Here is a 57,671-nt window from a genome sequence, read left to right on the forward strand (position 1 = left end):
GTGGTGAAAATTGTACCGAAGAACAACACGCTGAAAACAGAAGAAGTGAGTTCTTGATTGTAAAGAAATAAATATCAAAACAACTGAATGCTAAAAACAGACTATCATTGATAGTCTGTTTTTTTTTGATTAAAATTCAATTCAAAAAGATATTTATAGATTCAAAATCCTGCTCCCTGAGTTCCTTCTTTAATAGCACTGAGTTCTGTTTATCTGGTTTACATCACTTTTTCACTATCATCAATCTAATGATTTGGGTCTGTATTGTATTGCTTACTTCTATTTCTAAAATAGGATATTTGTTAAAATCTGTCACCATTGATGGCTTATCTATGGAGTATCTATAAAGTATCTATGAAGTATCTATGGAGTATCCATATATTTGACCCGTCCTAAAATAACTATCAAATTATGCTATAGAAATCAAATACTCTTTTTTTTGTAGCTTGCTTGAGGTGAACTTATTTGTTATAAAATTGTTTAAGAATAGGTTTGTAAATGATGTAAACTAATTTATTAAACTGGTTGATTTTATTTATGGCAAAAATTATTGTACCCAAAAAGTATCTTGATGAAATAGTTGCTCTTGATGTGGCGATACAGGAGTTGAATGAGCAAAAAATTAAGTTGTTATTTGATTTGCTAAGTATTAAGCCAAGTGCTTCTGATTTGGAAAAAATATTGGATTGGGGGATTATTTTGGTGACGGTATTGGATCAACAAATGGTTGTACAACTCAATAAGTTATCGGCTTATATGCCCACGTTAAAGTTTGTGGTTCGAGAAGATTATTCGCTTTTTACGTTATTACCGGGGGATAAAAAACGTAGGGTAAGGAAGAAAGGGTAACGCTCTTCTAGAACCAGAATTAACATAGATAATTTCTGTTATTTGTTCTATAAAATATAAAAGAAAATAAGCTTTTAGCATTACCTATAAAAAACAGTAACTTGATAAATTTACTATCGAGTGAGTTCAATTCGATTTTAAAAAAGTTGCATAAAAAAAGCGAGACAATTTACTGTCTCGCTTTTAATTTTTTATAATACTAGAGTTTAGTTAATAACAATATTATCTAAGTCCATATTTGTTGTCAAAGCAGGCGTAGATGTTGCCGAACCGGTATATTCAAAAAGAATAAAACCGTTACCTGTTAGTGTACCCGGAATAGTCCAAACGCCACTAGGTGTAAATGGACCTGTTGCATTATTTGCAGCTGAAATAGCAAAATTAGAGGTTATGTCTGTTAAATCAGCAGGATTTACTACACCACCAATTGTATAAGCAGTTGAATAATAAACTTTCAAAACAGCACCTGCAAAAAATGAAGCACGACTTTGGAATGAGAATGAATTCGCATTTGTAAAATCTACAGGAACGATAAAGTAGGTTTTAACATTTTGACCTGTACCAAAGGCTGTCATTTGGATAAATTTGTTTGCAGGTGTTCCGTTTGAACGACATCTCCAATACGCATTTCCAACCAAAGCATCATTAATATACATTGGGAAATTATTTTGACCTGTTGTGTTTGACCCAGCAGTATAGCTTTCAAAAGTTTCATTTAAAGTTGAAAGGAAAGTAACATTATCTCCAACAAGTGGTGGAGCAAAATCTACATCAAAACGAGGATTTGTTAATTGAATATCATCAAAAGTTCTTGCTACAAATTGGTAATCAGAACCAAATTTTGTCATGATACCTCTAATTTTTCCGCTTTCACCTGGTACAACATTACCTGCATATCTTGCGAAGCTACTTGTTCTGAAAATTGTTGTATTACCCGATGTGTCAGATAATAAATGATTAGTAGCACCTCCAACTTGGTTGTTTGGATTGTAATAGGTTGATCCAACAGCAGCATCAACAAACTGTACATTGTTTAATTCAATCAATGTGTTAAGATTTGCGTCTTGTTTTGCTTCATTAACAGTTAAAGTTCTAACGAAATCCTCTTCGCTTCTCACTTCGCATGAACGTACAATTGTGTTACCATATGTGTTAGCAGAAATTCGGCCAACAGAAGCATTTCCTGAAGAATTTAAAAATAACTCTCCGATAATTAAAGAACCATTAGTAATGTTATAATATCTTTTGTTTAATTTAACATATACTTTTCTACCAGGTTCAAAAATGGTGAAAAGACTAGTTACGTCAACAGGAATACTAAATCCTAGCGGTGGAGTTGAATCTGTTCCTAAGGTTTGTAAAGATAATGATTTGAAAAAGTTACCTCCTCTGTCAGAAGAAACTACATAAGCTTCTAAAATGTCATCTTGAGTTACATTTTCAGGGAACTGCTGAATTGTAGATGATGCCATATCATACATTGACTGTACAGTTTTGTTTGCCGTCAAGTTAGGATCAACACAATTAAAGTTTGGAATGCTGTAGTCATCATCGTTAACGCATGAGCTAACGAATCCAGCTGCTACAACTAATAAAATAGTTTTTAAAAAAGTTGTTTTCATAGTATATTGTCTAAAGTAGATTAAAAGTTATAATAAAAATTCACAAAATAATTTCTGCCAAATCCATAAAAGTATTTTGGCCCGAATGCTCTTGTTCCGCTAGCGTAATCTTGTTGTACTTGCGTGTAGTTGGCATTTCTTCCTTGTTCAAATCCTCCTGAAATGTAGTTAAGGTCTAAAACGTTGTTAATACTGGCAAAAAAACCAACAGTATTTCTGTTTTTGTTGCTTACTCTCCAAGATTTTCCTCCTACCAAATTTACTAAATATATTTCATCAAATTTTTCTTGTTTTAAATATTGACGAGCAAGTTCTTCGTCAACTCCAGCTACCGGTTGATTATCAATCGGAATTTGATCATTATTAAAGAAGTTATTGGTTCTCATAACAGTAGATATGTCTAAATAATTATCTGTCATAAAGTTAACGTTTGCACCAATCCACCAAAATTTAGGGTCACGATATTCCAAACCTAAAGAGTAGGCTTGTTGTGGTGTTCCCGGTTGTCTGTAGTCTTTCATTAGTGCAGAACCATAATTTACAGTTCTTCTAACATTGTCAACATTTAAAGCTACATTTGGGTTGCTATCATAAGTATATTGACCATAAGCTGCAACAGCAGTTGCTTTAATAGTTTGTGTTACTTGATATTCTAAACCAAATTCAAGTCCCATATTTTTCTTATCCAAGCCTGTAACAACTTCAGCAACAAAGGCATTACCATTTCCTGAATTTAAATTACCTAATTCATCTACTATTCCTAAACCTTCAGCAAAGAAGAAACTAACTTCAGTTGCATCTAAGATTTTGTTATAAAAAGCAGTTGCTCTGGCTTTTACTCTTGGAGCTCTAATTACATAACTGATGTCTCCACCATAAATTGTTTCACTTTCTAAACCAGCGGTAATTTGATTATTAAGTCTTGCGTTTGGAAATGTATTTCTAACTGTTGGAGCTTTTGTCATATAAATTGCATTGACATCAATTAAATGACGACCGGTAATTTTATAGGTTAAACCTCCTTTAAAACCAAAATTATCAAATTCAACTTTTCGGCTTTTACCAAATGAAGTTTCAGGATAAATACCATTTTGATATAAACCTTCTCTTTGATATTCACTTCTTGAATAGGATTGTGCTAAATAAAAATCTACTTTATTATATGTAAATTTAAATTGTGTAAAAGCGTCAAGCGAAGTTGCTAATATATTGTAGTTATAACCATATTTATCACCCTCACCAACTAATCTGTTTGGATTGTTTAAGTCAGGTTGTGATTGACTTCCGGCAAAAAACGGATCTACATCACTAAAATAAAGTCCACCTAATAAATCTAATAAATTTTGGAAATTATTCGATTTTAAATTTCTATAACTCACACTTGCATTCATAATAATATTGTCTGCAATTTGTGAATTCATAATCGTGTTAACAGTGATTAATTTATCATCTGTTCTATCTTCATACAATACATAAACACTTTCTGTTGGAGCTCTTCCTATTTCCATGCCATTTTCATCAGTAATCGGCAATGAGTTAGAGCGATACATTTGATCCCAATTGATTTGTCTGTTTGCTAAAAAATTAGCTCTAGCATTTCCAGCTTCATCAAAATCAGGTGTCCAAACAAAGTCACCATCAATATTTTCTGAATGTAAGTTCAAATAATAACTTGGTAAGTTTCTATAATAGGTTGGATCTGGATTTGTTACATTATTAAAGTCTAAACGAGAGTTTCCAATTTTACCAAATTGATAACTAACGTTAGTATTTAATTTTGTTTTAGTATTTACTTTCCAATAATGACTTAACATTAAAATGGGTTCCTCTAAATCTTTATCACGAGAATTTCTCTTTTTACCATTTTGCCAACCCCAATAGGAATTATATTGAGTTCCGGCAAGATCATTTACTTCTCTAGTATTTGGTGAGTTTTTACCTCTGCTGTTTTGAGCATAAATTGAAGTAAAATTCAAACTGTGATTATCATTGATTTTTTTCTCAACACTCGCAAATAATGAATTTGCCGCATAATCTGTTCCTTCAAAAAAGCCTTCTTGTGCCCATCTTCTTCCGCCTGAAATCACATAAGCCCATCCGTTTTTGTTCATCCCAGACGCATGAGTAGCCATAGTTCTCCAGCTATAGTTTGTGTTAGTTCCGGAAAACGAAACGCGAGATCCCGGTCGGTAAATTGACGCTCTGGTGTTGATTTCTTGAGTTCCTAAAATACCACCAAAAGTGTAATCTGACGGACCTGAGCCATTTGTAAATTCTTGATTTCTTGTAGCATCATTTAATCCACCCCAGTTACCCCATTGAGGTCTACCATCATAAAGTTTGTTCATCATGACACCATTAATCATGGTAGCTCCATACTCATTGTCTAAACCTCTTACTCTGAAACGTGCTTGACCAAAATTAAAAGCGGAGGCTTGTAAAAAAGCATCTCTGGTAGCTTGTAATAATCCGGCAGTGCTTTCAGAACCACTATTATCATCACCTAAATCACTTTCGGTAATGGTAATTAAACTAAGTTGTTGTTCAGAAGTAATGTCTTCTTCCATAACAATAACACCTAAGTCAACCATTTGGTTTAAAGAAACCTCAAATGGTAATAATTGAGTTGCGTATCCCTCAGTTCTCACTTGTAACAGATACTCGCCAGATGGAACATTTTCAAAAAGAAAGGCTCCTTCAGAAGAAGTGATTTTTGTTAAAGTTGTGTTTTGAATGGAAACAACTACACTCTGTAATGGTCTTTGTGTTTTTGAATCTACAACTATACCCGTAACACCTGGGTTTTGTTGACCAAAAACGATTAGGACTTGCATTACAAAAAGAATACTTAAAACAAGTTTTTTCATAAATAAAGTTAAAATTATTGACTTTTTTGCTTGTTAATTATTTCTTAACAGCCTGCAAAGGTACATTATTTAATAATATTATTTACTTTTGGTGCGGAGTTTGTATTAAACTTTACCTAAATTTAAAATACGTTTTATGAAAATTAAATACTCGTTATTGTTTTTTGTTGCTTTATATTCAAATTTCGTTGTTTTTGGACAAGAAAAAAAATTCAAAATGCACACGATTGCATTTTATAATGTTGAAAATCTTTTTGATATAAAAGATGATGAAGGTGTTAATGATTCAGAATACACACCTGCTCAAGGTTGGACGGCTGAAAAATATCAGCAAAAATTAATAAACCTAGAACGCGTAATATCAGATATTGGAACAACAGAACAGCACTCCAATTCTCCGGTAGTTCTTGGTATTTGTGAAGTTGAAAATAGAGGTGTACTTGAGGATCTTGTAAAGCGACCAAAATTAGCTGCAAAAGATTATGGAATTATACATTATGATTCTCCTGATGGTCGTGGAATTGATGTTGGTTTTTTATATCAAAAGAAACATTTTACCCCAACATCTTCTTTAAATGTTCCCCTTATTATATATAATATTGACGGAAGCGGAAAAAGAGTTTATACCCGTGATCAATTACTTGTAACTGGATATTTAGATGGAGAAGAAATGCATTTTATTGTAAATCACTGGCCTTCTCGTTCGGGTGGTGAAAAAAGAAGCAGTCCTTATCGTGAAGCAGCAGGAGCTTTAAATAGAAAAATCATCGATTCATTGCAAAAAATAAATCCTGATGCTAAAATTATCACTATGGGCGATTTGAACGATGGTCCTTATAATAAGAGTGTAAAAAAAGAAATTGGTGCTGTTGCCAAAAAAGACCAATTAAAACCAGGAGGAATTTATAATCCGATGGAAGAAATGTCAAAAAGAGGAATAGGTTCTCTTGCTTATAGAGATTCATGGGATTTATTTGATCAAATGATGCTTACAGAACCTTTCTTAAGAGATGACTATTCATCCTTCAGATATTGGAAAGCGGGAGTTTTTAACAAACCCTATTTGATTCAAACTACAGGACAATACAAAGGTTATCCGCTCAGAAATTCGCCAAGTGAACCTGGATTTAGCGATCACTTTGCCGTTTATCTTTATCTTATAAAAGAAGTAAAATAATTCAAAAGCCGATTCAGTTCGGCTTTTTTTATTTTGTAAATTTACAATTCAAAAATTAAAACTATGGCAATCCAAAAACCATTCAATCTGAACCAATGGATTGATGAAAACCGTCACCTACTCAAACCTCCTGTTGGAAACAAAAATATATATGTGGATTCCGGCGATTATATTGTTATGATTGTTGCCGGCCCAAACGCCCGAAAAGACTACCATTACAACGAAACCGAAGAATTGTTTTACCAACTCGAAGGAAACATCACCGTTTATGTTCAAGATAACGGAGAGAAAATCGCAATGCAACTAGGTCCGGGCGACATGTTTTTATTACCCGCCAAAACCCCTCATTCACCCGTGCGAGAAGAAAACTCTATCGGATTAGTGGTCGAAAGAAAACGTGCCGGACAAGACATTCCGGACGGATTACTCTGGTTTTGCGACCATTGCAACCATAAGTTATACGAAGTTTATTTTGAACTAAAAGACATCGAAAAAGATTTCTTAGGCCATTTTCAACATTTCTACAATTCCAAAGAACTTAGAACCTGTAAAAATTGCGGCACCGTTATGGAAACCGATCCCCGTTTTGTCTCCAAAACCGATAACTGACAACCTACAACTGAGTTATGGCAGACATTTCCCGCTGTCCGTTACAAGTTTGTTTGCCAAAACTGTTTTTTCTAAGTTGCCCCAAGTCCCGATAGCTATCGGGACCGTTGGTCGCTTTGGTTCAACAAGAAAAAATCAGTTTTTGCTTCACAAGGCTTTCCACTGCCACCTGCCTGCCGTCAGGCACGGTCGGGCTGCAATTCAGTGCTCCACAACAAAATCAGTTTTCCAAAACAAAAAAAATCGGTATCTTCGCAAAATATATCACAATACACGCTAAAAAAGTTATAATGTCAACAATCGCACAACAATTCGGCATGACCGAAGCCCTTGAAATATTAGGTATACAACCCATCAACGAAGGAACTTCTACCGGAAGCACTAATTTTTCAAACGGAGAACTCATTGAAAGTTATTCACCCGTAGACGGTCAATTAATAGGAAAAGTAAAAACAACCACAGCAGCTGATTACGAAAAAGTAATGCAAGCCGCAACTACAACTTTCAAAACATTCCGAGCCATACCAGCTCCGCAAAGAGGAGAAATTGTGCGTCAATTCGGGAATAAATTAAGAGAATTAAAAGAACCTCTTGGAAAATTGGTTTCCTACGAAATGGGAAAATCACTCCAAGAAGGCTACGGAGAAGTGCAGGAAATGATTGACATCTGCGATTTTGCTGTTGGTTTATCACGTCAATTAAATGGGCAAACTATTCCATCCGAGCGACCAGGACACGTGATGCGTGAACAATGGCACTCGATTGGCGTTGTTGGAATCATTTCTGCGTTTAACTTTCCGGTTGCTGTTTGGGCATGGAATACTGCTTTGGCATGGATTTGTGGCGATGTTTGTGTTTGGAAAGCTTCAGAAAAAGCACCGTTATGCTCCATCGCTTGTCAAAATATAATTGCAGGAGTTTTAAAAGATAATAATTTGCCGGAAGGTATTTCATGCATCATTAACGGCGATTACAAAGTTGGCGAAATGATGACAACTGATGTTAGAATTCCTTTAATCTCAGCAACAGGTTCCACCCGAATGGGAAGAATCGTTGGTACAACCGTTGCACAACGTTTTGGAAAATCATTATTAGAATTAGGCGGAAACAATGCTATTATTATTACACCAACCGCAGATTTAAAAGTAGTGGTTCCTGGTGCTGTATTCGGTGCTGTAGGAACTGCAGGACAGCGTTGTACTTCAACCAGACGTTTAATTATTCACGAATCGGTTTATGATAAAGTGAGAGATGCCATTGTTGGAGCATACAAACAATTAACCATCGGAAATCCATTAGATCAAAAAAATCATATCGGGCCATTAATCGACAAAGATGCCGTAAACACTTATTTAACGGCTATTGAAAAAGCAAAAGCCGAAGGTGGAAAAGTATTAGTTGACGGTGGCGTTTTATCCGGCGAAGGATATGAATCCGGATGTTATGTAAAACCAGCCATTATTGAAGCCGAAAATCATTTTGAAATTGTGCAACACGAAACTTTTGCTCCGGTTTTATATCTAATGAAATACACCGGTGAAGTAGAAAACGCAATTGAAATGCAAAACGGTGTAGCACAAGGATTGTCTTCTGCCATCATGACCAACGAATTAAAAGAAGCAGAAAAATTCTTATCCTTTGCCGGATCAGATTGTGGAATTGCCAACGTCAACATCGGAACTTCCGGTGCAGAAATTGGCGGTGCTTTTGGCGGTGAAAAAGAAACCGGTGGTGGTCGAGAATCAGGTTCAGATGCTTGGAAGGTATATATGAGAAGACAAACCAATACCATAAATTATTCTGATCAGTTGCCTTTGGCACAAGGAATTAAATTTGATTTGTAGTTGAGAAGAAAATAGAATAAAGAAAATAGAGAAAAGAAAACCTTGCAAATTTTATCGTTTGCAGGGTTTTTTTACGCAACTTTTTCAAAGTTCTGGCATCTATTTAGTAACCTAAAAAAAATAAACAATGAAAAAGATTTTTTTACTATTGGCTTGCACGCCATTTTTACTAGCAACCACTTGCGATGATGATGACATCTATTGTACGCAAGAAGCAAAAGCAGGTTTAAACATTACGGTTAAAGATGCTGTTACGGATGAAGTTTTGTCAACAGGAGTTATGGTTATTGCACAAGATGGAACTTACACGGAAACATTAGAGCAATTACCAAATAATGAAATTCCCGTTTTTATTGGAGCTTGGGAACGAGTGGGAACATACACGGTAACCGTTTCCAAAGAAGGGTATCAAACGTATACCTCAGAACTCATTGTGGTTACGGCAGATGTTTGCCATGTTATTCCTCAATTGATAACGGTGAATTTACAACCTAATTAATTTTTTTTTGATTTAATTTAAAAAACCCTGCTAGACATGAAGTTTAGCAGGGTTTTAAATTTGCATATTTTTCTAATTGACAAATTTGCCAATTAATGAATTGCCAATTATTTCGTCTTCTTCACATACTGCGTTAAAATCACAATATGTTGCCCTTCAACACGGCCTTCAATTTGTTCGGCATTGTCCCAAACCAATTTAATATTGTGAACGGCAGCACCTCTTTTTGCTGTAAAATTGGCTCCTTTTACATCCAAATCTTTTATTAAAACAACAGAATCTCCATCTTTTAGCCTATTTCCATTAGAATCTTTATGGATGATTTTTCCCTCTTCATCATCACCTTCTCCAGTTGCTTTTGCCCATTCCAAAGCTTCTTCATCCAAATACATCATATCGAGTAAATCGTGGTTCTTTAGTCGAGCTAACATTCGCCAAGAAACAATTTGAACAGGAAGGTGCTCGCTCCACATACTTTCATTTAAACCTCTCCAATCGTCTGGATTAGTAGTCTCAGGATTTTCAATTTGATTCTTTAAATTAGAGGTGATTAAAATACTGTTTTCTAAACTTTCTTCTGTTTTTGGAGGAACAGTATATACCACTAAATTTTCTTCTAAACCACTAATTTCACATTTAGAATTACTTCTATCATTTAATTTTTTTTCAATAATTGTCATTATCTTTTTATTTTAATTTTTCGTCAAAAAACTATTTTGTCATTTCATGAAGACCAGTAAATTGATAAACAAAGATACTGTTTTGAAAAATTTACAACTTAATTATAAAAAAAAGCCGAAAGAAAATTTCTATCGGCTTCATTAAATTTATCATAATTTAGTTAGAATCGGTAACCCACACTAAATCCTGCATTGAACTCAATGGCCGTAAAACGATCGGTTGAATCTTCATTAAAATTTCTACCAATGTTTAGATAAGGTCCTAACACAAACTTGTCGTTTGAATTCCATTTGTAACCGGCTCCAATTCCAATTATAAATCCACCAATATCGGTTGTGCGTTTTACAGTTTGTCCCTCAACAGTAATTTCATCAATAAAATCACCGGTTCTGAATTTAAAAAACGGATTGGCATACAAACCTGAACCGGCATTTTCGGTACCAAAATAATAGTTGTATCCAATTTTAAAACTATTGGTTTTGAATTCTCTTGCTCCTTTTTCAGAGTGATAATTTACTCTGTCGTTAAATAAAACTTCTCCTTCTATCGATTGATTGGAATCAATAAAACGTTCATAACCAATCTCTATAGAAGCAATGATTAGCGTGTTTAAAATGTTATATTTAATTTCGTTTTCAGCATAATCACCACCTTGAGCTTTTGATTGAAAAGCTGTAAATGCCAGCATAATAAGTAGAATTTTTTTCATGGTTTGAATTTTTTATGTAACAAATATAGCAATTAATTTCTTCCTTTTTCATTGGGATACAATTGTGGTAAAGGTTCGCTCTGCCAAAATTCTTTAGAATCGACATCAATAATGGTCAACGGACCAAAAAAAGCTGCTCCCGTATCAATATTCCAAACACAGGCTTTGTTGATTGGAACTGTTTGGTCTATCCTTGTGGTTGGGGTGTGACCAATGTAAATTTCATGATAAAGCTTGAATCGTTTAGGATAAAAGATACTTTCTTTAGATAAATCAGGATTCAATGAAAGTGCAGTTTCCCACAAGGTTCTATCCCAATAGAACAATCTTGGGTAGTATTCATAAGCGATTCCATTTACATTGGTAAAACCGGCATGAATATACAAGCGGTTTTGTTCGTCTAAATAATAATCTTTTAAATGATTTTCTAAAAATTCAATATGTTCATGTCGAGTTACATCCGAAACTTTTTCATACGCATCAATGGTCGATTGACCGCCGTGTTTGAACCATTCTTGGTTGTAATCGTTTGTTTTCAAATAATTGAGCAGCAATTCATCATGATTCCCTCTGATGAAAATACAATTTTGTTTTTTTTCCAATGCAATTAAATAATCCAAAACTTGTGGCGATTCACTCCAACCATCCACATAATCACCCAAGAAAATTAAGGTATCTTTTTTTGTGGCTTGGCTTCTTTCGAGCACTTGATGTAAAGCACGAAGTCCGCCATGGATGTCTCCGATTACGAATGTTTTAGTCATTGTTTTTATCATATTTCACCTTCCTTAAAATCCGCATAGTTTCTTTAAAATTTACATAAACCATTTGATTTTCTATTGTTTTTAATAGCGGTTTGGCATCAATTAATTTTTGTTTGGCTTCTTCAAATCCGTTTAGATAACAAATCATCAATGTAGAAGGCAAATTTAGTAAATCCCGCTTTTCATTTTCGGATAAAGCGATTCCTTTTTGTAATTTTTGCAACAAAAACAAGTTGGAATTATAAATATGAAACATCATTTTTCGATTGTATTGTGGTGGTTCAAACAAAAACTCGTTTTCAATTTTATAATAGCCATTATCAAAAAAGGTCAACGTTTGTTTCTCCAATGGATAATAACTCGTTTTGTCATTCAACCCCAGCGGAACATATTCAGTAATCGAAAAAGTCTTGTCATCATATTCAATCGAAACTTCATCAAAAGCGGAATAAAACAGCTTGACTTGTTCGTTAATTAATTCAATATCCACTCGCGAATAAAAGGTTTTGTCACGAACTTTTTTCTTATTTCCGGCCCAACAAACCACAAAAAGTTCCTTAAAAACATGGTATTTGGTTGCCATGTCTTTGTGACGATTGTTCATAAAATCCAACACCCCTTCTAATGTATAAGAAATACTGTTTCTCGAATTATTTTCAATACCAATAACTGTTTCGGTATTCATTTTAGAAAATGGAATCTTATCTTCGGTTGGAATCGAATTACTTCCTCTTCGCACAAAAACCGTTCGAGCCGGAATGGTGTAAATTCCTTTTTTAAAGGAAGAAACTTTACTATTTGGTTTTATTGTGACCAAACCCACCACTTTATCTTTGGGTAAATTAGGAAACGGCACATTTTCATATTGAATTTTCGGCGGATTTTCTAAAAAAGCATTCACTAAATTCTGAATCCGGCTATCATCAAAAAAATCATTACCGGTAATTTCATTATCTTGATCTTCAACCCCAACCACGATATAGGAGTTATTAGTAGGATTGGAATTGGATAACGCACAAATGTGTTTCAAAAACTTCGCTTTACCTTCCTTGGTATGCAAATTCAACTGACGCTTTTTGTCATAAAAACTACTCTCATCGTTGTGAGCTAAGAGGTTTTTGATAAGAAGGCGTTTATTGATCATTTTTAAAGTTGCGGGTTTTAAAGTTGCGAGTTGCGGGTTACGAGTTACGGGTTAACTTGCAACTCGCTTCCTGAAACCTGCAACTAATTTTTGTCAAACTTACTGCCTTTGTTGTCAGATTTTACTAAGTAAGCCATAAAGGAACCTATTTTTTTACTTTCAGTAATTGTTTTCTCTTTTAAAAATTCAAACTCTTCTTCGGTTATATGTTTTCTGTCAAAAGCTCGATATAATTGTGATCTCAATTCACCACAAGAGCCTTTAGAATAACTCAAAAAATTGATAAATTCCCTTCTTCCATTCCTTTCAAAACCCTCAGCAATATTATCCATTATTGAACCGGATGATCGATTCATCTGATTTTTTAATTCAAAGTCTTTTCCCAATGAAGAGTTTTCAAAAGCATTCCAAACATCTTGACAAATTTCTCTACTTAATTGCCAAATGTCTAATTCTTCAAACGTGTTAATTGTCGCCATTTTTAAAGATTTTTTGGTTTAAATAATAAACAATCTTAATCATAAAAAATTTAAAATCCAAACCTTCAACCCGCAACCCGCAACCCGCAACCCGCCAACCTACGGAACCTTATTCCCCATACTTTCCGTCCAAATTTCAAACCAATCTTCTTTGTCTAAAAGTAATTCGGCTGCTTTTTGTAATTGTTGAATTCGAGCGACATTAACTGTTCCGGCAACGGGAATAACTTTAGATGGATGTTGCATAATCCAAGCCAACAAAATAATATCAGACCCAAAATGATATTTTTCAACCAATCGAGCTAATAATTTTTTTAATCGACGTGTTTGTTCGGTGTCTTCTCTAAAAACGACTCCCAAAGGATTCCAGGCCATCGGAAGAATGTTGTGAAGCTGCATATGGTCCAAAGTTCCATCAAGCATGGGCTCAAAATGAGTGGCTGAAAATTGAATTTGGTTGAACGAAACGTTTGTTTTTTGCTGGATTAAATCGGTTTGCGAAGGAGTGAAATTCGACAATCCAAAATCCAAAATCTTACCATCTTTTTTCAATTTTTCAATCGCTTCGGCTATTTCATCTGCTTGCATCAACGGACTTGGTCGATGTAAAAGATACACATCCAAATAATCGGTTTGCAAATTTTTCAATGAATTTTCGGCTGACCAGATGATGTATTCTTTAGAATAATCATAGTGTTTTATTCTATTTTGCCTATTTTCTGAAACATATTGAATACCACATTTTGAAATCAATTGAATTTTTGAACGAGTTATTTTACTTTCTTTAAAACCTTTTCCAAAATCGGATTCTGTAGTATAGCCTCCATAAATGTCAGCGAGATCAAAAGTGGTGATTTTATTTTCATGACAAACATGTATCAAATTTGCCATTTCCGGAGTATTTAATTTTTTATCCCAAATACCCCAATTCATTGTTCCTGCAATGATTTTAGAAATAGAAGTCATTTTTTTAAGTTTTTTTTATGATTATTTAGGCATGACATCCTGTTTTATGCCGTTATGAATATACTAATAAATAATTAAATTATACCCATGAAAAATCTTAAAAAAAACCTACTGAGCTTGATGTCAATTTTTTTAATAAGTTGTCTTGCTCTAAGTTGCTCAGATTCTGACGATGAAGTGAATGGAACTTCTCGTGTCATTGTAAAAATGACAGATGCTCCCGGTGATTATGACGCCGTTTTTGTAGACGTACTTGATGTAAGAGTTAAAAATTCTTCCAATTCTGACGAGTCCGGATGGGAAAGTATTGGTAATATCAATCCCGGAATTTATAACTTATTAGAATTAACAGGCGGTGTTACTGTTTTGTTAGCAGATAATGAAATACCTTCAGGTTTTGTTGGTCAAATCCGACTTATTTTGGGGGAAAATAACACCGTTGTAAAAGATGGAATAACGTATCCTCTTAACACGCCAAGTGCTCAACAATCGGGTTTGAAATTGCAAATCAATCAAACACTTCAACCCAATGTAACGTACAACTTTTTGATAGATTTTGATGTAAATCAGTCCGTGGTTGTAGAAGCAGGTAATTCAGGTAATTTTAATTTACATCCGGTTCTTCGTGTAACAACAGAAGCAGTTTCGGGTTCTATAACCGGTGTTGCCATTGCAGGAGAATTTCAGGTTTTGGCCTCAGTTACTGTTGGAGGAGAGGTTGTTTCAGCCTTCACAAATGAAAATGGAGTATTTTTTCTACACGGAATTCCGAATGGAACTTATGCTCTTACAATTACTCCTGAAATCGATTCAAATCTTCCACCGGTAATTATAGAAAATGTGATTGTTACTAATGGAGAAACAACAGATGTGGGAGTTATTTCTTTAGAATAAGTTAAAGTATCTTATAATTGTATTAAAAGACAGCCAAAACATAGGCTGTCTTTTATTTTTTAACCAATTCTTAACACCTTAAGAGTAAAAAAAAATTCAATTTGCACTGTTAAAATTTAATAGTAACTTAGAACACTAAATACCAATGTACATGGAAGAAAATACCGCGACTTTAGATATTCGTGCCATTAATGAAAAAATTGAAAGAGAAAGTGCTTTTATCGACTTGCTGACGTATGAAATGAACAAAGTTATTGTAGGTCAAAAACACATGGTTGAGCGATTGTTGATTGGACTTTTGGGTCAAGGTCATATTCTGTTAGAAGGGGTTCCCGGTTTAGCAAAAACTTTAGCCATTAACACTTTGTCGCAAGCTGTTCAAGGATCTTTTAGCCGTGTTCAGTTTACACCTGATTTACTGCCTGCCGATGTAGTGGGAACGATGATTTATAACATCAAACAAAATGAGTTTTCTATTAAAAAAGGCCCCATTTTTGCCAATTTCGTTTTAGCTGATGAGATCAATCGTGCTCCGGCAAAAGTGCAATCGGCGTTGTTAGAAGCCATGCAGGAAAAGCAAGTTACCATTGGTGATACGACATTCAAATTAGACAAACCCTTTTTAGTTTTAGCCACTCAAAATCCAATTGAACAAGAAGGAACGTATCCGTTACCGGAAGCTCAAGTAGATCGTTTTATGCTTAAAACGGTTATTGATTACCCAAAAATGGAAGACGAGCGAATGGTAATTCGTCAAAATCTAAAAGGAAGTTATGAAAAGGTAAATGCAGTAATTTCTATCGAACAAATTCTAAGAGCTCAAGAAGCCGTTAGAGAAGTTTATATGGATGAAAAAATTGAAAAATACATTTTAGATATCATCTTCGCTACGCGTTTCCCTGAAAAATATAAATTAGAAAGTTTAAAACCATTGATCAGTTTTGGATCGTCTCCTCGTGGAAGTATTAATTTGGCAACTGCAGCAAAATGTTACGCCTTTATCAAACGTCGTGGTTATGTAATCCCGGAAGACGTTCGTGCAGTAGTTCATGATGTGTTACGTCACAGAATTGGAATTACCTATGAAGCCGAAGCCGAAAATATCACTTCAGTTGAAATCATCAACAAAATTGTAAATGAGATTGAAGTACCTTAATAAAAGTTGCGAGTTTTAAAGTTGCGAGTTGAAAGTTTTCGCCCGTAACCCGTAACCCGTAACCCGTAACTAAATTATGGAAACAAAAGACTTACTCAAAAAAGTACGAAAAATAGAAATCAAAACCCGAAGATTGAGTGATCACATCTTTTCGGGCGAGTACCACACATCGTTTAAAGGTCGTGGAATGACTTTCTCTGAAGTGCGTCAATACCAGTTTGGTGATGACGTTCGTGCGATAGATTGGAATGTCACCGCTCGTTATAACGAACCTTATATTAAAGTTTTTGAAGAAGAACGCGAACTCACCATGATGTTGATGGTTGATATTTCAGGTTCTGAAAGTTTTGGCACAAAAAATCAGTTGAAAAGTGAAATTGTAACAGAGATTGCCGCAACAATGGCATTTTCGGCAACACAAAACAACGATAAAATTGGTTTGATTTTGTTCTCGGATGAAATCGAATTATACATTCCACCAAAAAAAGGAAAATCACACGTGTTGCGAATCATTCGTGAATTGATTGAGTTTAAACCAAAAAGCAATAAGACAAATATTTCTCAAGCTTTAAAGTTTTTATCCAGTGTGATGAAAAAGAAAGCCATTGTGTTTTTTATATCCGATTTCATAACCGATGATAATTATGAACACACCTTAAAAATTGCCGGAAAAAAGCATGATATTACAGGAATTCGGGTATATGACATTCGTGAAGAAAAAATGCCAAATGTGGGAATGGTGAACATGTTAGATGCAGAATCAGGCGAAACGCTTTTAGTAAACACGGGATCAAAATCGGTTAGATTATCTTATGAGAAATACTATCGCGACAAAGTTGATTTTTTCAAAGAAACTTTTTCAAAATGTGGTTCAGGAACCGTAAATACAAGAGTTGACGAAAGTTATGTAACCAAATTGTTAGGCTATTTTAAATCCAGATAATAATCCTGATGCAACACTGGCTAACCTTTGTGAAACAAAAAATGAAAATTAAATTATATATATTCTTCTTGCTTTTTTCAACCTTCGTTTTTGCTCAACAAAAAAGAGTAACCACTTCGGTTGATAGTACCAAAGTTAAAATTGGTGCACAAATCAATCTTACTTTAAAAACTACTGTCGATACTTTGTCAAAAGTCATTTTTCCGGAAGGAAATTTATTTGGTGGTTTAGAAGTTTTAGAAAGCTATCCAACGGATACCATCAAAGAAGATTTTAAGTATCATTTGATAAAAAAATACGGTTTAACACAATGGGATAGCGGTGTTTATGTTTTGCCAAGAATGGAAATAAAAATCAACGATAAGGCTCATTTTTCGGATAGCTTATTGCTTGAGTTTGTTCCGGTTGTGGTGGATACATTGAAACAGCATATGTATGACATCAAAGATATTGCTGATGCAGATGGAACAGGAGGCTATTGGTGGCTTTATTTGTTGGGAATTTTAGTAGTTGGCGGATTGACTTATTTAATTTACTATTTCATTAAGAAAAATCAAAAACCAAAAGAAGAGGAAGTTGTCTTTGCAACACCAATTGAAAAAGCAACAGCACATTTAAAAAAATTAGAACAACAGCATTTGATTGAAAGAGGAGAAGTAAAAATCTACTATTCAGAACTAACCGATATTGCCAGAACATACATTGAAGAAACGATTGATATTCCTGCCATGGAAAGCACCACGGCAGAATTAATTGATTCATTTAAAAAAGCCATCATCAGAAAAAAACTTTCTTTGACCGAAGATACTATTTCAAATTTGGAAAAGGTTTTGAAACAAGCCGATTTGGTAAAATTTGCCAAATCAAAACCCTTAGAATTTGAAATTGCCGAAGACCGAACAAAAATTGAAAAAACAATTTTCAAGATTCATCAATCACTTCCGGATATTGTAGAAGAAGAGGACGAATTTGATGATTCAAAAAGCATTCAAGAACGATTAGCAAAGAAGAAAAGAAAACAAAAAATTGTTTTAGCGTCATTTGTTTCTGTGTTTTTACTATTTGCGGTTTTTATCTTTTTTGTAGCAACAAAAGGAATTGATTTTGTAAAAGACAGTATCATTGGCCATCCTACCAAAGAATTATTGAATGGTGAATGGGTAACAAGTGAATATGGTGATCCGCCAATTCGAATTGAAACACCAAAAGTTTTAGAGCGAATGGACGCTTCCAACTTGATACCAGCTGAAGCAAAATCCAGAATCAAACAAATGAACATGTTTGGTTATGGAAGCATGACCGATCAATTTTATACCATGGTTATGACAACTTCTTTCAAGGATACAGTTGCCATTGATTTGGAGAAAGTTTTAGAAGGAAATTTAAAAACTTGGGAAACGATGGGTGCTCAAAACATCTTAGTAAAACAAGAAGTTTATAATACACCGGGTGTTGTTCAAGGATTAAAAGCCTATGGAACATTCACGATGTTGGACCCAATTAAAAAGAAAAGTAACAAATTATATTACGTAATAGTATTGTTCAAACAAAATAACGGTTTACAACAAATAGTTGTTTCAAAATTGGAAGAAGACGAAATTGCTTCAGAAATAATTGATCGCATAATTAACTCAATTGAATTGGGCAAAGCTCTGTAACTATGGAAAATATAACATTTTTACATCCACAGTTTTTTTGGTTATTTACCTTGCTTCCCTTAGCAATGGGTTGGTATTTTCTGAAACGAAATAAACTAGAAGCCACATTAAAAATAAGTTCTATCAAAGGATTCAAAGCACAACCATCATTGTTGGCAAAATTCAAACCCATGTTGTTTGTATTTCGTTTGTTGGCGTTGAGTTTTATCATTGTTGCTATGGCAAGACCCAGAACTGTTGATGTAAGTAGCAAAACCAAAACCACTCGCGGTATTGACATAGTAATGGCGATTGACGTTTCCGGAAGTATGTTGGCACGAGATTTAAAACCAAACCGATTGGAGTCCTTAAAAAAAGTGGCTGCAGAATTTGTTGAAGCCCGAGTAAATGACCGTTTCGGAATTGTGGTTTATGCCGCAGAAAGTTATACAAAAACACCGGTCACTAGTGACAAAACAATTATACTCGATGCGATAAAAAGCATAAAATATGACAATGTAATTCAAGACGGAACAGGAATTGGCATGGGATTGGCTACTGCAGTAAACCGATTGAAAGATAGCCAAGCAAAAAGCCGAATCATCATTTTGCTGACAGACGGTGTCAATAATGCCGGATTTATTGAACCTGAAACCGCAGCCGATATTGCAAAAGAATACAGTATAAAAGTATATACCATTGGAATTGGAACAAACGGCAATGCCGAGTCGCCTTATGCTTATGCTCCAAACGGAGGATTTTTGTATAGAATGATGCCGGTTGAAATTGATGAAGAATTAATGAAGAATATTGCAAAAAAAACCGATGGCACTTATTTTAGAGCAACCAGTAGCAGTAAACTTCAAGAAATTTATGATGAAATTAATAAGTTAGAAACCACCGAAATTGAAGAACAAAAATTCTATAATTACGATGAAAAATACAAACCTTTAATTTGGATTGCAGGTTTACTTTTGTTGATTGAAATTTTATTAAAACAAACCTTATTTAGAGGATTATTATAAAAGTATGATTCAGTTTGAAGATACAATATATTTCTACTTATTTGCCGTTATTCCAATAGTGGTGGTGCTTTTTTTGTGGAATTTATATTGGAAAAATAAAAAGCAAAAAGAATACGGCGATTTAAATTTAGTAAAAAAATTAAGTCCGGATAAGTCGGTTTTTAAACCCATTTTAAAAATTTGTGTTTTACTAATTGCACTATCTTGTTTGATAATTGGATTGGTAAATCCAAAAATCGGATCAAAGTTAGAAACGGTAAAACGAGAAGGAATCGACATTGTTTTTGCAATTGATGTTTCCAAAAGTATGTTGGCCGAAGATGTAGCTCCCAATAGATTAGATAAAACCAAACAAATTGTAACCCAAGTCATCAACCAACTCGGAAGTGACCGAATCGGAATTGTTGCTTATGCCGGAAGTGCATTTCCTGTTTTGCCTATTACAACAGATTATGGTGTGGCAAAAATGTTTTTACAAAGCATGAACACCGATATGGTTTCATCTCAAGGAACTTCTTTAGACCAAGCTATTGAGTTATCAACCGGTTTTTTTGAAGAAGGAAGTGCCACAAACAAGCTAATCATTTTAATTTCTGATGGTGAAGATCATTCGGAAGGAATTGAATCGGCTATCGAGTTGGCAACTAAAAGCAAAACCAAAATTTTAACTATTGGTGTCGGAACAGAAAAGGGCGGACCCATTCCCATCAAAAGAAACGGTGTTGTTCAGAGTTTTAAACGAGATAGAAATGACGAAGTTGTAATTACTCGATTTAACGAAGGCACTTTAAAGCAAATTGCAAAGGCTACAAAAGGCGATTATATCTATGGTGATCAAACCAAAAAAGTTTTGGAATTTGTAAAAAATGCACTTGATAATATTGAAAAAACCGAATTTGAAACCACACAAATAGCTGATTTTAAATCACAATTTCAATGGTTTTTAGGAATAGCATTTGTATTATTGTTGTTAGATATTTTTCTGTTAGAACGAAAAACAGGATGGATAAGTAAGTTGAATTTATTTAATGAAAAAGAATCATGAAAAAGCAATTAATTTTACTATTTTTCTTTGCTGCAAGCATTCTTTCTGCCCAAGAAGAAAAGAAAGAAAAAGATAAAGTGTTGCCAAAAGCCAACAAAGAATTTCAGAATCAAAAATTCAAAGAAGCTGAAGCAAAATACCGAATTTCAAATTCCAAAGATTTGTCCGGGTCAAAAGCTGCGTATAATTTAGGCAATGCAATTTACAGACAAGACCAAAGTAGCGAAGCCAAGTTTGCGTATTCTCAAGCTCTGGAAAAAGCCACAACAAAGCAGGAAAAACATAAAGCTTTTCACAATATTGGCAATGTTTTTATGAAAGAAAAGCAATATGGAAAAGCAGTTGAAGCTTACAAAAATGCGTTAAGAAACAATCCTTCCGACGAGCAAACCCGCTATAATTATGCATTGGCAAAAGAATATTTAAAAAATAATCCGGAAGATCCTGATGACAAAGGAGAAAACGATAAAGAAAAAAGCGACGACAAAAAAGACGAAAATAAAGAAAAACAAGACCAGGATAACAAAGATCAAGACAAAAAAGACCAAAACGAACAAGGTGATAACAAAAAAGACAATCAAGATAAAGAGCAAAAAGGACAACCCAAACCACAACCTTCGGGCATTACAAAAGAACGATTAGAAAACCTTTTGGAGGCCGTAAACAAAGAAGAGAAAAAAGTTCAAGATAAAGTAAACAAAGAAAAAATTAAAGCTTCACCGGTTCAAACAGAAAAGGATTGGTAATTTTTAAGACAAAACAAAAACTATGAAAAAGTATATTTTTATACTATTCTTATCCATACAAAGCCTTGTGGCTCAAGTTCAATTTGAAGCAAAATTGAGCAAATCTTCCTTGGGAATAAATGAACGCCTTCGCATCGATTTTATAATGAATGTGGATGGTGATAATTTTAATCCGCCTTCATTTGATGGATTTCGTGTGGTTGGAGGACCGAGTCAACAAGTGAGTCAAAGTTGGGTAAACGGAAAAAGTAGTTTTAATAAAGTATATACTTATTTTCTTTTGCCAACCCAACGAGGTACTATTACCATTCGACAAGCGTCTATTGAATACCAAGGTCAAACCTATAAAACATCGCCACTTTCAGTCAATGTTACAGCTGCAGTAGAACAACCAAGAGATCCGAATGATACTTCCGTTTCTGTCAACGACGCACTTCACTTGGTTGCTGAGGTGAACAAGTCAAATCCTTATTTGAATGAACCTATAACTGTTGTTTATAAGTTGTATTTTAGTTATAACATCGGAATCACAAATTGGAGGGAATTAGACAAACCAAAATACAATGATTTCTGGAGTCAAAATATTGATATCAAGCAATTAAAAGGAGAAGAAGGAACCTACAACGGTGAAAAATTTCGATATGTTGTTTTACGCAAAACAGTTTTATATCCTCAAAAATCAGGAAAATTAGAAATTGAACCTTTGTCATTAGATATTGACGTTGAATTACCAACCAACCGAAGAGATATTTTTGGTCGTGTGCTGATGACTCGTGATAACAAAAGAGTTTCTGCCGGAAGCAAAGTCATTACGGTGAAACCACTTCCTGAAAATGGAAAACCGGCCGATTTCACAGGAGCTGTTGGTAAGTTTGATTTTCAAGTTGTTCCTTCAAGAACCACATTGAAACACGGAGAAAGCACCGATTTAGACATTACTGTTTCCGGAACCGGAAATTTAAAATTATTTAACCTTCCAAAACCTGTTGTACCTTCTTCTTTAGAAATGTATGAACCGGTTCATACTGAAAACATCAACACGCCATTAACCGGAATGACAGGCAAAATTGCTGATAAATATACCATCATTCCACAGTTTAAAGGGAATTATACTATTAAACCTATTAGCTTTTCTTATTTTGATTATGTTTCAGGAACCTATAAAACGTTATCTTCTCAGGAAATAGTAATTTCAGTTCTTGATGGTCCCTCAGCAGGAGATCAACAAGACGTTGTGAAAGATGATGCCGTTGCAAAAAACCAAATTGCAACAACCGATCAGTTTAAATATATTCATTTAAAAACAAAACTTTCACCAATCAATAAAAAGGCATTTTTTGGTTCTACATTTTTTTATATTTTATTGGGATTACCTTTTTTACTTATCCCACTCATTATTTTATTTAAGAAAAAGAAAGAAGCAATTGATGGTGATGTGGTTGGAAACAAACTGAAATTGAATACTAAATTAGCTAAGAAATTTTTATCGGAAGCCAAAAAACAAATTGGAACAAAAGAACCTTTTTATGTTGCTTTAGAACGCTCTTTGCACAACTTTTTGAAAGCCAAACTAAAAATTGAAACTTCAGAAATGAGTAAAGATAAAATTAGAGCGACCTTGACAGAAAAGAAAGCACAGCCTGAAACGATAGATTTATTTATTCAACTCACCGAAAACTGTGAATTTGCCCGATATGCACCTTCAACAACGGTAGCCATGCAACAAGATTATGACAAAGCAGTTGAAGTAATTTCAGAATTAGAAAAACAAATAGTTTAATTTCAAAATAAGATGATGAAACGAGTTTTATATATTACGCTATTTTTTTTAACCCAATTAATTGGGGCTCAAAGTGTTTTTGACAAAGGAAACGAACACTACAGAAACGGAAATTATAATGAAGCAATTGCTGCTTATGAAAGTATCATTAAAGGCAAAAAAGAATCGTGTGATTTGTATTTTAATCTGGCGAATGCTTATTATAAATTAGATCAAGTTGGTCCGGCAATTTATTATTATGAAAAAGCACTGCAAATTAGTCCGAATGATAAAGACATTCAGAATAATTTAAAATTTGCTAAAAGCAAAACCATTGATGATATCAAAGAAATTCCAAAAGTGGGTTTTGAAAAATTCATACAAAACATAACTTCGTCGTTTCATTCTGATACTTGGGCAAAAATTGCTGTTGGATTTTCTGTGTTGTTTTTGTTGTTTTTTATTGGATATTATTTTTCGGAAACAACACTTTCAAAACGAATTTACTTCATCGGATTGTTTATTGTACCGTTTTTATTACTTCTTTCTGTTTTAGCAGCTTGGTTTGAAGAAAGCCAAGATCAAAAAGAGCGACCGGCAATTGTTTTCGCAGAAAAAACAACTGTTTTAAATGAGCCTCGAAACAATGCTACAGAAGCTTTTATTTTGCATGAAGGCACCAAAGTTTTTGTTTTGGAATCGTTAGACCAATGGAAAAAAATCCAACTTACCGACGAATCTGAAGGTTGGATTTTAAGTGAAGCAATTAAGGAGTTGAAGTAGTTTCTTCATAGAGTTCTTTCACGTCCTCAATCCATTGGGAGACCATTGGCATCATAAAAGCGGTGGTGTCTAAAATAGGTCTGTAAAAAATAGAGTTGTCTTGTTTTTCCACAGAAATCAATTGGTTGTCTACATTTATTTTTTGAACTAAATTCAAAACAATCCCAAGTAACAATGCTGTTTTTATTACACTGAAAACACCTCCGGCTAATTTATTTATCCAACCTAAAAAAGCAAAGCTGGCTATTTGTGTGAAAATTTTCGCCAATAAGTGAACGCCAATCACCACCAAAATCAATGTGATAACAAAAGAAGTAATTTGAATAGTTTGCGGATTCCAACTTACATAACCTTCCAAAAAACCTTTCACCAAATAGGAAAATTTAATAGCAATAAATACACCTAAAATAAAGGAGATGATCGAAGCAACTTCTACAAACAAACCGTTTTTAATACCTTGATACAATCCAATAATCAATAAAATTCCAATCGCAATATCCATTTTAAAAAAATAAGTTCACTAAAATAGTAATTTCAATTTAATAAGAAGCAACTTCTTATCTTTGCAAAAAAAATAGCGTAGTTGATTGAAGAAATAATTCTTCTATCTTACCGCTTTCAACTTCCCGCTTATGTCAAGAGATATTCAACTAAAAGAACGTTGGGAAAACGTTGTCACCATACTATCCAATCAATTTGCCGAAGGCGAAATGCTCGACTTAGACGCGATTATTTACTTAATCGGTGTTCAAGAATTGGGCAAAGTCAAAACAACCTTCAAAAAAGACGAGAAAATCGAGCTCATGCACATTGCTATTTGCCGATTATTAGAACCTTATGGTTACTATGAATTTGAATTTTTTGATAATGACGGTTGGCCACATTATAAAGTAAAAGAAGAATTGCCGCCACTTAAAGCCGGAGAACAAAGTGTTTTGATGAAAGATGCGATTGTGAATTATTTTTTGGAGAGAGCGTTAATAAAGTGATTGGTAATTAGCAACTAGTAATTAGTTGTTTGATAACACTATTTTAGGCTAATCACTAATTACTTTTTCACTAATCATTAAAAAAAACTAAATTTGCACCTTTACAGCACGAACGATGATAGATAAGATAAAAGAATACATTGGCGAAGCAGCCGCTTTTCAAACGGATAATAAAGAAACACTTGAGCAATTCCGAATTAAGTTTTTAGGAAGCAAAGGTCTGTTGAAAGACTTGTTTGCCGAATTTAAAAATGTTCCCAACGAACAGAAAAAGGAATTTGGTCAGGTAATCAATACGTTGAAAAATACGGCAGAGGAAAAAGTAAAAGCCATTCAGGAAATGCTGGAAAGCAAAGAAGAATCGGTTGGACTTTTCGGCGATTTAACGCGTCCGGGACAGCCTTTCCCAATTGGTTCCCGTCATCCTATTTCATTGGTGAAAAATCAAATTATTGATATTTTTTCAACCATCGGATTCAACGTTTCTGAAGGTCCGGAAATTGAAGACGATTGGCACAATTTTACCGCATTGAACCTTCCGGAATACCATCCGGCAAGAGATATGCAGGATACTTTTTTTATTCAAACCAATCCTGATGTTTTATTGCGAACGCACACTTCTTCGGTTCAGGTGCGATACATGGAAAACAACAAACCGCCAATCAGAACGATTTCTCCGGGACGAGTTTTCCGTAACGAAGCTGTTTCTTCCCGTTCACACTGTATTTTCCATCAAGTGGAAGGTTTGTATATTGATAAAGATGTTTCGTTTGCCGACTTAAAGCAAACACTTTTATATTTCACTAAAGAAATGTTCGGAAAGTCAAAAATTCGTTTGCGACCTTCTTATTTTCCATTTACGGAACCAAGTGCTGAGGTTGATATTTATTGGGGTTTAAAAACCGAAACCGATTACAGAATTACCAAAGGAACAGGTTGGTTGGAAATTATGGGTTGCGGAATGGTTGACCCGAATGTTTTGAAAAACTGCGGCATCAATCCGGATGAATTCAATGGTTTTGCTTTTGGTATGGGAATCGAGCGTATCGCGATGTTGTTATACCAAATTGGTGATATTAGAATGTTTTATGAAAACGATGTTCGTTTCTTGGAACAATTTAAAACAAGCATATAATTTTAACGGTTAAACCTGAAAGGTTTAAAAACGAAAACTAAATGCCTTTTTAGTAAAAACAAAACATGAAATCCGATATTACCATCCCAAAAGTAGAAAACGTCTTTTTAGCCGCCATTCAAGAATGGAGTGACGACTTTATGGAAAACATTTGGAATGTCTATCTGATTAACGACAGCGACTTCAAATTAGACAGCGTCATGGTGGTTTCAAAAGCTTTTGGAACAATTGATGGCGAAATGAAAAAAACGTCGTTATTACGTCATGCTTTCATTGAGATTGAATCGGTTTCGGCCGTAAAAATTGAAATGATTGAACCGAAAGTGTTGGCTTTAAATAACGAATTTATGGTTACGTTTTTTATCGGAAACACTTTGTATGACAAAAAATTTACCTTCAGAACCAATACCATCAACGAACGAGCTACGGAAGAAGTGCCGGTTTTGTTTAAGAATGGCGTGGTGGTGAAGTAACGTGTTTATTCTTCTTTCTTTAGTTTCACTTTTTCTTTCCAGCTGAAGTATCCTATAAAAAATACTCCAATCAGAATATACCCTAAATACCTTAAGTAATAAGCAAAACTTGAAATTTGATCATAAAACGAATTTTCTCGTAAATCAAATAGCGTCATAATCACACACATGACAGAACCCCAAATCAGTCCTGTTTTTAGTTGATATTTCCAACGTGAATTCATCTAATCCAACTTATCCGTTAATTTTTTAAACACTTTTTTTGGTTCTTTTCCTTCATACAAAATTTCATAAACCGCATCAATAATTGGTGTTTTAGCTCCATAATCTTGGTTTAGTTTATAAGCACTTTTAACGGCATAATAGCCTTCGGCAACCATACTCATTTCCATCATGGCACTTTTCACGGTGTAACCTTTTCCAATCATGTTTCCGAACATTCGGTTTCTTGAAAACACGGAATAGCCGGTTACCAATAAATCGCCCAAATAGGCAGAGTCATTGATATTTCGTTTCATTTTATGCACTTTTCGAATGAATTTTTTCATTTCGCGAATGGCATTACTCATCAATAACGCCTGAAAATTATCACCATAACCTAAACCGTGAGCCATTCCGGCTGCAATGGCATATATGTTTTTCAACATCGCGGCATATTCGGTTCCGATAATATCATCGGAAATTTTGGTTTTGATGTAATTGCTGTTTAAATTTTTGGCTACAATTTTTGCCTTTGAAGCATCAGCACAAGCAATTGTTAAATAAGAAAGACGTTCCAATGCTACTTCTTCTGCGTGACACGGTCCTGTAATCACGCCAATGTTTTCATACGGAATGTCGTATTGCTTATGAAAATGTTCGCCCACAATCAAAAAGGTTTCAGGAACAATTCCTTTGATGGCAGAAAAAATCACTTTATCGTTTAAAGATTCAGTCAATTTTTCCAATTCTGTATTTAAAAATGCAGATGGAATGGCAAATATTAAAATATCAGCATAACTAACCGCTTCATTAATATCTGTGGTAAGTTTTAATTTTTTAGTATCAAATTCAACCGAACTAAGGTAGTTCGGATTGTGCTTTTCGGTTTTTATATGGTCGATGGCGTTTTGATTTCGCATGTACCAACAAATTTCAGCTTGGTTAACGCACAACATTTTGGCAATTGCTGTCGCCCAGCTTCCGCCACCGATAACAGCAAATTTTGGAGATTCGTTCATTTGTTAGTTTGTTTGGAAAGGTAAATTTAACCTAAATTTTTAAAATCATACTTTAAAACCTGAATCAATTTGTCTGAAATAACTCTTTTTCCAATAGAGATTTGATTTTCATTAAATTGAGGTAAAGGTAGATTGAGTTCTTTAGCTTTATTGGTATAATATTCTTTTCTGGAAGGATGAAACGGAGCTACTGCATTAAATACGACATTCCAAATGCCTTTTTTAATAACTTTTTCAATGATTTTAATACAATCTTCTTGATGAATTAAGTTAATAGGAGCTTCCGGATTTTCAATATTGTTTTTTCCTGATAAAAATTTTACCGGATGACGATCTTTACCAATTAATCCTCCAAAACGGAGAATTGTGGTTTGGAAGTTTTTATTCTTTAAAAGTAAATTTTCTGAAATGAGCAATTGTTTTCCGCTTTCGGTTTCCGGTTTTGGATGGGTTTCTTCGGTTATAACTTGATTTTCATCTGCATAAACCGAAGTGGAACTTACAAAAAGCACTTTTTTAACCGAAGATTTTTCGATGAACGGAATAAAATTTTCTATTTTTTCAACAAAATTTTCTCCTGAATTTCCTCGTAATTTTGGTGGAATATTAATAATTAAAATTTCAGAATTTTCTAGAAAAGCACCTATTTCCAGTTGAGTTTCCTTCGCTTTAAGCGAAATTAAAAAAGGTGAAATACCTTCTTTTTGAAGCAATTCCAATTTTGATTCAGTTGTTGTTGAACCTTTCACGGAGTAGCCATTTTGAAGTAATTGCTTCGCCAAAGGCATACCCAACCAGCCACAACCTAAAATACTAATTTGTTTCAAGACTATCTTTTTGAGTGATTAAAGTATCGGTTGTTGTTTCAATAGTTTCTAGAATTTCAACTTGTTTGGGAGCCGATTTTTTAATTTTCTTTTTAACAACAATCGCATCATTCAACACAAATGGCATCGGAATAAAAGCATCCGGTCTTTTTGGAATGCTAAACATTGGATTTTCCAACAAATCAAATGATGAAAGCATTACATTCATATCCAATTCCATATCTTTTTGAATTTGAAACTGCAACGTCAATGGTTTGTTGTTGATGGGATAATAATTTATCAAATTTGATTTTTTTCGTTTGTAAAAGCTTCCTTCTTGGTTTATGTTTTTAAGTCCATTGGCCTTTAAATTATGAAATTTTAAATTTTCATGAGCAAAAACATCTATACGGTTTACGGTTCTATTGGCTTTGATTTCCAATGTTATAGCTCTGTAATCGCCAATTGTTGTGTCTCTTAAGAAAGTAAAAATTGGTTTCGCAATATTTTTATTTGGAGCTTCCGCCATATAACTGAATCCGGAATTGTATTTGCTTCCAACAGAGTTGGTGTTTAATTCGGTAGCTTCTTTTGGATTTTCACCTAAATAATTTTTTGTCCAAGAATCTAAAACTTTGTCATAGGTTGTCCAATAATTTTTGTTTTCATCGGCATCAACAACATAAAGTAAACTGTTAGGTTTTCCTTTTCCTTTTTCAAAATCACTATCTAAATGAGCTTTTATAAAAAAACCAAAGGCAATAACAAAACACAACCAGCCCCAACCTTGTTTTTTTGAAAAAGCTCCAAAAACAGGAACTAATAATGAAAATAAGAGCACCACAAAAACAGCACTTCCTGAAAGCATTTTTAGACCTAAACCAATTGGAAATAATTGAATGAAGGGAGCTAAAATCGCCATGGCAGGAATGCTCAACAGAATGTTTGTTAGTGCATTTGATTTTGATTTTACTATTGAAATGGCTAAAATCAATAAACCAAAATAAACGGGAATTATAAAGAATGAGGCACCTTCTAAAAAGATAACCAATGCTAAATTAAGTAAAAGCCATAAAAATAAAGGAGCAATAAATAAACTTAGAGCATTTTTTTTGGTAGCAAATTTTGAGTACAACCAAAAACTAATCGCTAAACTTAGAAAGATGAAAGTCATGATATAGCTATGGCCATTATAGGTAAAACCATGAAGCATGTCTTTGTATTGCGGATACAAACCACCGATTGATTTCCAACCTAAAAAAGTAACAACTCCTGCAATGATTAGCGAACCCAACAAAGGCACAAATCCTTTAACAATGTCGCGGGAGTCTAAAATATGTTTGCCTAATCCAATTGTTACTACACCAATAAAAATAAGAAAAGCAACAAGTAACAAAGGAATATTCCAACTAAATGGATAATGAATAAATCCGAAAGGAACATTAAAATAAACATGATCTTCGTCTGATTTTAAATTGCTTAAATCTGCATTTGAAAAATGTAATAGCAAAGGCATCAAATAAGTAGCTTGATGTTCTAAGCATTCCGGCGTAAAATTTTCAAAATTATCTTGAACAGTGTGGTAATCAAAATGGTCATCAATGTAGGCGAAATTAAATCCCGGGATGTCGGCTTTCTCTCTAAATGCTGTCAAATCCGTATCATTAGGAAGCATTTTATAAATGCTGTACATTAAAGAATTAGACACCGGAAATTTTGTTTTGGCTTCAGAAAATCCTTTGATTAGATTTGAATTGCCGCCATTTATTTCTGCCAACATCATGGACGGTCCTTTGGTTCCGCGAGCTTCAAAGTTTAACACTAAGCCTACATCTTTTGCCCAAGGATGTTCGGAAACAAAAGCATAAGCACCGTTTAATCCCAATTCTTCGGCATCTGAAAAAACAATAATTATATCATTTTTGTGTGGTGTTTTGTTGTGAAGAAACACGCGAATTCCTTCAAGAATTGTGGCCAACCCGTTAGCATCATCACTTGCACCATACGATTTTGAATGAGGAGCACTATCATAATGAGTTAATAAAACTATGGCTTTTGACGATTCAGCCCCTTTTATTCTTGCAATTAAATTTTTAGTTTCAACCAAATTATTCCATTTACTTAAAACAGCACTTTCTTGAATTTGCGTTTCAAGCCCCAATTTTTTTAATTCAAGATCAAGATATTCCAACACGTTTTTATGATAGGGACTGCCTACATAATGGGGTTCTTTTGAAATAACTTCAATATGTTTTAACGCTCGCTCTGTTGAAAATTCTGTAAGCGGTTCACTTGCTTTGGAATAACCATGCGGCATCATTCTGTAGAAAATGAAGGCAAGTATTCCAATAATTAAAAGTGCCGAAAGCAATGAAGTGGAATTTTTTTTCATTGGTTAAGTTGGGTTGGTTTTTGGTTAGTTGTCTTTTTTGACCAACATATAATAATCATTTTCTAATGCAAGATATCCTTGGTCATATAAAAAATGATAGGTATTGCCGGTTTTTGTGTGTAAAATTGAAGTGAAATAGTCAAAATCAAAACCCTTACTTAAGAGTTTTGATTTGGTGGTTTTACTTTTTCCTTCGATATTTAACTCACACAAAATTCGGTAATTTTTGCGTAACTTGTTGTTGATGTTTCGCATTAAATTCGTACTGTCTTTGTTCATCTTGTTGTTGTAGGCATTTCTACAACCATCGCTGCAAAACTTTTTGTCTTCGCGACCAATTATTTTTTCGTCACATTCTAAACAGTTTTTCATAAGCTCGTTATTTCAACTTCTTAATACTATATAAATCGTGTCTTCTGTCTTTTAAGATTCGCACGGTTCCAAATTCATGCAATTGTTTTAATAAATCCAAATCAACATCAACAATCAACGTCATTTCTGTATTTGGGGTGGCTTCAGCTTTGACACCATTACTTGGAAAAGCAAAATCAGAAGGTGTAAAAACCGCCGATTGAGCATATTGAATATCCATGTTATTTACTTTTGGTAGGTTTCCAACACAACCAGCAATTGCCACATAACATTCGTTTTCAATGGCTCGCGATTGAGCACAATGTTTCACTCGTGTATAGCCATTTTGAGTGTCGGTTAAAAACGGAACGAAAAGAATATTCATTCCTTCATCGGCCATTAATCGTGATAATTCGGGGAATTCTACATCATAACAAATCATGATGCCAATTTTCCCACAGTCGGTATCAAACGTTTTTATTTGTGAACCGCCTTTCATCCCCCAATGTAAAGTTTCATTTGGCGTGATGTGAATTTTGGTGTACATTTCATTGGTTCCGTCACGCTTACATAAAAAACCTACATTATAAAGAATGCCATTTTCCATATAAGGCATACTTCCGGTTATGATATTGATGTTGTAGGATATGGCATATTCTTGAAATCTTTTACGAATGGGTTCGGAATGCTTTGCTAATTCACGAATAGCATCGGCTTCAGAGAGATGGTTGTAATCAGCCATCAAAGGAGCGGTAAACAATTCAGGGAAAAGGGCAAAATCACTACCGTAACCGGAAACTACATCAATAAAAAATTCGGCTTGTTCAAAGAGTTGTTCTAAGTTGTTCAACGGACGCATTTGCCATTGAATTAAACCCAATCGGATAACGCTTTTTTTAAGATTAATTAAGTTCGGACTTTCATCATAATAAATGTTGTTCCATTCCATCAAAACCGCATATTCGTTGGAGCTTTTATCACCAACCAAATAATTTTTCATGATTTTCTTTACGTGAAAATCATTGCTGATTTGAAACGATAAAACAGGATCATATAGCTCCTTTTGTTTTACTTTTTCAATATATTGTTTTGGAGAAAACTCCTCCATGTAATCAATGTAATTTGGAATTCTTCCGGCAAAAATGATTGATTTTAAATTTAATTGTTCACACAATTCTTTTCTGGCATCATACAATCTTCTTCCTAATCGTAGACCGCGATATTTTGGATGAATGAAAACATCAATACCATATAAAACTTCACCAAACGGATTATGTGTGTCAAAACTATAATTTCCTGTAATTTGAGCGTAGGTGTGATTGGCAATTACTTTCTTATAATCAATTATCAGTGATAAAGCAGAACCAACCACTTTATCATCCACCAAAACCACGAGTTGTCCTTCTGGGAAAATGGAGAGTAATTTTTCAATATGATGTTCTTTCCAATAGGAATTTTCTAATTCGCTATAAGCTTCCATCATTGAGTTTTTCAACTCTTTGTAATCTTCAATCTGTAAATTTCGTAGTTCAATTTTATTAATTGTCTCTTGCATATTTCTCTGTTTTTGTGCAAGATACAAAAATTAATTTCCGTTTGCAAACGTTTACAAACATTTACAACCGAAAGTAAGTGTTTTTAAACCGAATAAAATTTGCAAGCTGTCACAACTTTGTCCTGTCGAAATGAAACAACATAAATTTTAAATCGACAATCATACATTTATAAACCAATTAAATTTTAAACGCCATGAATGCATTACAAAACAGAGTACAATTAATCGGACACGTAGGTAAAGACCCAATCATCAAAGAATTTGAAAGTGGGAAAAAATTAGCCAACTTAACATTAGCCACCAATGATGTTTATGTTAGTAAAAAAGGAGATCAAGTAGAACAAACCCAATGGCACAATATTGTAGCTTGGGGAAAAACTGCAGAAACAATTGAAAAGTTTGTTGAAAAAGGAAAAAAAATCGGAATTACCGGTAAACTTACATCAAGATCTTATGATGATAAAGAAGGCAACAAACGATATGTGACAGAAGTAGTTATAAATGAATTGCTTTTGATGAAATAAGCCTTTCAAAATTCGATAGCAATTACAATATCAAAAATCAATAGAATCTGAAACGAGTTCAGATTAAAACTTTAAAAATTATACGCCATGAACACAATGAAAAACAGAGTACAATTAATCGGTCATGTTGGAAATGACCCTGAAGTAAAAACTTTTGAAGGTGGTAAAGTTGCTAATTTATCAATTGCAACCCACGAGTATTTTACCAACAAAAAAGGTGAAAAAGTAGAAGAAACCCATTGGCATAAAATTGTTGCTTTTGGAAAATCAGCAGAGATCATCGAAAAGTTTGTTGTTAAAGGAAAAGAAATCGCCATTGAAGGAAAATTATCATCAAAAAGTTATGATGATAAAGAAGGGAACAAACGTTATATCACAGAAGTTGTAGTAAGCGATTTGATGTTATTAGGAAAGCCAAATTAACCACAAAAACCAAAAAATTATGAATGTAAAACATTTCAGAGTTCGAGTAAGTGGGGAGCATTTGCAGAACGATCAAAACGCCATCAATCAATTTTTGAATGAGGTAACGGTACAAAAAACAGCTACAAACTTTATAGCCGGTATGATAGATTATTGGTCAGTATTGGTTTTTTATGAGCCAAAAATTTTAAAACCAAGAGAATCCAAAGAAAGTGAGAAAGTGTCTGTTTTGAATTATGATGAATTAAGTCAAGAAGAAAAAAACACGTTAAGTTCATTGAAAAGTTGGAGAACAGAAAAATCGTCAAAATTGGGATTACCACAATATATGATTTGCCATAATTCAGAATTGATGACGATTGCTAAAATTCGGCCCCATTCAATTGATGAGTTGAAACGAATCAAAGGTTTTGGAGAAAATAAAATCTCCAGATACGGGAATGACATCATCTCTTTGTTACAAGCCAGTTAAATTTTTAAAAACATCTGCTCCGGCAGATGTTTTTTTTGTATATTTAAAGTTCTAATATTAAAACACTTAGCCATGGGTATCAAAAGTTATCAAGGAGAAATGATTGGAAAAACAGCTCCGGAGCAAGAAAAAATATGTGTTGAAAACTATATGAACAGGGCGGTTGTGAGTTTTTCTGCTTCTCAAAACATTCTGGAAGTGATGGATGCAATTGTAAAAAATGGCATTTCAGGCGGTCCAATTGTCTCAGAAAATAACGAAGTTATTGGAATCATTTCTGAGGGAGATTGCATCAAACAAATTTCAGAAAGTAAGTATTATAATCTTCCAATGGATGATATGAGTGTGCAACGTTTTATGACTCCAAACGTAATTTGTGTTGCTCCCGATGAAAATTTACTAGACGTAGCCAATAAATTTTTATCCACAAAAAAACGAAATTTCCCTGTGGTTCATCAAGGTAAATTAATTGGTTTGATTAGTCAAAAAAATGTATTGAAAGCGGTTTTACAGTGGTCGGGTTCCAATTGGCATATTGCCAATCAATAATAAAACTCTTTTGCTATTCTGAATGTGTTTGCATGAGCTTCAACGATTGTTTTGAGTTCTGGCGAATAACCACCTCCCATGCTTACTTGAATCGGAATTTCATGTTTTTTACACAATTCAAAAACAAGGGCATCTCTTCTTTTGCAACCTTCAATAGAGCAGGAAAGCTTTCCTAGTTTGTCGGTTTTTAAAATATCAACACCCGCTAAGTAAAATATAAAATCAGGTTTTTGTTGATTACTAATTTTAGGTAATGTCTCTGTAAGTATTTCTAAATATTTCTCATCAGTAGTTCCGTCTGCCAAAGCAATATCCAAATCTGACACTTCTTTTTTAAACGGATAGTTGGATTTTCCATGCATGGAAAAAGTAAAAACCGATGGGTTGTTTTGAAAAATTTCTGCTGTTCCATTTCCTTGATGAACATCCAAATCAACTATTAAAATGCTTTTTGCCAATTGATGATCTAACAGATATTGAGCCGCAATGGCTTGATCATTTAACAAACAAAAAGCCTCACCACGATTGGTATATGCATGATGTGTTCCTCCAGCAATATTAAAAGATATTCCGGCTTCAAAAGCTTTTTTTGCCCCTATGATGGTGCCTTCGGCAATTCGCAATTCCCGTTCAACCAATACGGATGACAAGGGGAAACCAATTTTTCGAACGGCTCTTGGTTCTAAGCTCAATTGCAACAAATCTGAGACATATTCTTTTGAATGCACTGCCAAAACTGATTTCAAATCGCAGCGTTCCGGTTCAAAAAAATCAGATGAAACGGCAGTTCCTTCATGCATTAATTGTTGGGGTAACAATTCATATTTCATCATCGGAAAGCGATGACCTTCAGGTAATGGATGCTTGTAAATGGGATGAAAAGCAATAGGAAACATTAATCTTCAAATTTTCTAAAAACGAATTCATTTGTTTTCCAATCTTTATATCCTAAAACAAAATGACTTCCTCTTTTAAAAAAAACAATTGTTGAAGACTCCTTATTGTTATCTATAAAATTCATTAGTTTGTCCATTCCTGTAGCTTGAACAGCACGCGTAATAGGATTTAAATTTTGATCGAATAAGGCGTCAAATGAAACACTTTTGTATTTGTATCCATTTTTATTGTTATAAAAGTAAGATTCATAACCTCCTTCGCCATTTAGAATCAAAATTCCATTTATGGCTAAATCAGCCAATAATCCCCAACCGGGACTCTTTTCCTTACTGCTGATGCCACCCATGGTAACCAAATAATTGGAGTGGTTTTTGTAAACCGAAATTGCAGGATTAGTTTTGTGTAGTCGTTTAAGAAATGATTTTGTATTTTTAATTTTTACGGGTTGATCAGTCTCTGAATTTTCATATCTGAACTCCGAATTTTTAAAATTAATGGATTCTTTTAGGTTTACTTTATGTTCTTTTAAAATTTCGCCTTTTAAATTTTTAATGGAAAAAGCAAATTCATTTGAATTAGAAACTTGTTCAAAAATGAGTCCATCCATAAAATAACTATTGTTTTTATAGCTACCATTTAATGGGGAAACAGGAATTTTATAATCGGTTACACTTGCACTTTTTGAATCAAACTCAAGAACATGTGTAAAATTACTGTTGTAATTCAGTAGCAAATAATACTTGTCATCATGGAAAAAAAGTTTTCGCTTAACATAAGAATCCATCAAGGTAAAAGGATAATTATTTTCAAAAGACATTATTGGAAAAGGTGATAAATCATCGTCTTTTTTATTAAAAAAAACCGCTTTTAAGGATAGCGATTTATTGTCATTATCTGTAAATTGAATTTTTGACAGATCAAATTTTCTTGTTTCAGGAGCATCCAAATTTTTAAATGTAAAGCTCACGATTTCATTTTTAGTCTCTTCAAAAGTTAAAACATGAAACGATTGTTCAGCGTTAAAACAAGTTATTATATTTTCATTGTTTATTTTAAAATCAAATGGGTCTTTTCGGAATATTTTATTTTCAAAATCAACAACAATCCTAATAATGGATTGAAAATTATCTTTTGTTGTAAACAAGGTTATTTCTTCCTCTTCAAAACTATGTCCAACAATATATTCTTCTTTTTTTAATTCAATTTTTGCTGATATGGAATCTGTTTTTCTGAATCCTACACTAAATTTATACGTAACAATCTCATTTGGATAGTGAAGAAGCATATACGATTCATGGTTTCTTTCATCAACAAAAGGATAAATAGAAACAATGGAATCCTTGTTTTGTTGAATTGAAAACGAATTCAGAACTTTTTGCGAAAAAGTGACACAAGAGATTCCAAAAACAAATAAAAAAGTCAATATGGTTTTCATGAAAGGAAACTTTAAAATTAAAGTAACTTTATCTTTATTCAATTTGTTAGTAACGGAATGATTTGGGTAATATTTTCAAATGATTTAAAATTGGGATGATTGATTTCAAAGTCAATTTTTTCATATTCCCATGTGGTGTGATATGGAATATGAATGGCGTGACCACCAATATTCAAAACCGGCAAAACATCTGATTTTAAGGAGTTGCCAATCATAACAAAATTATTGGGTTCGATATCTAAACGGCCCAACATTTTTTTATAATCCACATCTGTTTTGTCACTCATGACTTCAATATGGTGAAAATAATGTCCGATTCCTGAATCATGAAGTTTTCGGTGTTGGTCTTTTAAATCACCTTTTGTGGCCACGATTAATTTGTGTTTTCCGTTTAGTTGTTGCAAAACACTTTCAACTTCCGGTAATAATTCTACCGGTTTTTGCAATAATTCTCTTCCAATCTGTATGACTTTTGCAATGTTTTGACCGGAAATCGATTGGTTCGTCAATTCCAAAGCCGAATCAATCATGGATAACGTAAACGCTTTTATGCCAAAACCATATAAAGGTAAATTTTTGATTTGATGGTTTAATATCAATCCAAGAATTTCCTGTTTTGAGGCAAAATCCTGAAACAACTCACAAAAGCGTTCTTGAGCTTCGTCAAAATAAGGTTCGTTGTGCCATAAGGTATCGTCGGCGTCAAAAGCGATTATAGTTGGGGTCATTTGATCTTTATTATGGGATTTATTTTTTTATTATTTTGTTGATGATTTTTTTATCACTAAAATCGATATGTAAAAAATACACTCCACTCTCTAATTGAGATAGATCAATTTTTGTCTTCGTATTTTGTAATGACTTAACAAATCTACCCGCCACATCATAAATTTGAATTGAATCTATCTCATCAAAATTAGATGGCACATAAAGAAAATCATTTGTGGGGTTGGGGTATAAATTAATTTTCATATCTGAACTAAAATTAGTAGTAGATAAGGTCTCTAAATAAGTTAAAGCATTAAAAGCATTTACTCTACCTGCTCCATAATATTGATCCCATCCCAAAATGTCTTCTGTAGGATTGCCAACTTGATCTTGAGCAGTATCTCTTAATATCGTTCTAATTTCTGTGACAGTTAGGTTAGGATTAATTGACAACATCAAACTAACAACTCCTGCAACTAATGGAGTTGCCTGAGAAGTACCTCCCCAATATGATCCATAATTAGTATTTGATGTATGAGATAGTCCATAAATGAAATTTCCGGGAGCAATTACATCAATGTGACTACCATAATTGCTTCCACTTGTTGGACTCCAAAAGAAGGGCACAGTTCTATGATCATTAGGGTTGGTTGATCCTACAGCTATCGTGTTTGCAAAAGCGGCTGGATAATAACTAATATTGTTGTTAAAATTCATCATACAAGCTATTACAGGTATATTTTGATTATAAGCCAAATTTATTGCATTTTCATAAGCAACAGAGTAGCCACTACCCCCAATAGATATACTTATTACATCTACATCTCGATTTATAGCATAGTAAATAGATGAAATTATATTTGAAGTAAAACCCGAATTATTTTGATTAAGCACTTTCAACGGTAAAAGTTTGCAGTTCCAATCTACTCCGGCATATCCAATGCTATTATTGGCATTTGCAACTGCTATTCCAGTAACATTCGTTCCATGACCGTGATCATCTGTGGGGTCGTTGTCATTATTTACAAAGTCCCAACCTACGATATCATCAACATATCCATTATTGTCATCATCTAATCCATTAGCTTGCTCTTGAGTGTTAAACCAAAATCTACCACTAAATTCAGGATGATCCATTTTAATTCCTGAGTCAATAACAGCCATCACAATGTTTGGACTTCCTGTGGTAATATCCCAGGCTTCAATCATATCCACATCTGCATCTAAAACAGAAGGGCTTAACGAGAATGTGCCGTTGTTATGTAAACCCCATTGTCTAAAAAAAAACTGATCATTTGGGGTTGTTGATAAAGGAATAAAACGTTCTAATAAATTTACATTTACATTTTGTTTTATACCGGAACCATGTGCAATGTAATCAGGCTCAACATAATCAAATAGATTAGTTTCCTCTAATTTTTTAATTATTGAGTCTATGTTAACCTCAGATTCAAAAACAACAACCAATGGATTTCCATTTAAAGTTTCAGAACTTGAAATATTTAATTTTTTTATCTCCTTTATAGCGTATTCATCAAACAAAAAGTTCAATTCTTCCAATTCATTTAAATTTGTAACAGTCTTTTGTGTGTCTTTTTTTAAACCTAAAATTATTCTACTTCCAGAAAATAACAGTTCCTGAGCATTCATACCAATTGATATAAACAACATTACAGCAATTAACTTTTTTTTCATATGTTTAGTTTTAAAAATTCTTCTTCAAGAAGGTTACAATTTAACTTATCAACGCCCCATTATCCACCCCATCCGCATCCGGATTTACAAAAACCAAATTCCCTTCGGCATTATTGGTCATTAAAATCATCCCTTGACTTTCAACACCACGTAAGGCTCTTGGTGCTAAATTCACTAGTACCGTAACTCGTTTTCCAACGACTTCTTCCGGGGAAAAATGTTCTGCGATTCCCGAAACAATTGTTCGGACATCAATTCCTGTATCCACTTTTAAAACCAATAATTTATTGGCTTTAGGCATTTTTTCGGCTTCTAAAATCGTTCCAACGCGTATATCTAGTTTTGAAAAATCTTCAAATGTGGTAGTTTCCTTTTGAGGCTCAACAGTTCTGTTTTCCATTTTGTTTGCAGTTTTTGTGGCTTCTAATTTGTCTATTTGTTTTTGTATTTCGGCATCGTCAATTTGAGCAAATAAAATTTCAGCTTGACCGATTTGATGACCTGGTTTTAACAATTCCGATGTTCGGGAAACTTTCTCCCAACTAATCGATTCAGTTTGTAAAATGCTAACCAACTTATTTGAAGTAAATGGTAAAAAAGGCTCCGACAAAATCCCCAAAGCAGTCGCGATTTGCAATGCCACATACATTTGCGTTTTTACCCTTTCAGGATCTGTTTTCACCATTTTCCATGGTTCTTCGTCGGCTAAATATTTATTTCCTAATCGAGCCACATTCATCAATTCGCCTTGTGCTTCTCTAAATCGGTATCGTTCAATTGAACTTGCAATCACGGCCGGATAGGCTTTTAATTCTGCTAAAGTCTGTTCATCAACTTCCGAAAATTCATTCGGTTGAGGAACAATTCCATCATAGTATTTATTCGTCAAAACAACTACACGATTTATGAAATTCCCATAAACCGCCGCCAATTCATTATTATTTCTCGCTTGAAAATCCTTCCAAGTAAAATCATTGTCTTTCGTTTCCGGAGCATTTGCTGTCAAAGCATAACGCAAAACATCTTGTTTATCCGGAAAATCAACCAAGTATTCGTGTAACCAAACCGCCCAATTTTTAGAAGTTGATAATTTATTTCCTTCCAAATTCAAAAATTCATTCGCCGGAACATTGTCAGGCAGAATAAAACTGCCTTCGGCTTTCAACATTGCTGGAAAAATAATGCAATGAAAAACGATGTTATCTTTTCCAATAAAATGAACCAATTTCGTGTCTGCATCTTTCCAATACGGCTCCCAATCTTTTCCTTCTCTAGCTGCCCATTCTTTGGTGGAAGAAATATACCCAATCGGAGCATCAAACCAAACATACAGTTTCTTGCCTTCGGCACCTTCCACAGGAACATCAATTCCCCAATCCAAATCTCTCGTTACGGCTCTCGGTTTCAAACCATCATCTAACCACGATTTCACCTGACCCAAAACGTTGGTTTTCCAATCATTTTTATGACCAACTAAAATCCATTCCTTCAAAAAATCATCATATCTGTCTAATGGTAAAAACCAATGTTTCGTTGATTTCAAAACCGGAGTTTCGCCCGTAATTGTAGATTTCGGATTAATCAAATCGGTTGCATTCAACGTTGACCCACATTTTTCGCATTGATCGCCATAAGCTTCCTCGTTGCCGCATTTCGGACAAGTTCCCACCACAAAACGATCGGCCAAAAATTGATCTGCTTTCGCATCATACAATTGTTCATTCGTTTCCTCAATAAAATCGCCGTTCTCATACAATTTTCTAAAAAAAGCAGAAGCTGTTTCGTGATGAATTTTAGACGAAGTCCGCGAATAATTATCAAACGAAATTCCGAAATCCTCAAACGATTTCCGAATAATTCCGTCATATTTATCTATCACTTCCTGAGGCGTAATTCCTTCTTTTTTGGCTTTCATCGAAATCGCCACGCCGTGTTCATCACTTCCGCAAATAAACGCCACATCTTTCCCCTGCAAACGCAAGTAACGAGCATAAATATCAGACGGAACATAAACGCCCGCCAAATGCCCAATGTGAATCGGTCCGTTTGTGTAAGGCAATGCCGCCGTAATCGTATATCTTTTTGGATTATCTATCATAAAATTTTGTTTATCGCCAAGTCGCAAAGCTGCAAAAAGGCAACTGTTAAAGTTTTCTGATGCAAAAATAAGTTTTTTATCGCACAGACAAGAGGCATTGGCTTTAGAGATTGCATTTTATTTTTTCAAGAAGCTATTCTGAGAGCGATTCAATTTCATAAAAACGTTGTTTCAAACAAGAAATAGTTGTTTATTTGTTAGATGAAAATCAGTGAATCATGAAAAAAATACTAACCCTTACACTGCTCTCACTATTTTTCAACGCAAATGCACAAATGGAAAAAAAAATGATTGTTCCTCCTTATTTACAAAAAGGCGACACGGTTGCCATTGTAGCCACTGCCCGAAAACATTTGAACGACGATTTGAAAAACATTCAAGAATTTCTTGAAAATTGGGGTTTAAAAACCGTGATTGGTTCCTCAATTGGTTTAGACAATAAGCAATTGGCAGGAACGGATGAAGAGCGGGCAAAAGATTTTCAAACCCAAATGGATAATCCGAATGTGAAAGCTATTTGGTGCGTTCGAGGCGGATATGGAACGGTTCGAATGGTTGATTTACTCGATTTTTCTAAGTTCAAGCAAAATCCAAAATGGATTATTGGTTTTAGTGATGTAACGGTTTTACATTCTCATTTAAATAATTTGGGTTTTCAATCCATTCACGGAATGATGCCGGTGAATATTCCGAGAGCTACACCCGAAGCCAAAGAAAGTTTGCGAAAGGCCTTGTTTGGAAAAAGCCTTTCATACATCATTCCTTATGACGCAATGAATAAAACGGGTGTTGCAAGAGGCGAATTAGTGGGTGGAAATCTTTCCATAATTTATAGTTTATTTGGTTCTGAATCTGCGATTGATTGCACCGATAAAATACTTTTCCTTGAAGATTTAGATGAATATTTATATCACATCGACCGAATGATGATGAACCTCAAACGCAACGGTTGCCTTGAAAGTTTGAAAGGAATCGTTATTGGAAGTATGACTAAAATGAACGACAACGACATTCCTTGGGGAAAAAATGCTTTGGAAATTATTCAAGAGGTAACTAAAAAATACAATATTCCGATGGTTTTTAATTTTCCTGCCGGACATATTCCTGACAATCGAGCGTTGATTTTTGGACGACAAGTTTTGTTGGAAGTTACGGAAAGCGGGACGATTTTGAAGTTTGAATAAAGTATAAAGAATGATGAATTTAGATTTTTATCATGGCAGAACACAACGAATTAGGTAAGTTTGGCGAAGAACAAGCGTTTGAATACCTTCAAGCAAATGGTTATGAAGTTTTGGAAACCAATTGGACTTTTCAAAAAGCGGAGGTTGATATTATAGCACAAAAAGAAAACACGCTTGCTATTATTGAGGTAAAAACCCGTTCTTCAATAGATTTTGGTTTGCCACAAGATTTTGTTAAACCCAAAAAGATTCAGCTTTTGGTAAAAGCAGTTAATGAATATGTCATTCAAAACGATTTGGATGTTGAGGTTCGATTTGACATCATTGCCATTCACAAAGAAGGTAACAACTTATCAATTGAACATTTAGAAGATGCCTTTTACTATTTTTAAGGTGTTATATTTGTAACAAATTGTATTTTAGTATTATATTTGTCAGGAAATAAATCACACAACTATGAAAACGATTTCTTCCGTTGTAGAACACTACATCAAAACTAAACCATTTTTATTGAGTGCATTGTCACAAGGAATCATAAACTTGACTTCTTTGGCAAGAAACATGATGCCTGAATTGGAGCAAGAATTGGGCAAAGATGTGAAACAAGGAGCTATTGTGATGGCTTTAAAAAGGTTGTCAGAAGATTTAGATTTTCGTTTGAACCACAGAATTTTAAAAGTGTTGAAAAACCTTGGAGAAATTACGGTTCGTTCCTCATTAACCGATTATACTTTTGCCGTTTCTGATACTATTTTAGACAAACAAGCCGATTTAATCTCTGAAATTAATTCCTATCAAGATATTTTTTATACATCCTCAAGAGGTGTAAATGAAACCAATATTGTAGTAAGTGATGTAGTAAGCCATTTGGTTTTGAAACATTTTTCCAACGAGCGTTTGTTTCAAAAACAAGATAAATTAGCTTCAATTACCGTAAAACTTCCAAAAGATAATGTTTCGGTTCCGGGAGTTTATTATTATATTTTTCAACGCTTGGCTTGGGAAGGAATCAGCATCAACGAAGTAATTTCTACCTCAAACGAGTTTACTGTTTTGGTAAGCGAAGAAGAAGTTGATTTGGCATTTAAAGTGATTAAAGATTTGAAGAGTTTGTAGGGTCCTAATTATCCAAACATCTCCATCAATTCCAACGCCTTTTTAACCGATTTCACGTTTTCAAAAGTCAATAACAAACGCAAACCGTTTTTGGTTTCTTTCTCTTTCATTTTACAGAGATTTCCGTTTTGTTGTACAAATTGCAATACTTTGTGAAATCGAGACGATTGGTAAAAATCACTTTGTTGATCGCCGACAAAATAACCAATCATTTTGCCTTGTTTTAAAACCAATTTCTCAATTCCAATTTGAGTGGCTTTCCATTTTATTCGGATGCTGTTCAATAAAGCAATAGCTTCTTTTGGTAAAGGGCCAAATCTGTCAATGAGTTTTTGCTCATAAGTCAAAAGTGATTCTTCTGTCTTAACAGTACTCAATTCATTATATAAATTCAACCGTTCAGAAACGTTGTTGATATATTCATCCGGAAATAACAATTCAAAATCAGAATCAATTTGGATGTCTTTTACATATTCTTTGGCATCACTATCCTCGTCAGTTTGATATAATTCCTTGAATTCATTTTCTTTCAATTCTTCAATGGCTTCATTCATGATTTTTTGATAAGTATCAAAACCAATTTCATTGATAAAACCGCTTTGTTCGCCACCAAGCAAATCTCCGGCTCCTCTGATTTCAAGATCTTTCATGGCAATATTGAAACCACTTCCCAATTCACTGAATTGTTCTAGGGCTTGAATGCGTTTTCTTGCATCGTCAGTCATGGCAGAATAAGGCGGCGTGATAAAATAACAGAATGCTTTTTTATTGCTTCGACCCACGCGACCTCGCATTTGATGCAAATCAGACAATCCGAAATTATTAGCGTTATTGATAAAAATGGTATTTGCATTTGGCACATCCAAACCACTTTCAATGATTGTTGTGGCCACTAAAACATCAAATTCACCATTCATAAAAGCCAACATCAATTCTTCTAATTTTTTGCCGTCCATTTGACCATGACCAATACCAACACGAGCATCGGGGACAAGTCGCTGAATCATTCCGGCAATTTCTTTGATGTTTTCAATTCGGTTATTGATAAAGAAAACCTGACCGTTTCTTTGAATTTCATAGGAAATGGCATCCCGAATCACTTCTTCACTAAAACCAATAACTTGACTTTCTATCGGATATCGATTGGGAGGAGGCGTAGTAATAACCGATAAATCACGAGCTGCCATTAACGAAAACTGTAACGTTCGCGGTATGGGTGTTGCGGTTAACGTTAAGGTGTCAACGGTTTCAGAGATGGTTTTCAGTTTGTCTTTTACATTAACTCCAAATTTTTGTTCTTCGTCAATAATCAATAAACCCAGATTTTTAAACTTCACATCTTTACTCACCAATTGATGCGTTCCAATGATGATGTCCACTTTTCCGTCTGCTAAACCTTTCAGTGTTTCTGACTTTTGTTTTGCGGTTCGGAATCTGTTGAGGTAATTGATGGTAACCGGCATGTCTTTCAAACGTTCCGTAAACGTTCTGTGGTGTTGGTAAGCTAGAATGGTAGTTGGCACCAAAATAGCCACCTGTTTTCCATTATCCACCGCTTTAAATGCCGCTCTGATTGCAACTTCTGTTTTGCCAAAACCAACATCACCACACACCAAACGGTCCATGGGTCTATCGCTTTCCATGTCGTTTTTCACATCTTGTGTAGCAGTTATTTGATCGGGGGTATCTTCATAAATAAAAGAACTTTCCAATTCTTTTTGCAAATAACTGTCCGGAGCATATTGAAATCCTTTTTCTAATCTGCGTTTGGCATAGAGTTGAATCAAATTGAAAGCAATGTGCTTTACACGAGCTTTTGTTTTTTGTTTTAAAACTTTCCAAGCATTGGAACCCAGTTTGTATATTTTGGGTGGTGTTCCGTCTTTTCCGTTGTATTTCGAAATTTTATGCAGTGAGTGAATGCTTACATACACAATATCATTATCGGCATAAACCAATTTAATGGCTTCTTGCGTTTTGCCTTCCACTTGAATTTTTTGTAAACCACCAAACTTTCCAATTCCGTGGTCAATATGTGTTACATAATCACCAACCGAAAGTGTGGTAAGTTCTTTTAGTGTAATGGTTTGCTTTTTAGAATACCCGTTTTTAATGCTGAATTTGTGGTAACGCTCAAAAATTTGATGGTCTGTATAAATTGCAATTTGAGCTTCTTCATCAATAAATCCTTGGTATAACGGAAAGACAATGGTTTTGTATTGCTTTCTTACATCTTCATGATTTTCTTCATCTAAACTTTCAAAGATGTCGTGAAAACGATTGGCTTGGCCTTCATTGGAACAAAACAAATAATTTTTAAAACCATTAAAATGATTTTCATTCAAATTATTCAATAACAAATCAAATTGCTTGTTGAACGAAGGTTGCGGTTGCATGTGAAACTCAATTTCTTTTGTGGAATTAAAAAAAGAAGAATTTCCAATTTCCACAATAGAAAAGTCACTTGCTTTTTTGCTGAAGAAATGTTGGTTTATGAATAATTCATCCGGTTTAGCATGGTTGACATCTTTGGATAATTTTTGAAATGCTTCGGTAGCTTTGTCAAAAAGTTTGTCCAATTGTGACAGAATATTTTCTGTATTTTGAATAAAAAGCACCGTTTTAGGATGGATGTAATCTAAAAAACTTTCTCTGTTTTCTTGTAAAAATTTGTTTTCTACATTGGGAATAATGGCAATTTTATTTTGCTTTTCTAAGGAAAGTTGGGTTTCCACATCAAAGGTTCGAATGCTGTCCACTTCATTTCCAAAAAACTCCAAGCGATAGGGATTGTCGTTAGAAAAAGAAAACACATCAATAATCCCACCACGAACTGAAAATTCGCCTGGTTCTGATACAAAATCAACCCGTTTGAAATGGTATTCAAATAACACTTCATTTATAAAGTCGATTGTGGTTTTATCGCCAACACTAACTTTTAATGTGTTTTTATCCAGTTCTTTTCGGGTAACTACTTTTTCAAAAATAGCTTCGGGGTAACTAACAATAATCGAGGGTTTTTTTCGAGAATTGATTCTATTTAAAACTTCGGCACGCAACAACACATTGGCATTGTCGGTTTCTTCAATTTGATAAGGCCGTCTGTACGAACTTGGGTAGAATAAAACATCTTGATCATTAAGCAAATGTTCCAAATCATTCAGATAGTAAGCCGCTTCTTCTTTGTCTTGGAAAAGCAATAAAAAAGGTAGTTGCTGTTTTTCAAATACTGACTGAAGTACTAACGAAAATGAAGAACCCACTAAGCCTTTGACTTGTAGTTTGGCTTGTGGCTGTTCTAAAGCAGTGGCTATCCAGTTTACTTTGGAAGACTTGGCATATAGCGAAAGAATATCCGATTTATTCAACTATTTCTAAGTTTTTAGGAACATTTTTAACGGCTCTTGAAGTATCTAACATCCGAAGTAAATCGGCTTCGCCTTGTTCTTTTGGCACTTCACTTCTTCTAACAAGCTCTTCTAGTTGTAATTCAATAGAAGCCAATTGTTTGTTGATTTCATTGATGAAATAAATGACTTTTTCATCAGGAATATCATCCAGATTCATGTATAATTCTAACGAGCGAAATTGTGTGGACAAGACCAAAAACCTACTTTTAAATTCCGGAATTAAAAGTGAATTCGGAATTGTTTCGACCAATACTTCGGCTTTTTTTGTTAAGTCTTTTGATTTGTTTTGAAAGGCACCAATAGAACTGGTTGGTTTTTGATTTAGTTCTGTAAAAAACAAACGCCATTCCGACCAATCTCCAATTAAGGCTTGAGCTTTAGGTTGCAATTCGATTGTTCTAAAACGCCATGAATTATTGATTTTATTGAAGATAACTTCTTTCTTTTGTCTTTCTTTTTCTTGTGCTATCAATCGCTTTTCGTTGTCATCTTTACAGGAAACGAATAGGGTAATTAGAAGCAGAAAAAGGGCTAGTCTTTTAATCATCTGAAATGAATTAGTTTTCAAAAATACAAAGGTAAACAGAAACTTTACGCAATGTTGTGAAGACTTCCATAAATTATTATAAATAGATGGGATAAATCAGCAGCAAAATATCACAAACTCTTTGAGGGAAATTATTTTTTCCACTTACGAAAACGTTATATTTGTAGTCAAATTTTACCACTTTTATGAATACAAAAATCCTTATTATTGGAGCTTGCGGTCAAATAGGCACAGAGCTAACCCTTCAACTACGAAAACTTTATGGCGTAGAAAATGTTATTGCATCCGACATTCGAAAGTTGAATAATGACGTGGTGAATGATGGGATTTTTGAAGTATTAAATGCTTTAGATTTTAATCAGATTGAACATATTATTGAAAAATATCAGGTAGAAGAAGTGTATTTAATGGCCGCTTTATTGTCGGCTACCGCAGAAAAAAACCCTGCTTTTGCATGGGATTTGAATATGAATTCGCTTTTTCACGTGCTGAATATTGCTAAAGCCGGTAAGATTAAAAAGATATTTTGGCCTTCGAGTATTGCGGTTTTTGGACCCACAACACCACGAGAAAACACGCCGCAGTTTACAATCATGGAACCCACTACGGTTTACGGAATTTCAAAACAATCCGGTGAGCGTTGGTGTGAGTATTATCACCATATTTTTGGAGTAGATGTTCGAAGTGTTCGTTATCCTGGATTAATCAGTTGGTCAACTCCTCCGGGTGGTGGCACAACAGATTATGCGGTTGATATTTATCACAAAGCTTTAAGTGACGGTAGTTTTGAATGTTTTCTTTCAGAAGAAACTAAATTACCTATGATGTATATGGAAGATGCGATTAGAGCTACTATTGAAATTATGCAAGCTCCAAAAGAGCAAATCAAAATACGGTCTTCTTATAACTTAGCAGGAATTAGCTTTACGCCGAAAGAAATTGCTGCTGAAATTACTAAACATATTCCTGACTTCACCATTTCGTATGCTCCTGATTTCCGTCAAAAGATTGCTGACAGTTGGCCGGCATCTATTGATGATAGTACAGCCAGAACGGATTGGAATTGGAAGCACAACTATGACATGGAAACCATGACGGTTGAAATGCTGGAGAATCTAAAGCACCAAATAGGGTAGTGGCTATTATCGTTTAATTACTTTAACTACTTTTTGCAATTGGTTTTGTTCTAAACGGATGATATACATCCCACTAGGCAAAGCTGATAAATCAATTTGATTGGTTGTTTGTCCGGATTTTACTTGTTGTCCAATTGTTGAATTTACTTCATACTTAATGTCCATTCCGGTTGAATTGCTAACATACACTTGGTCAGCAGTTATCGTTGGATAAACCGTTACGGTATCCCAAGTAGATTGTGTGATACTTAAAAGATTCCAATTGTCTTGTGCCGGTGGTCCCGACCAGATTAACGTGGCAATGTAGGGATTGTCAATAAACGGATTTCTATTTCCTTGCCATTGTTCTAAAATGTTGTTGCGGTTCATTTCATATACAGAAACCGGGTCTTCGGCATTCCATTGCAGAAAGATATCCGGCATGTCGCCTAAAGGACTCAATGCTGTGGAGCCTGCACCGACATTAGTTGGTAAGCATTGACTTTGGTACCGCACATACATGTACATTATCATTCGGGCAATATCGCCTTTCCATTCGTCTCCCGGATAAAAATCAGGACCTATTGTTCCTGCATTTCCGGAACCTTGAGCAAATTTTCTGTTACTTCTTGCTGAGTTCATTTGTGAATCACTCGCTCTTAAATTGTGTACGTCAGAACCTGCAAATTCATAGCCAAGATTAGGCTGGCCCAATGAACGAGCAAAGATGTGTTCTCTATTCCATAAACCGATACAGCTTGAGGTGGTACAATTGGCATCAACAGAACGGGTTCTGTCGTTAAAAGTCTCTTGGTCATTGTCATTGTATCCATAAACCAATAACACTTTTGTGTTGTCAGTTGGGTCAAGGTCTGTCATTTTTATGGCAACCCATGTTTCAGGAGTGTACACTAAAAAAGTTTGATGGGTGAATGTAATCAGGTTTGAAAGTTGGTTTTTTATGGTCTCCGGCGGGCCATTGAAATTGACAGAAGCGTAGTATTCAGGGACTTGCCCAAAACTTAAGGCAACAAAAAAATAGAAAAACAATAGTATTGTTTTTTTCATGATGTGGTATTTTGTGAATGGGCACACTTTCACTTTCGTGGAAGCGTTGTATTTGTTTTTGGAACTACAAAAGTACAATGCTCTACTTTAAATCAGGCAAAACAGTTGTTAAAACTTAGGTGATGAAATGCTTAACTGTATTAAAATCAATATAATACAAAAAAACCGCTTTATGGGATAAAGCGGTTTTTCCTATAGAAAAGTAGATTTGGAGCTACTCTTGAACAATTGGGGCTCTTAGCGATTCTAAAACGGTAACTACTTCACCAATCAATGTTGGATCGGTTACGCCGTTTAATCCGGCTGCAGCTCCAACATAGCCGATGAATTTATCGTAGTTGGCATTTGTAGATTTTACTCCCATTCTTGGGTTGGTTGCCGGGTTGTGGGCATCTACCATGTTTAAACCACTGTAGGTATTTGTAGCACCTCCACCAGTATTAGCAGAAAAGAAATCGGTTAAATTCTTGCTTAATACGGCAACATTTGTAGTGTTTCCTGAAAGTACTTCACCTACTACCGGGGCAAAATGGGCACCTAAATTTCCGTTAGCTCCACTAACGATATCGGCAACAATTAAGGTGATGGTACTATCTACCACAGAGCGGTAGCTCAATCTACCTTGTTCAATCATTACTGCAGGGTTGTTTGGGTCGGCTACTTTTGTAAAACCTCCGAGTTTTTCATACAAACTCAATTCGGCCGGAGTGCTATTATCGTCATCGCTGCTGCAAGAAACGGATAGCGACCCCAGTCCTAAAAACAAGGCGAATAAAGCCAATTTAGAATACTTAGTCATAACATTTAAATTTAAAGATTAATTAAAAATTCGTTGAATGCCGCGTGAGAATTTATAGCTAATGCTGTTTGTATTCATCGCGGGGCATACTTTTTTTGAAGCTATTTCATCGGATATCGTAAAACGTTCTGCGTTGTAGTTGCCTTTGGCTTGCAGTTGGTTAAAGACCCCTTCAGCATCAACAATTTGGTTGTCGTGATAAAAAACGACTACGCCATTTTCAAGGTTAAAGCGGTCATTTTTAACTCCGGGAATGGATTTCAGATTGCGTCTGATTTCTTTCATCTTTAAAGAATCCAGAGGTTCTTTGAAGTCGATTCTGCTTATCTGATAGGTAGCATTGTCCAGTTCAACCGGTTTAGCCGTTGCAATGTGAACCACTAAAACAATAAATAGAGAAAGGAACACACCCAAGGTGCATGCTAAAGCAATTTTAAGTGATTTATGTAATTTCATAACCAAGTGTTTTTAGTTTGTTTCACTTAGTTACGAGATTACAACCGGTATGGTTTTAAAAAAGTAAAATTATTTTTTAAGTTTTTGAATAAGTAGTGATTCCAAAGAATCTTTAGCTTTAATTACTACGTCGCTGTTTTCGTTTGGAATGGTCATGGAAAGTACGTAGTGTTTAATTTTCCATTGGTTGTTTTCGTTGGTCAAAATACCGCTACCTCTACAAATTTTCATTTGGGTATTCAGTAATTCGTCAAACCAAGCTGTTTTGCCATCGTCTGTAATAAAGACATTGCGTTCTAAGGTTGTAAAGCTCCATGCCTTTCCGCGGTCAAAATAGGGTTTGGAATAGGCCATAAAATCGGTTTTGTTCCAATTTTCGGTGGCGTCAGTTCCGATGAAAATGGCATCTTCGGAGAGTGCGTTAAAATAGTTATCAAAGTTTGCTTCAGCAGCGGCTTTGTGCCATTGGTCAACCAGTGCGTTTATTTCGTTTTTGGTTTCTTCTACAGGTTTTGGGGAGTTGCAACTGAAACATATCAGTAGTATAAAAAGGTACTTTTTCATCGTTTGATTATTTATGCTGTTTTTTTGAATGGTAGTTCAAATGTAATTAATTATTTGATTTGAATTTTAATTCAATAGATGGTATAGGTTGAAGTTATTTTTTCTTTACCCCAACCCTAAAGGGAGCGAAAAAATAACTTCAACCTATACCATCTACCCTACTCATCTTCACTAAGGGCAGGGTGGTTCATTATTACAAAGTGCATGTAATTGTGTTTTGTGATGTGATTGTACTTATTTTACAGTTTTTCATCGTGTTGTGACAAATCCAGTCCGATTAGTTCTGATTCTTCTGAAACCCGAAGTGGAATAATGCTGTTGGTTATTTTGTATAATAAAATGGCTCCAAAGAAAGTGAAAGCGGCCACTAAAACCAAGGCTATCATATGATGTAAAAACACGGACCAACCGCCATACAGTAAACTGGCATTTTCTCCTTGAGCGAAAATGGCCGTTAGAACCATTCCCATAATTCCGCCCACTCCGTGGCAAGCAAAGACGTCAAGGGTATCATCAATAGCTTTTAGCTTTTTCCAGTAGAGCATTTTGTTGGAGGCAATTGCTGCGATGAATCCGAAAAATATACTTTGTGGAATGGTGATGAAGCCTGCTGCCGGGGTTATGGCTACGAGTCCGACAACGGCTCCGATGCAGGCACCTAAAGCAGAAACTTTTCGTCCGTGAAGGCGGTCAAAGAAAATCCAAGTCAGCATGGCGGCGGCTGAGGCAACAGTTGTTGTTGCAAAGGCTAAAGCGGCGGTGCTGTTTGCGGCTAAAGCGGAACCGGCATTGAACCCGAACCAACCAAACCACAGCATCCCTGTACCTAGTAACACAAAAGGGATGTTGGTAGGGATGTGCTCGCTGTTTTTGCGTTTGCCCAGTACTAATACACCGGCTAGTGCGGCAAATCCGGCACTCATGTGTACGACGGTTCCTCCGGCAAAATCTTTTACGCCAAAGTAGCTTCCCAGTAAACCGTTGGGGTGCCACACCATGTGACAAAGTGGGGTGTAGATTAACAAGGTGAACAGACAAATAAACAGTAGGTAGGAAATGAATCGTACGCGTTCAGCGAAAGAACCCGTAATAATTGCTGGTGTGATTACGGCGAACTTCATTTGAAATAAGGCAAAAAGGATGAAAGGGATGGTGGACGCCATTTGACTATGAGGCAACACGCCTACTTGGTCAAAGAAGGCAAAATCGAGAGGGTTTCCAATGATTCCGTAGTGCGTGCCGTTTAGGGTAAAGCCAATTGAGGAGCCAAATGCCAGGCTAAAACCTACTACTACCCACAGCAAAGTTACTACACCAAGGCAAATGAAGCTTTGAAGCATGGTTGAAATGACGTTCTTTTTACCCACCATTCCGCCATAGAAAAATGATAATCCGGGCGTCATGAGTAGTACTAAACAGGAGGAAGTTAACAGCCAAGCGACATCTGCTGTGACGATTGTATCTGCCGCATTGAAACCTGTTTCTGCTAAAGCTTCGGTAGGTTTCCAGAATAAACCACTGATGGCAACCAAGCTAATTAGGATAAATGAAATTACCCATCGTTTTTCTATTTTCATGTTGACCCCTATTTTTTATAGGGTAAAAATAATCAAATCATTAAATATTTACTTAATACCCCTATATAAAAATGTCCATATAGATAATTTTTGTCATTAATATAATTAAAGGTTGCTTTTATTAAGATATTTAAAAAAGCACTGTCTGAATTTAGGTAACTATTGCTAAAAGTGCCTTCATTGTGGAGTATGGGATATGTTAGTTATAAAGTAATAACGCTATATGTACGCTATAAGTACGCTATGACTACGCTATACCTATAGGATTTCTCAAACTAATTTGTATCTTTGCTGTCGATTAAAAATTTTAAAGACATGGCAAGACAAAAAGGAATAATAAAGTTATCGGGAACTATTGGTGGGATAAATTTTTACGAAACCAAGGATGGTTCTTTTGCGAGAGAAGAAGGTGGTGGTTTTAACAGTGAGGCCATCAAGACTAAAGATAGCATGGCACCTGTGCGGGAGAATGCGAGTGAATTTGCACAGGTTTCACGAGTGGGGAGTTTATTTTGCAGGGGATTGCTGCCTTTTTTGCAGACTTGTAAGGATACAAAACGTTACAGAAGGATGGTAAGCTTGTTGCAAGAGATAAAAACGTTGGATGCTGTTTCTGAACGAGGGAAGCGAACCACTACTTTGGGTTTGGCTACTCCGATGGGGAAGAAATTGTGGTGGGAGTTTGATTTGACAGAGCGTTCGCCGGAGGATTTATTGCCGGGGACGTATCAGGTTGCTGCCGGGTCTACCGGTTTGACGGTAAGTGATTTAGACTTGAGTCGGTTGGTTTTTCCTAAAGGGGCTACGTTGGTAGAGTTGCGGTATGGGGTTTTGGACGTAGATTTTACTGCTTTGACTTTTCAACTTCATATGGCTGCTCCTTTGTTTTTGGATAAGGATTTTGCAGACAGCTCTGTTTCGTTGGCATTGGATGGTGGTATTGTGATGACGGGGACTTTGTTTCCGGTGGTGGGTGTGCGGTTTTATCAGGTTGTTGGTGGTGAAAAGTATTTGTTTAAGGAGGCGATTTGGCAGGGGGTGCGGTTTATGGGGGAGTAGGTTGCGGGTTGCGGGTTACGGGTTGCGGGTTGCGGGTTGCGGGTTTTTTAGAGTGACGGACAATGAAATGGGATAGGAGACTATCTATTTTCCACAATTCTCGATGTAGTCCTTTACAAAACCTTGTATTTCTTTTCGGTTGTATTTTTTGGCTTTGAGGGAGGGAGAGCATCGAATAATCAAGATGTTGTGTACTGCCTTATTTTGTTTACCCTTTTTAATGGCAGGTAGGCCAGTCTGTCTAGTTAGAAGCAAAATCAGGGCGTGTGAGCTTAACCGGTTTTCAGATTGAAACGGGGATTGCTACGAAGTCATAGCCTACTAAGAGCAACGTAGCACTGGGCAGACTTAATGGAGCCGGGGAGTATCATGGCATTAAGTAGGCTTCGAAGAGCATCGTGTTAGACTTCGAGCGGCAGGAGAATAAGAAACTAAATAAAATCTACAGGAGAAGAAATCACATAAGTATACTCTTCTCCTGTTGACTAATTAATTTTTTAATTTCCTCGATAGGTTGAATATCCAAATGCAGATAGCGTTATAGGAACATGATAATGACTATTGTCAGTTATTTGAAAGACAACTTCTATAAATGGATAGAAACTTTCTGTATTATTTTCTTTAAAATAATCACTGGTGAAATAGGTTAGTTTGTAAATACCGTTATTGTTTTTTTCTTGACTCAAAAAATCTGAGATTCTACCATTTTTATCTGTTATTTTCTCATCAACAAAGGTCCATTTTTTGTTTTTTTCATTCATTTTTTCGAGTTGAATAGTGACCCCCGAAGCCGGCAAACCTTTTGAAACATCTAAAATATGACTGGATAATTGATAGGTTTTTGTTTGAGAAAAGGAAGTCATTGAAATTAAAATAAATAGAAACGTCAGGATTAAATTTTTCATAGTTTATGTTTTTTAAAATAAAATTAATTAGATGATAGAATACCAAATTCCGGAATCGAAGCCGATTTTGCAATAGCATCATCATTTTCAGGACTACCTCCACCCGCAACACCAATACTTCCAATAAGCATTCCGTTATGCCATAGTGGAACGCCACCACTTAATAACAATAACTCGGGAAGTGTATTTAAATTTTTAGTATCATTATTGCGTTCTGCATTTCTTACTAGCAATAAGGTTGACGTTTTAGTAGATAAGGCGGTATAAGCTTTTCGTCTGGCTGCTTCAGTATTATGCGGACCAACACCATCGCCTTTTGTGAGCAAAACAATAGTTCCTGAATGATCTAAGACAGCAATAGAAACATTTTTTGAGAGGCGTTGGGCTTCTTGATTAGCACGTTTCATCAATTCAAAAGCAGCATCTTGTGTCAATAAATCAACAGTTTTTATATACTTATTTTTCTGAATTGGTTTTAACTGCTCTTGTACTTTCTTTTGACTAAAACCCAATGTAGTTATAAAGACAAACAAAAAGATTAAATATTTCATAGTGTATTTTTTCTGCAAAGTTACTTTACAGAAAAATCACAACTGTTGTCCTATGTCAACGTTTTTAAAGCTTCGATTTAATTCTACTTAATGTTGAAGGGGAAATTCCTAAATAGGAAGCTGCCATCTTATTAGAAACTCTCAATAGTAATTGAGGTTGATTTTTTATAACCCAACGAACTTTTTCATTGGCATTAAAACCCTGAAACCCGTAAATTCTTTTTTGGGCTACAATAAATCCAAGTTCAAGAATTTCGGTGTAAATTTTAGCAAATTCAGGATATTTATTTACTAATTTATAAAAATCTGATCTACTCACATAAAGCAATTCAGATTTTTCAATAGTTTGCAAAAACTCCTCAGTGGGTAGTTGATTAATAAAACTAGGAAGAGCGGTAACAAGATTTCCCTCATAAGCAAAATACCTTGAAATTTCTTGTCCCTCATTTGTAATTGTAAATAACCTAACGCATCCCTTGTTAACGAAGTAATAGTTGGTTGCAACGTCATGGTAACTGATTAAAATTTCGTTTCGTTTGGTTTTGATATATCTGAAATGCGAGCAAATATGCTCAAGTGATTCTTGATCAAATTCCGCTTTCCCATTTAAAAATAGTTTTAATGTTGAATACATTTTTTAAATTTATGAAAATAAAAAGTAGTACCGATTGTAAGTTTAGTATATCTAGTCTTTCAGACGTAATCACTTGTAAATATAGTCAATTAAGTTGCTCTTGTTTATTAAATATTCTTTGTACACTTACAAGTAATCCTAAGAGATGAAAATAAAAAAACACCGGCAAAAACCGGTGTTGAAAAAGCAATTGTATCAAACGAAAACGTTCTACGCCTAACAAATGAAAAGCACGAAAGTATTCCAATTGCATTTTTGTTGAAAAAAATAAAAAAACTAAAACTTATTATCTTTTTTAGCAAGACTGTCTATCTTTAAAAAAATAGTCTTCTTAAGTTTTCTGTAATGCGACAAAAAGGATTCAATGTGTATTTTGAAATCCACAAAATCATTGAAGTAAAAGGTTTCACACTGAATATCATCGCATTCATTCATGCCTTCTAATTTGATGGAAAAATTGTTTAAACGCGATAAATAAACCGCATTTTCCAATTGTTTCACATTTAGTTGTAACAGCAGCTTATCCGAAATTAAATCCTGATTGGACTTATTTTGAGGCGTGGCTAGGAAATTTTTAAAAAAATTAACCTCTACCTCAATACCTTCCAGTTCTTCTCTCCAAAGTTTGATATCACGATCAAGAAATTGGTGTTGAATGGTATCTTGATTGTAAAATTTCTTCAATAAATTCATAAAATTCCAATTATAATGGTTGTTCTACTTTTGTAATTCTAATGGTGTTTAATCCCGACGGAAACTCCCATTT

At 34.6% G+C, this 57,671-nt stretch carries 58 protein-coding genes (1 of these 58 running past the window's edge); 26 read left to right on the forward strand and 32 right to left on the reverse strand.

The window, feature by feature from the left end:
• Nucleotides 1-537: 537 nt before the first annotated feature.
• Nucleotides 538-849 carry a hypothetical protein gene (locus tag IEV15_RS02495; protein ID WP_188360930.1) on the forward strand — a complete coding sequence of 104 codons (312 nt, stop codon included), beginning with the start codon at nt 538-540 and terminating at the stop codon, nt 847-849.
• A 206-nt stretch (nt 850-1,055) separates the two neighbouring features.
• Here the strand turns inward: IEV15_RS02495 and IEV15_RS02500 are convergent, their stop codons facing one another.
• Nucleotides 1,056-2,471 carry a DUF5689 domain-containing protein gene (locus IEV15_RS02500; RefSeq protein ID WP_188360931.1) on the reverse strand — a complete coding sequence of 472 codons (1,416 nt, stop codon included), beginning with the start codon at nt 2,469-2,471 and terminating at the stop codon, nt 1,056-1,058.
• Nucleotides 2,472-2,491: 20 nt separating this feature from the next.
• The gene (locus IEV15_RS02505; protein ID WP_188360932.1) at nt 2,492-5,338 is read right to left on the reverse strand and encodes a carboxypeptidase regulatory-like domain-containing protein; all 2,847 of its coding nucleotides are present in this window, start codon (nt 5,336-5,338) and stop codon (nt 2,492-2,494) included.
• Nucleotides 5,339-5,474: 136 nt separating this feature from the next.
• On the opposite strand from IEV15_RS02505, the gene IEV15_RS02510 reads away from it, so the two are divergent.
• The 4 genes from IEV15_RS02510 (at nt 5,475) to IEV15_RS02525 (ending at nt 9,467) form a co-directional block, all read left to right on the forward strand.
• Nucleotides 5,475-6,515: an endonuclease/exonuclease/phosphatase family protein gene (locus tag IEV15_RS02510; RefSeq protein WP_188360933.1), complete on the forward strand. Its 1,041-nt coding sequence runs from the start codon at nt 5,475-5,477 to the stop codon at nt 6,513-6,515.
• 63 nt (nt 6,516-6,578) lie between these two features.
• Nucleotides 6,579-7,124, forward strand: coding sequence for a 3-hydroxyanthranilate 3,4-dioxygenase (locus tag IEV15_RS02515; protein ID WP_188360934.1), 546 nt, complete (start codon nt 6,579-6,581; stop codon nt 7,122-7,124).
• Nucleotides 7,125-7,414: 290 nt separating this feature from the next.
• On the forward strand, nt 7,415-8,968 hold the full coding sequence (gene amaB / locus IEV15_RS02520; RefSeq protein WP_188360935.1) for an L-piperidine-6-carboxylate dehydrogenase: 1,554 nt from the start codon (nt 7,415-7,417) through the stop codon (nt 8,966-8,968).
• Between the two features lie 127 nt (nt 8,969-9,095).
• On the forward strand, nt 9,096-9,467 hold the full coding sequence (locus IEV15_RS02525; protein WP_188360936.1) for a carboxypeptidase-like regulatory domain-containing protein: 372 nt from the start codon (nt 9,096-9,098) through the stop codon (nt 9,465-9,467).
• Between the two features lie 107 nt (nt 9,468-9,574).
• Here the strand turns inward: IEV15_RS02525 and IEV15_RS02530 are convergent, their stop codons facing one another.
• From IEV15_RS02530 to IEV15_RS02555, 6 genes are all read right to left on the reverse strand, one after another.
• Nucleotides 9,575-10,147 carry a PhnA domain-containing protein gene (locus IEV15_RS02530; RefSeq protein WP_188360937.1) on the reverse strand — a complete coding sequence of 191 codons (573 nt, stop codon included), beginning with the start codon at nt 10,145-10,147 and terminating at the stop codon, nt 9,575-9,577.
• Nucleotides 10,148-10,308: 161 nt separating this feature from the next.
• Complete coding sequence (locus tag IEV15_RS02535) at nt 10,309-10,857, reverse strand: DUF3575 domain-containing protein (protein WP_188360938.1); 549 nt, start codon at nt 10,855-10,857, stop codon at nt 10,309-10,311.
• A 32-nt stretch (nt 10,858-10,889) separates the two neighbouring features.
• The gene (locus tag IEV15_RS02540; RefSeq protein ID WP_188360939.1) at nt 10,890-11,621 is read right to left on the reverse strand and encodes a metallophosphoesterase family protein; all 732 of its coding nucleotides are present in this window, start codon (nt 11,619-11,621) and stop codon (nt 10,890-10,892) included.
• Entirely contained in the window at nt 11,614-12,765 is a 1,152-nt protein-coding gene (locus tag IEV15_RS02545; protein ID WP_188360940.1) for an ATP-binding protein, read from the reverse strand. The genes IEV15_RS02540 and IEV15_RS02545 overlap by 8 nt, the downstream gene beginning before the upstream one ends.
• A gap of 83 nt (nt 12,766-12,848) precedes the next feature.
• Nucleotides 12,849-13,244: a four helix bundle protein gene (locus IEV15_RS02550; RefSeq protein WP_188360941.1), complete on the reverse strand. Its 396-nt coding sequence runs from the start codon at nt 13,242-13,244 to the stop codon at nt 12,849-12,851.
• Between the two features lie 99 nt (nt 13,245-13,343).
• Entirely contained in the window at nt 13,344-14,210 is an 867-nt protein-coding gene (locus IEV15_RS02555; protein ID WP_188360942.1) for an aldo/keto reductase, read from the reverse strand.
• 120 nt (nt 14,211-14,330) lie between these two features.
• Between IEV15_RS02555 and IEV15_RS02560 the strand changes: the two genes are divergently transcribed.
• The 9 genes from IEV15_RS02560 to IEV15_RS02600 all read left to right on the forward strand — a co-directional run bounded on the left by IEV15_RS02560 (nt 14,331) and on the right by IEV15_RS02600 (nt 24,198).
• A complete protein-coding gene (locus IEV15_RS02560) occupies nt 14,331-15,104 on the forward strand; it encodes a DUF4382 domain-containing protein (protein WP_229734077.1) in 774 nt (257 codons plus the stop codon).
• A gap of 151 nt (nt 15,105-15,255) precedes the next feature.
• Nucleotides 15,256-16,260 (forward strand): AAA family ATPase, encoded by a 1,005-nt coding sequence (locus tag IEV15_RS02565; RefSeq protein ID WP_188360944.1) that lies wholly within the window; start codon nt 15,256-15,258, stop codon nt 16,258-16,260.
• A 76-nt stretch (nt 16,261-16,336) separates the two neighbouring features.
• On the forward strand, nt 16,337-17,203 hold the full coding sequence (locus IEV15_RS02570) for a DUF58 domain-containing protein (RefSeq protein ID WP_188360945.1): 867 nt from the start codon (nt 16,337-16,339) through the stop codon (nt 17,201-17,203).
• 41 nt (nt 17,204-17,244) lie between these two features.
• Nucleotides 17,245-18,861: a hypothetical protein gene (locus tag IEV15_RS02575; protein ID WP_188360946.1), complete on the forward strand. Its 1,617-nt coding sequence runs from the start codon at nt 17,245-17,247 to the stop codon at nt 18,859-18,861.
• Between the two features lie 2 nt (nt 18,862-18,863).
• On the forward strand, nt 18,864-19,865 hold the full coding sequence (locus IEV15_RS02580) for a vWA domain-containing protein (protein ID WP_188360947.1): 1,002 nt from the start codon (nt 18,864-18,866) through the stop codon (nt 19,863-19,865).
• Between the two features lie 7 nt (nt 19,866-19,872).
• The gene (locus IEV15_RS02585; protein WP_188361337.1) at nt 19,873-20,910 is read left to right on the forward strand and encodes a vWA domain-containing protein; all 1,038 of its coding nucleotides are present in this window, start codon (nt 19,873-19,875) and stop codon (nt 20,908-20,910) included.
• Nucleotides 20,907-21,656 carry a tetratricopeptide repeat protein gene (locus tag IEV15_RS02590; RefSeq protein ID WP_188360948.1) on the forward strand — a complete coding sequence of 250 codons (750 nt, stop codon included), beginning with the start codon at nt 20,907-20,909 and terminating at the stop codon, nt 21,654-21,656. The genes IEV15_RS02585 and IEV15_RS02590 overlap by 4 nt, the downstream gene beginning before the upstream one ends.
• A gap of 22 nt (nt 21,657-21,678) precedes the next feature.
• The gene (locus tag IEV15_RS02595) at nt 21,679-23,436 is read left to right on the forward strand and encodes a BatD family protein (protein WP_188360949.1); all 1,758 of its coding nucleotides are present in this window, start codon (nt 21,679-21,681) and stop codon (nt 23,434-23,436) included.
• Between the two features lie 15 nt (nt 23,437-23,451).
• Entirely contained in the window at nt 23,452-24,198 is a 747-nt protein-coding gene (locus IEV15_RS02600) for a tetratricopeptide repeat protein (RefSeq protein ID WP_188360950.1), read from the forward strand.
• Here the strand turns inward: IEV15_RS02600 and IEV15_RS02605 are convergent.
• Nucleotides 24,182-24,700 carry a CvpA family protein gene (locus IEV15_RS02605; protein ID WP_188360951.1) on the reverse strand — a complete coding sequence of 173 codons (519 nt, stop codon included), beginning with the start codon at nt 24,698-24,700 and terminating at the stop codon, nt 24,182-24,184. The genes IEV15_RS02600 and IEV15_RS02605 overlap by 17 nt on opposite strands.
• A 130-nt stretch (nt 24,701-24,830) precedes the next feature.
• On the opposite strand from IEV15_RS02605, the gene IEV15_RS02610 reads away from it, so the two are divergent.
• The 3 genes from IEV15_RS02610 to IEV15_RS02620 all read left to right on the forward strand — a co-directional run bounded on the left by IEV15_RS02610 (nt 24,831) and on the right by IEV15_RS02620 (nt 26,795).
• On the forward strand, nt 24,831-25,187 hold the full coding sequence (locus IEV15_RS02610; RefSeq protein ID WP_188360952.1) for a hypothetical protein: 357 nt from the start codon (nt 24,831-24,833) through the stop codon (nt 25,185-25,187).
• Nucleotides 25,188-25,302: 115 nt separating this feature from the next.
• The gene (gene pheS / locus IEV15_RS02615; protein WP_188360953.1) at nt 25,303-26,322 is read left to right on the forward strand and encodes a phenylalanine--tRNA ligase subunit alpha; all 1,020 of its coding nucleotides are present in this window, start codon (nt 25,303-25,305) and stop codon (nt 26,320-26,322) included.
• A 65-nt stretch (nt 26,323-26,387) separates the two neighbouring features.
• Nucleotides 26,388-26,795: a hypothetical protein gene (locus IEV15_RS02620; RefSeq protein WP_188360954.1), complete on the forward strand. Its 408-nt coding sequence runs from the start codon at nt 26,388-26,390 to the stop codon at nt 26,793-26,795.
• 5 nt (nt 26,796-26,800) lie between these two features.
• Here IEV15_RS02620 and IEV15_RS02625 read toward each other — a convergent pair whose 3' ends face one another.
• From IEV15_RS02625 to IEV15_RS02650, 6 genes are read right to left on the reverse strand one after another with little or no spacing between them, the layout of a single operon-like run.
• Nucleotides 26,801-27,019, reverse strand: coding sequence for a hypothetical protein (locus IEV15_RS02625; protein WP_188360955.1), 219 nt, complete (start codon nt 27,017-27,019; stop codon nt 26,801-26,803).
• A complete protein-coding gene (locus IEV15_RS02630; protein ID WP_188360956.1) occupies nt 27,020-28,015 on the reverse strand; it encodes an NAD(P)H-dependent glycerol-3-phosphate dehydrogenase in 996 nt (331 codons plus the stop codon).
• Between the two features lie 26 nt (nt 28,016-28,041).
• A complete protein-coding gene (locus tag IEV15_RS02635) occupies nt 28,042-28,842 on the reverse strand; it encodes an NAD(P)H-binding protein (RefSeq protein ID WP_188360957.1) in 801 nt (266 codons plus the stop codon).
• Entirely contained in the window at nt 28,829-31,213 is a 2,385-nt protein-coding gene (locus tag IEV15_RS02640) for a M28 family peptidase (protein WP_188360958.1), read from the reverse strand. The genes IEV15_RS02635 and IEV15_RS02640 overlap by 14 nt, the downstream gene beginning before the upstream one ends.
• A gap of 24 nt (nt 31,214-31,237) precedes the next feature.
• The gene (locus IEV15_RS02645; protein ID WP_188360959.1) at nt 31,238-31,585 is read right to left on the reverse strand and encodes a hypothetical protein; all 348 of its coding nucleotides are present in this window, start codon (nt 31,583-31,585) and stop codon (nt 31,238-31,240) included.
• 7 nt (nt 31,586-31,592) lie between these two features.
• Nucleotides 31,593-33,119 carry a bifunctional GNAT family N-acetyltransferase/carbon-nitrogen hydrolase family protein gene (locus IEV15_RS02650; protein WP_188360960.1) on the reverse strand — a complete coding sequence of 509 codons (1,527 nt, stop codon included), beginning with the start codon at nt 33,117-33,119 and terminating at the stop codon, nt 31,593-31,595.
• A gap of 194 nt (nt 33,120-33,313) precedes the next feature.
• On the opposite strand from IEV15_RS02650, the gene IEV15_RS02655 reads away from it, so the two are divergent.
• The 4 genes from IEV15_RS02655 to IEV15_RS02670 all read left to right on the forward strand — a co-directional run bounded on the left by IEV15_RS02655 (nt 33,314) and on the right by IEV15_RS02670 (nt 35,087).
• Entirely contained in the window at nt 33,314-33,643 is a 330-nt protein-coding gene (locus tag IEV15_RS02655; RefSeq protein ID WP_188360961.1) for a single-stranded DNA-binding protein, read from the forward strand.
• A gap of 96 nt (nt 33,644-33,739) precedes the next feature.
• Nucleotides 33,740-34,066, forward strand: coding sequence for a single-stranded DNA-binding protein (locus IEV15_RS02660; RefSeq protein ID WP_188361338.1), 327 nt, complete (start codon nt 33,740-33,742; stop codon nt 34,064-34,066).
• 19 nt (nt 34,067-34,085) lie between these two features.
• Nucleotides 34,086-34,538 carry an HRDC domain-containing protein gene (locus tag IEV15_RS02665; RefSeq protein ID WP_188360962.1) on the forward strand — a complete coding sequence of 151 codons (453 nt, stop codon included), beginning with the start codon at nt 34,086-34,088 and terminating at the stop codon, nt 34,536-34,538.
• 72 nt (nt 34,539-34,610) lie between these two features.
• Complete coding sequence (locus IEV15_RS02670; protein ID WP_188360963.1) at nt 34,611-35,087, forward strand: CBS domain-containing protein; 477 nt, start codon at nt 34,611-34,613, stop codon at nt 35,085-35,087.
• Here IEV15_RS02670 and IEV15_RS02675 read toward each other — a convergent pair.
• The 5 genes from IEV15_RS02675 to metG are packed head-to-tail and all read right to left on the reverse strand — an operon-like array spanning nt 35,081 to nt 41,920.
• Complete coding sequence (locus IEV15_RS02675; RefSeq protein ID WP_188360964.1) at nt 35,081-35,983, reverse strand: histone deacetylase family protein; 903 nt, start codon at nt 35,981-35,983, stop codon at nt 35,081-35,083. The genes IEV15_RS02670 and IEV15_RS02675 overlap by 7 nt on opposite strands.
• A complete protein-coding gene (locus tag IEV15_RS02680) occupies nt 35,983-37,419 on the reverse strand; it encodes a hypothetical protein (protein ID WP_188360965.1) in 1,437 nt (478 codons plus the stop codon). Before IEV15_RS02680 ends, IEV15_RS02675 begins: the two co-directional genes overlap by 1 nt.
• A 38-nt stretch (nt 37,420-37,457) precedes the next feature.
• On the reverse strand, nt 37,458-38,147 hold the full coding sequence (locus IEV15_RS02685) for an HAD family hydrolase (RefSeq protein WP_188360966.1): 690 nt from the start codon (nt 38,145-38,147) through the stop codon (nt 37,458-37,460).
• Between the two features lie 19 nt (nt 38,148-38,166).
• Nucleotides 38,167-39,822 carry a S8 family serine peptidase gene (locus tag IEV15_RS02690; RefSeq protein WP_188360967.1) on the reverse strand — a complete coding sequence of 552 codons (1,656 nt, stop codon included), beginning with the start codon at nt 39,820-39,822 and terminating at the stop codon, nt 38,167-38,169.
• A 40-nt stretch (nt 39,823-39,862) separates the two neighbouring features.
• Nucleotides 39,863-41,920, reverse strand: coding sequence for a methionine--tRNA ligase (gene metG / locus IEV15_RS02695; RefSeq protein ID WP_188360968.1), 2,058 nt, complete (start codon nt 41,918-41,920; stop codon nt 39,863-39,865).
• 287 nt (nt 41,921-42,207) lie between these two features.
• Here metG and IEV15_RS02700 point away from each other — a divergent pair, with 287 nt between their 5' ends.
• From IEV15_RS02700 to IEV15_RS02710, 3 genes are all read left to right on the forward strand, one after another.
• Nucleotides 42,208-43,104 (forward strand): S66 peptidase family protein, encoded by an 897-nt coding sequence (locus IEV15_RS02700; RefSeq protein WP_188361339.1) that lies wholly within the window; start codon nt 42,208-42,210, stop codon nt 43,102-43,104.
• Nucleotides 43,105-43,136: 32 nt separating this feature from the next.
• Nucleotides 43,137-43,496 (forward strand): YraN family protein, encoded by a 360-nt coding sequence (locus IEV15_RS02705; protein WP_188360969.1) that lies wholly within the window; start codon nt 43,137-43,139, stop codon nt 43,494-43,496.
• Nucleotides 43,497-43,560: 64 nt separating this feature from the next.
• Nucleotides 43,561-44,220 carry an ACT domain-containing protein gene (locus IEV15_RS02710; protein WP_188360970.1) on the forward strand — a complete coding sequence of 220 codons (660 nt, stop codon included), beginning with the start codon at nt 43,561-43,563 and terminating at the stop codon, nt 44,218-44,220.
• Nucleotides 44,221-44,228: 8 nt separating this feature from the next.
• On the opposite strand, the gene mfd is transcribed toward IEV15_RS02710, so the two are convergent.
• Both mfd and IEV15_RS02720 read right to left on the reverse strand, forming a co-directional pair.
• Complete coding sequence (gene mfd / locus IEV15_RS02715; RefSeq protein WP_229734092.1) at nt 44,229-47,534, reverse strand: transcription-repair coupling factor; 3,306 nt, start codon at nt 47,532-47,534, stop codon at nt 44,229-44,231.
• 46 nt (nt 47,535-47,580) lie between these two features.
• A complete protein-coding gene (locus IEV15_RS02720) occupies nt 47,581-48,177 on the reverse strand; it encodes a hypothetical protein (protein ID WP_188360972.1) in 597 nt (198 codons plus the stop codon).
• A gap of 185 nt (nt 48,178-48,362) precedes the next feature.
• On the opposite strand from IEV15_RS02720, the gene IEV15_RS02725 reads away from it, so the two are divergent.
• Entirely contained in the window at nt 48,363-49,313 is a 951-nt protein-coding gene (locus IEV15_RS02725; protein WP_188360973.1) for an L-threonine 3-dehydrogenase, read from the forward strand.
• Nucleotides 49,314-49,319: 6 nt separating this feature from the next.
• Here the strand turns inward: IEV15_RS02725 and IEV15_RS02730 are convergent, their stop codons facing one another.
• The 5 genes from IEV15_RS02730 to IEV15_RS02750 all read right to left on the reverse strand — a co-directional run bounded on the left by IEV15_RS02730 (nt 49,320) and on the right by IEV15_RS02750 (nt 53,756).
• Nucleotides 49,320-50,360, reverse strand: a complete 1,041-nt coding sequence (locus IEV15_RS02730) for an endonuclease (protein WP_188360974.1) — start codon at nt 50,358-50,360, stop codon at nt 49,320-49,322.
• Between the two features lie 214 nt (nt 50,361-50,574).
• A complete protein-coding gene (locus IEV15_RS02735) occupies nt 50,575-51,159 on the reverse strand; it encodes a globin family protein (protein WP_188360975.1) in 585 nt (194 codons plus the stop codon).
• Nucleotides 51,160-51,177: 18 nt separating this feature from the next.
• Nucleotides 51,178-51,615: a hypothetical protein gene (locus tag IEV15_RS02740; protein ID WP_188360976.1), complete on the reverse strand. Its 438-nt coding sequence runs from the start codon at nt 51,613-51,615 to the stop codon at nt 51,178-51,180.
• Nucleotides 51,616-51,684: 69 nt separating this feature from the next.
• On the reverse strand, nt 51,685-52,179 hold the full coding sequence (locus IEV15_RS02745) for a nuclear transport factor 2 family protein (RefSeq protein ID WP_188360977.1): 495 nt from the start codon (nt 52,177-52,179) through the stop codon (nt 51,685-51,687).
• A 239-nt stretch (nt 52,180-52,418) separates the two neighbouring features.
• Nucleotides 52,419-53,756 (reverse strand): ammonium transporter, encoded by a 1,338-nt coding sequence (locus tag IEV15_RS02750; protein WP_188360978.1) that lies wholly within the window; start codon nt 53,754-53,756, stop codon nt 52,419-52,421.
• A 315-nt stretch (nt 53,757-54,071) separates the two neighbouring features.
• Here IEV15_RS02750 and IEV15_RS02755 point away from each other — a divergent pair, with 315 nt between their 5' ends.
• Nucleotides 54,072-54,815, forward strand: coding sequence for a hypothetical protein (locus IEV15_RS02755; protein WP_188360979.1), 744 nt, complete (start codon nt 54,072-54,074; stop codon nt 54,813-54,815).
• 497 nt (nt 54,816-55,312) lie between these two features.
• Here IEV15_RS02755 and uraH read toward each other — a convergent pair whose 3' ends face one another.
• The 5 genes from uraH to IEV15_RS02780 form a co-directional block, all read right to left on the reverse strand.
• Nucleotides 55,313-55,720 carry a hydroxyisourate hydrolase gene (gene uraH, locus IEV15_RS02760; protein ID WP_188360980.1) on the reverse strand — a complete coding sequence of 136 codons (408 nt, stop codon included), beginning with the start codon at nt 55,718-55,720 and terminating at the stop codon, nt 55,313-55,315.
• Between the two features lie 23 nt (nt 55,721-55,743).
• Nucleotides 55,744-56,271 (reverse strand): heme-binding protein, encoded by a 528-nt coding sequence (locus IEV15_RS02765; RefSeq protein ID WP_188360981.1) that lies wholly within the window; start codon nt 56,269-56,271, stop codon nt 55,744-55,746.
• Nucleotides 56,272-56,335: 64 nt separating this feature from the next.
• Nucleotides 56,336-56,905 (reverse strand): Crp/Fnr family transcriptional regulator, encoded by a 570-nt coding sequence (locus tag IEV15_RS02770; RefSeq protein WP_188360982.1) that lies wholly within the window; start codon nt 56,903-56,905, stop codon nt 56,336-56,338.
• Nucleotides 56,906-57,181: 276 nt separating this feature from the next.
• Nucleotides 57,182-57,598: a hypothetical protein gene (locus tag IEV15_RS02775; protein ID WP_188360983.1), complete on the reverse strand. Its 417-nt coding sequence runs from the start codon at nt 57,596-57,598 to the stop codon at nt 57,182-57,184.
• 10 nt (nt 57,599-57,608) lie between these two features.
• Nucleotides 57,609-57,671, reverse strand: the end of a protein-coding gene (locus tag IEV15_RS02780) for a GreA/GreB family elongation factor (protein ID WP_188360984.1). The gene runs 330 nt beyond the window's last position; the window shows 63 of its 393 coding nt (coding positions 331-393); the start codon falls outside the window, past its right edge; its stop codon occupies nt 57,609-57,611.

Origin of the sequence: Flavobacterium orientale (genome assembly GCF_014638005.1) — a bacterium.
GTDB classification, from domain to species: domain Bacteria; phylum Bacteroidota; class Bacteroidia; order Flavobacteriales; family Flavobacteriaceae; genus Flavobacterium; species Flavobacterium orientale.

Coding starts and splice junctions, on each gene's coding strand:
- IEV15_RS02495 (WP_188360930.1), top strand. CDS start 538: ATGGCAAAAATTATTGTACCCAAAAAGTATCTTGATGAAATAGTTGCT.
- IEV15_RS02500 (WP_188360931.1), bottom strand. CDS start 2,471: ATGAAAACAACTTTTTTAAAAACTATTTTATTAGTTGTAGCAGCTGGA.
- IEV15_RS02505 (WP_188360932.1), bottom strand. CDS start 5,338: ATGAAAAAACTTGTTTTAAGTATTCTTTTTGTAATGCAAGTCCTAATC.
- IEV15_RS02510 (WP_188360933.1), top strand. CDS start 5,475: ATGAAAATTAAATACTCGTTATTGTTTTTTGTTGCTTTATATTCAAAT.
- IEV15_RS02515 (WP_188360934.1), top strand. CDS start 6,579: ATGGCAATCCAAAAACCATTCAATCTGAACCAATGGATTGATGAAAAC.
- amaB (WP_188360935.1), top strand. CDS start 7,415: ATGTCAACAATCGCACAACAATTCGGCATGACCGAAGCCCTTGAAATA.
- IEV15_RS02525 (WP_188360936.1), top strand. CDS start 9,096: ATGAAAAAGATTTTTTTACTATTGGCTTGCACGCCATTTTTACTAGCA.
- IEV15_RS02530 (WP_188360937.1), bottom strand. CDS start 10,147: ATGACAATTATTGAAAAAAAATTAAATGATAGAAGTAATTCTAAATGT.
- IEV15_RS02535 (WP_188360938.1), bottom strand. CDS start 10,857: ATGAAAAAAATTCTACTTATTATGCTGGCATTTACAGCTTTTCAATCA.
- IEV15_RS02540 (WP_188360939.1), bottom strand. CDS start 11,621: ATGACTAAAACATTCGTAATCGGAGACATCCATGGCGGACTTCGTGCT.
- IEV15_RS02545 (WP_188360940.1), bottom strand. CDS start 12,765: ATGATCAATAAACGCCTTCTTATCAAAAACCTCTTAGCTCACAACGAT.
- IEV15_RS02550 (WP_188360941.1), bottom strand. CDS start 13,244: ATGGCGACAATTAACACGTTTGAAGAATTAGACATTTGGCAATTAAGT.
- IEV15_RS02555 (WP_188360942.1), bottom strand. CDS start 14,210: ATGACTTCTATTTCTAAAATCATTGCAGGAACAATGAATTGGGGTATT.
- IEV15_RS02560 (WP_229734077.1), top strand. CDS start 14,331: ATGTCAATTTTTTTAATAAGTTGTCTTGCTCTAAGTTGCTCAGATTCT.
- IEV15_RS02565 (WP_188360944.1), top strand. CDS start 15,256: ATGGAAGAAAATACCGCGACTTTAGATATTCGTGCCATTAATGAAAAA.
- IEV15_RS02570 (WP_188360945.1), top strand. CDS start 16,337: ATGGAAACAAAAGACTTACTCAAAAAAGTACGAAAAATAGAAATCAAA.
- IEV15_RS02575 (WP_188360946.1), top strand. CDS start 17,245: ATGAAAATTAAATTATATATATTCTTCTTGCTTTTTTCAACCTTCGTT.
- IEV15_RS02580 (WP_188360947.1), top strand. CDS start 18,864: ATGGAAAATATAACATTTTTACATCCACAGTTTTTTTGGTTATTTACC.
- IEV15_RS02590 (WP_188360948.1), top strand. CDS start 20,907: ATGAAAAAGCAATTAATTTTACTATTTTTCTTTGCTGCAAGCATTCTT.
- IEV15_RS02595 (WP_188360949.1), top strand. CDS start 21,679: ATGAAAAAGTATATTTTTATACTATTCTTATCCATACAAAGCCTTGTG.
- IEV15_RS02600 (WP_188360950.1), top strand. CDS start 23,452: ATGAAACGAGTTTTATATATTACGCTATTTTTTTTAACCCAATTAATT.
- IEV15_RS02605 (WP_188360951.1), bottom strand. CDS start 24,700: ATGGATATTGCGATTGGAATTTTATTGATTATTGGATTGTATCAAGGT.
- IEV15_RS02610 (WP_188360952.1), top strand. CDS start 24,831: ATGTCAAGAGATATTCAACTAAAAGAACGTTGGGAAAACGTTGTCACC.
- pheS (WP_188360953.1), top strand. CDS start 25,303: ATGATAGATAAGATAAAAGAATACATTGGCGAAGCAGCCGCTTTTCAA.
- IEV15_RS02620 (WP_188360954.1), top strand. CDS start 26,388: ATGAAATCCGATATTACCATCCCAAAAGTAGAAAACGTCTTTTTAGCC.
- IEV15_RS02625 (WP_188360955.1), bottom strand. CDS start 27,019: ATGAATTCACGTTGGAAATATCAACTAAAAACAGGACTGATTTGGGGT.
- IEV15_RS02630 (WP_188360956.1), bottom strand. CDS start 28,015: ATGAACGAATCTCCAAAATTTGCTGTTATCGGTGGCGGAAGCTGGGCG.
- IEV15_RS02640 (WP_188360958.1), bottom strand. CDS start 31,213: ATGAAAAAAAATTCCACTTCATTGCTTTCGGCACTTTTAATTATTGGA.
- IEV15_RS02645 (WP_188360959.1), bottom strand. CDS start 31,585: ATGAAAAACTGTTTAGAATGTGACGAAAAAATAATTGGTCGCGAAGAC.
- IEV15_RS02650 (WP_188360960.1), bottom strand. CDS start 33,119: ATGCAAGAGACAATTAATAAAATTGAACTACGAAATTTACAGATTGAA.
- IEV15_RS02655 (WP_188360961.1), top strand. CDS start 33,314: ATGAATGCATTACAAAACAGAGTACAATTAATCGGACACGTAGGTAAA.
- IEV15_RS02660 (WP_188361338.1), top strand. CDS start 33,740: ATGAAAAACAGAGTACAATTAATCGGTCATGTTGGAAATGACCCTGAA.
- IEV15_RS02665 (WP_188360962.1), top strand. CDS start 34,086: ATGAATGTAAAACATTTCAGAGTTCGAGTAAGTGGGGAGCATTTGCAG.
- IEV15_RS02670 (WP_188360963.1), top strand. CDS start 34,611: ATGGGTATCAAAAGTTATCAAGGAGAAATGATTGGAAAAACAGCTCCG.
- IEV15_RS02675 (WP_188360964.1), bottom strand. CDS start 35,983: ATGTTTCCTATTGCTTTTCATCCCATTTACAAGCATCCATTACCTGAA.
- IEV15_RS02680 (WP_188360965.1), bottom strand. CDS start 37,419: ATGAAAACCATATTGACTTTTTTATTTGTTTTTGGAATCTCTTGTGTC.
- IEV15_RS02685 (WP_188360966.1), bottom strand. CDS start 38,147: ATGACCCCAACTATAATCGCTTTTGACGCCGACGATACCTTATGGCAC.
- IEV15_RS02690 (WP_188360967.1), bottom strand. CDS start 39,822: ATGAAAAAAAAGTTAATTGCTGTAATGTTGTTTATATCAATTGGTATG.
- metG (WP_188360968.1), bottom strand. CDS start 41,920: ATGATAGATAATCCAAAAAGATATACGATTACGGCGGCATTGCCTTAC.
- IEV15_RS02700 (WP_188361339.1), top strand. CDS start 42,208: ATGATTGTTCCTCCTTATTTACAAAAAGGCGACACGGTTGCCATTGTA.
- IEV15_RS02705 (WP_188360969.1), top strand. CDS start 43,137: ATGGCAGAACACAACGAATTAGGTAAGTTTGGCGAAGAACAAGCGTTT.
- IEV15_RS02710 (WP_188360970.1), top strand. CDS start 43,561: ATGAAAACGATTTCTTCCGTTGTAGAACACTACATCAAAACTAAACCA.
- IEV15_RS02720 (WP_188360972.1), bottom strand. CDS start 48,177: ATGATTAAAAGACTAGCCCTTTTTCTGCTTCTAATTACCCTATTCGTT.
- IEV15_RS02725 (WP_188360973.1), top strand. CDS start 48,363: ATGAATACAAAAATCCTTATTATTGGAGCTTGCGGTCAAATAGGCACA.
- IEV15_RS02730 (WP_188360974.1), bottom strand. CDS start 50,360: ATGAAAAAAACAATACTATTGTTTTTCTATTTTTTTGTTGCCTTAAGT.
- IEV15_RS02735 (WP_188360975.1), bottom strand. CDS start 51,159: ATGACTAAGTATTCTAAATTGGCTTTATTCGCCTTGTTTTTAGGACTG.
- IEV15_RS02740 (WP_188360976.1), bottom strand. CDS start 51,615: ATGAAATTACATAAATCACTTAAAATTGCTTTAGCATGCACCTTGGGT.
- IEV15_RS02745 (WP_188360977.1), bottom strand. CDS start 52,179: ATGAAAAAGTACCTTTTTATACTACTGATATGTTTCAGTTGCAACTCC.
- IEV15_RS02750 (WP_188360978.1), bottom strand. CDS start 53,756: ATGAAAATAGAAAAACGATGGGTAATTTCATTTATCCTAATTAGCTTG.
- IEV15_RS02755 (WP_188360979.1), top strand. CDS start 54,072: ATGGCAAGACAAAAAGGAATAATAAAGTTATCGGGAACTATTGGTGGG.
- uraH (WP_188360980.1), bottom strand. CDS start 55,720: ATGAAAAATTTAATCCTGACGTTTCTATTTATTTTAATTTCAATGACT.
- IEV15_RS02765 (WP_188360981.1), bottom strand. CDS start 56,271: ATGAAATATTTAATCTTTTTGTTTGTCTTTATAACTACATTGGGTTTT.
- IEV15_RS02770 (WP_188360982.1), bottom strand. CDS start 56,905: ATGTATTCAACATTAAAACTATTTTTAAATGGGAAAGCGGAATTTGAT.
- IEV15_RS02775 (WP_188360983.1), bottom strand. CDS start 57,598: ATGAATTTATTGAAGAAATTTTACAATCAAGATACCATTCAACACCAA.